At 68.0% G+C, this 56,025-nt stretch carries 50 protein-coding genes and 3 pseudogenes (1 of these 53 only partly in view); 30 read left to right on the forward strand and 23 right to left on the reverse strand.

The genetic code is table 11. The features are described from left to right. Positions 1-44: 44 nt before the first annotated feature. Entirely contained in the window at positions 45-1,619 is a 1,575-nt protein-coding gene (locus ACK59X_RS20655; protein WP_409960357.1) for a GMC family oxidoreductase, read from the reverse strand. A 128-nt stretch (positions 1,620-1,747) separates the two neighbouring features. Between ACK59X_RS20655 and ACK59X_RS20660 the strand changes: the two genes are divergently transcribed. The 8 genes and pseudogenes from ACK59X_RS20660 (at position 1,748) to ACK59X_RS20695 (ending at position 7,712) form a co-directional block, all read left to right on the forward strand. Then, positions 1,748-2,596: a 3-hydroxybutyryl-CoA dehydrogenase gene (locus ACK59X_RS20660; RefSeq protein WP_409960265.1), complete on the forward strand. Its 849-nt coding sequence runs from the start codon at positions 1,748-1,750 to the stop codon at positions 2,594-2,596. 82 nt (positions 2,597-2,678) lie between these two features. Then, entirely contained in the window at positions 2,679-3,500 is an 822-nt protein-coding gene (locus ACK59X_RS20665) for a crotonase/enoyl-CoA hydratase family protein (protein ID WP_409960266.1), read from the forward strand. Positions 3,501-3,686: 186 nt separating this feature from the next. Continuing rightward, a complete protein-coding gene (locus tag ACK59X_RS20670; protein WP_409960267.1) occupies positions 3,687-4,154 on the forward strand; it encodes a MarR family winged helix-turn-helix transcriptional regulator in 468 nt (155 codons plus the stop codon). Between the two features lie 70 nt (positions 4,155-4,224). Then, positions 4,225-4,641: an organic hydroperoxide resistance protein gene (locus ACK59X_RS20675; RefSeq protein ID WP_007861058.1), complete on the forward strand. Its 417-nt coding sequence runs from the start codon at positions 4,225-4,227 to the stop codon at positions 4,639-4,641. Between the two features lie 3 nt (positions 4,642-4,644). After that, positions 4,645-5,025: a DUF1304 domain-containing protein gene (locus tag ACK59X_RS20680; protein WP_409960268.1), complete on the forward strand. Its 381-nt coding sequence runs from the start codon at positions 4,645-4,647 to the stop codon at positions 5,023-5,025. Between the two features lie 276 nt (positions 5,026-5,301). Continuing rightward, a pseudogene (locus ACK59X_RS20685) lies at positions 5,302-6,230 on the forward strand (DUF2855 family protein). Between the two features lie 25 nt (positions 6,231-6,255). Beyond that, entirely contained in the window at positions 6,256-7,281 is a 1,026-nt protein-coding gene (locus ACK59X_RS20690; protein ID WP_409960269.1) for a serine/threonine protein kinase, read from the forward strand. Between the two features lie 125 nt (positions 7,282-7,406). Next, positions 7,407-7,712 (forward strand): hypothetical protein, encoded by a 306-nt coding sequence (locus tag ACK59X_RS20695; protein WP_409960270.1) that lies wholly within the window; start codon positions 7,407-7,409, stop codon positions 7,710-7,712. A gap of 75 nt (positions 7,713-7,787) precedes the next feature. On the opposite strand, the gene htpG is transcribed toward ACK59X_RS20695, so the two are convergent. Further along, positions 7,788-9,764, reverse strand: coding sequence for a molecular chaperone HtpG (gene htpG, locus ACK59X_RS20700; protein ID WP_409960271.1), 1,977 nt, complete (start codon positions 9,762-9,764; stop codon positions 7,788-7,790). 273 nt (positions 9,765-10,037) lie between these two features. On the opposite strand from htpG, the pseudogene ACK59X_RS20705 reads away from it, so the two are divergent. Continuing rightward, positions 10,038-10,380 (forward strand): annotated as a pseudogene (locus ACK59X_RS20705) (aquaporin); the annotation flags it as partial. A gap of 8 nt (positions 10,381-10,388) precedes the next feature. Here the strand turns inward: ACK59X_RS20705 and ACK59X_RS20710 are convergent. The 6 genes from ACK59X_RS20710 to ACK59X_RS20735 all read right to left on the reverse strand — a co-directional run bounded on the left by ACK59X_RS20710 (position 10,389) and on the right by ACK59X_RS20735 (position 17,916). Next, a complete protein-coding gene (locus ACK59X_RS20710; RefSeq protein ID WP_409960272.1) occupies positions 10,389-11,327 on the reverse strand; it encodes an exopolyphosphatase in 939 nt (312 codons plus the stop codon). A gap of 104 nt (positions 11,328-11,431) precedes the next feature. Next, a complete protein-coding gene (locus tag ACK59X_RS20715) occupies positions 11,432-12,673 on the reverse strand; it encodes a lipase family alpha/beta hydrolase (RefSeq protein ID WP_409960273.1) in 1,242 nt (413 codons plus the stop codon). 205 nt (positions 12,674-12,878) lie between these two features. Continuing rightward, on the reverse strand, positions 12,879-13,607 hold the full coding sequence (locus ACK59X_RS20720; protein WP_409960358.1) for a pseudouridine synthase: 729 nt from the start codon (positions 13,605-13,607) through the stop codon (positions 12,879-12,881). 426 nt (positions 13,608-14,033) lie between these two features. Next, on the reverse strand, positions 14,034-16,385 hold the full coding sequence (locus tag ACK59X_RS20725; protein ID WP_409960274.1) for a putative bifunctional diguanylate cyclase/phosphodiesterase: 2,352 nt from the start codon (positions 16,383-16,385) through the stop codon (positions 14,034-14,036). Then, the gene (locus tag ACK59X_RS20730) at positions 16,382-17,020 is read right to left on the reverse strand and encodes a methylamine utilization protein (RefSeq protein ID WP_409960275.1); all 639 of its coding nucleotides are present in this window, start codon (positions 17,018-17,020) and stop codon (positions 16,382-16,384) included. Before ACK59X_RS20730 ends, ACK59X_RS20725 begins: the two co-directional genes overlap by 4 nt. Beyond that, positions 17,017-17,916 carry a DUF4394 domain-containing protein gene (locus ACK59X_RS20735; protein ID WP_409960276.1) on the reverse strand — a complete coding sequence of 300 codons (900 nt, stop codon included), beginning with the start codon at positions 17,914-17,916 and terminating at the stop codon, positions 17,017-17,019. The genes ACK59X_RS20730 and ACK59X_RS20735 overlap by 4 nt, the downstream gene beginning before the upstream one ends. A 393-nt stretch (positions 17,917-18,309) precedes the next feature. On the opposite strand from ACK59X_RS20735, the gene ACK59X_RS20740 reads away from it, so the two are divergent. Continuing rightward, a complete protein-coding gene (locus ACK59X_RS20740) occupies positions 18,310-20,001 on the forward strand; it encodes a methyl-accepting chemotaxis protein (RefSeq protein ID WP_409960277.1) in 1,692 nt (563 codons plus the stop codon). 9 nt (positions 20,002-20,010) lie between these two features. Here ACK59X_RS20740 and ACK59X_RS20745 read toward each other — a convergent pair whose 3' ends face one another. Continuing rightward, entirely contained in the window at positions 20,011-20,760 is a 750-nt protein-coding gene (locus ACK59X_RS20745; RefSeq protein ID WP_409960278.1) for a Crp/Fnr family transcriptional regulator, read from the reverse strand. A gap of 140 nt (positions 20,761-20,900) precedes the next feature. On the opposite strand from ACK59X_RS20745, the gene ACK59X_RS20750 reads away from it, so the two are divergent. Beyond that, positions 20,901-22,070, forward strand: a complete 1,170-nt coding sequence (locus ACK59X_RS20750; RefSeq protein ID WP_409960279.1) for an ABC transporter substrate-binding protein — start codon at positions 20,901-20,903, stop codon at positions 22,068-22,070. Between the two features lie 12 nt (positions 22,071-22,082). Here the strand turns inward: ACK59X_RS20750 and ACK59X_RS20755 are convergent, their stop codons facing one another. Beyond that, positions 22,083-22,868, reverse strand: a complete 786-nt coding sequence (locus tag ACK59X_RS20755; protein ID WP_409960280.1) for a general secretion pathway protein GspB — start codon at positions 22,866-22,868, stop codon at positions 22,083-22,085. Between the two features lie 5 nt (positions 22,869-22,873). Further along, positions 22,874-24,631 carry an ExeA family protein gene (locus tag ACK59X_RS20760; RefSeq protein WP_409960281.1) on the reverse strand — a complete coding sequence of 586 codons (1,758 nt, stop codon included), beginning with the start codon at positions 24,629-24,631 and terminating at the stop codon, positions 22,874-22,876. Positions 24,632-24,861: 230 nt separating this feature from the next. On the opposite strand from ACK59X_RS20760, the gene ACK59X_RS20765 reads away from it, so the two are divergent. The 9 genes from ACK59X_RS20765 (at position 24,862) to ACK59X_RS20805 (ending at position 36,047) form a co-directional block, all read left to right on the forward strand. Then, a complete protein-coding gene (locus ACK59X_RS20765; RefSeq protein ID WP_409960282.1) occupies positions 24,862-26,808 on the forward strand; it encodes an AMP-dependent synthetase/ligase in 1,947 nt (648 codons plus the stop codon). A gap of 41 nt (positions 26,809-26,849) precedes the next feature. Continuing rightward, entirely contained in the window at positions 26,850-27,635 is a 786-nt protein-coding gene (locus ACK59X_RS20770; RefSeq protein ID WP_409960359.1) for an ABC transporter ATP-binding protein, read from the forward strand. A gap of 21 nt (positions 27,636-27,656) precedes the next feature. Continuing rightward, entirely contained in the window at positions 27,657-28,586 is a 930-nt protein-coding gene (locus tag ACK59X_RS20775) for a branched-chain amino acid ABC transporter permease (protein WP_409960283.1), read from the forward strand. Between the two features lie 34 nt (positions 28,587-28,620). Further along, positions 28,621-29,697: a branched-chain amino acid ABC transporter permease gene (locus tag ACK59X_RS20780; protein ID WP_409960284.1), complete on the forward strand. Its 1,077-nt coding sequence runs from the start codon at positions 28,621-28,623 to the stop codon at positions 29,695-29,697. A 126-nt stretch (positions 29,698-29,823) separates the two neighbouring features. Further along, positions 29,824-31,152: an ABC transporter substrate-binding protein gene (locus tag ACK59X_RS20785; protein WP_409960285.1), complete on the forward strand. Its 1,329-nt coding sequence runs from the start codon at positions 29,824-29,826 to the stop codon at positions 31,150-31,152. Positions 31,153-31,284: 132 nt separating this feature from the next. Continuing rightward, entirely contained in the window at positions 31,285-32,100 is an 816-nt protein-coding gene (locus ACK59X_RS20790; protein ID WP_409960286.1) for an ABC transporter ATP-binding protein, read from the forward strand. Positions 32,101-32,136: 36 nt separating this feature from the next. Beyond that, the gene (locus ACK59X_RS20795; protein ID WP_409960287.1) at positions 32,137-33,387 is read left to right on the forward strand and encodes a phenylacetate--CoA ligase family protein; all 1,251 of its coding nucleotides are present in this window, start codon (positions 32,137-32,139) and stop codon (positions 33,385-33,387) included. A 344-nt stretch (positions 33,388-33,731) separates the two neighbouring features. Next, a complete protein-coding gene (locus tag ACK59X_RS20800; protein ID WP_409960288.1) occupies positions 33,732-34,718 on the forward strand; it encodes a tripartite tricarboxylate transporter substrate-binding protein in 987 nt (328 codons plus the stop codon). 297 nt (positions 34,719-35,015) lie between these two features. Continuing rightward, the gene (locus ACK59X_RS20805; protein WP_409960360.1) at positions 35,016-36,047 is read left to right on the forward strand and encodes a Bug family tripartite tricarboxylate transporter substrate binding protein; all 1,032 of its coding nucleotides are present in this window, start codon (positions 35,016-35,018) and stop codon (positions 36,045-36,047) included. A 22-nt stretch (positions 36,048-36,069) separates the two neighbouring features. Here ACK59X_RS20805 and ACK59X_RS20810 read toward each other — a convergent pair whose 3' ends face one another. Both ACK59X_RS20810 and ACK59X_RS20815 read right to left on the reverse strand, forming a co-directional pair. Continuing rightward, positions 36,070-36,657: a hypothetical protein gene (locus tag ACK59X_RS20810; protein ID WP_409960289.1), complete on the reverse strand. Its 588-nt coding sequence runs from the start codon at positions 36,655-36,657 to the stop codon at positions 36,070-36,072. Between the two features lie 74 nt (positions 36,658-36,731). Next, a complete protein-coding gene (locus ACK59X_RS20815) occupies positions 36,732-37,058 on the reverse strand; it encodes a DUF1840 domain-containing protein (protein WP_409960290.1) in 327 nt (108 codons plus the stop codon). A gap of 270 nt (positions 37,059-37,328) precedes the next feature. On the opposite strand from ACK59X_RS20815, the gene ACK59X_RS20820 reads away from it, so the two are divergent. From ACK59X_RS20820 to ACK59X_RS20845, 6 genes are read left to right on the forward strand one after another with little or no spacing between them, the layout of a single operon-like run. Beyond that, the gene (locus tag ACK59X_RS20820; protein WP_409960291.1) at positions 37,329-39,680 is read left to right on the forward strand and encodes a bifunctional salicylyl-CoA 5-hydroxylase/oxidoreductase; all 2,352 of its coding nucleotides are present in this window, start codon (positions 37,329-37,331) and stop codon (positions 39,678-39,680) included. 4 nt (positions 39,681-39,684) lie between these two features. Continuing rightward, positions 39,685-40,176, forward strand: a complete 492-nt coding sequence (locus tag ACK59X_RS20825) for a MarR family winged helix-turn-helix transcriptional regulator (protein ID WP_409960292.1) — start codon at positions 39,685-39,687, stop codon at positions 40,174-40,176. Continuing rightward, positions 40,173-41,027: an enoyl-CoA hydratase family protein gene (locus ACK59X_RS20830; protein WP_409960293.1), complete on the forward strand. Its 855-nt coding sequence runs from the start codon at positions 40,173-40,175 to the stop codon at positions 41,025-41,027. The genes ACK59X_RS20825 and ACK59X_RS20830 overlap by 4 nt, the downstream gene beginning before the upstream one ends. 4 nt (positions 41,028-41,031) lie before the next feature. After that, on the forward strand, positions 41,032-42,231 hold the full coding sequence (locus ACK59X_RS20835) for an acyl-CoA dehydrogenase family protein (protein WP_409960294.1): 1,200 nt from the start codon (positions 41,032-41,034) through the stop codon (positions 42,229-42,231). A 24-nt stretch (positions 42,232-42,255) separates the two neighbouring features. After that, positions 42,256-43,917 (forward strand): AMP-binding protein, encoded by a 1,662-nt coding sequence (locus ACK59X_RS20840; protein ID WP_409960295.1) that lies wholly within the window; start codon positions 42,256-42,258, stop codon positions 43,915-43,917. Then, entirely contained in the window at positions 43,914-44,312 is a 399-nt protein-coding gene (locus ACK59X_RS20845) for a RidA family protein (protein ID WP_409960296.1), read from the forward strand. Before ACK59X_RS20840 ends, ACK59X_RS20845 begins: the two co-directional genes overlap by 4 nt. On the opposite strand, the gene ACK59X_RS20850 is transcribed toward ACK59X_RS20845, so the two are convergent. Beyond that, a complete protein-coding gene (locus tag ACK59X_RS20850; protein ID WP_409960297.1) occupies positions 44,296-45,276 on the reverse strand; it encodes an EamA family transporter in 981 nt (326 codons plus the stop codon). The genes ACK59X_RS20845 and ACK59X_RS20850 overlap by 17 nt on opposite strands. 70 nt (positions 45,277-45,346) lie before the next feature. On the opposite strand from ACK59X_RS20850, the gene ACK59X_RS20855 reads away from it, so the two are divergent. After that, positions 45,347-45,832: an Lrp/AsnC family transcriptional regulator gene (locus ACK59X_RS20855; RefSeq protein WP_409960298.1), complete on the forward strand. Its 486-nt coding sequence runs from the start codon at positions 45,347-45,349 to the stop codon at positions 45,830-45,832. A 21-nt stretch (positions 45,833-45,853) separates the two neighbouring features. On the opposite strand, the gene ACK59X_RS20860 is transcribed toward ACK59X_RS20855, so the two are convergent. The 7 genes and pseudogenes from ACK59X_RS20860 to ACK59X_RS20890 all read right to left on the reverse strand — a co-directional run bounded on the left by ACK59X_RS20860 (position 45,854) and on the right by ACK59X_RS20890 (position 52,359). Further along, positions 45,854-46,681 (reverse strand): aspartate dehydrogenase, encoded by an 828-nt coding sequence (locus ACK59X_RS20860; RefSeq protein ID WP_409960299.1) that lies wholly within the window; start codon positions 46,679-46,681, stop codon positions 45,854-45,856. Beyond that, the gene (locus ACK59X_RS20865; RefSeq protein WP_409960300.1) at positions 46,678-47,280 is read right to left on the reverse strand and encodes a 3-hydroxyanthranilate 3,4-dioxygenase; all 603 of its coding nucleotides are present in this window, start codon (positions 47,278-47,280) and stop codon (positions 46,678-46,680) included. Before ACK59X_RS20865 ends, ACK59X_RS20860 begins: the two co-directional genes overlap by 4 nt. A gap of 8 nt (positions 47,281-47,288) precedes the next feature. Continuing rightward, positions 47,289-47,924: a CoxG family protein gene (locus ACK59X_RS20870; protein ID WP_409960361.1), complete on the reverse strand. Its 636-nt coding sequence runs from the start codon at positions 47,922-47,924 to the stop codon at positions 47,289-47,291. Next, positions 47,898-48,710, reverse strand: a pseudogene (locus tag ACK59X_RS20875) (FAD binding domain-containing protein); the annotation flags it as partial. The gene ACK59X_RS20870 and the pseudogene ACK59X_RS20875, both read right to left, overlap by 27 nt. Beyond that, positions 48,707-49,210, reverse strand: coding sequence for a (2Fe-2S)-binding protein (locus tag ACK59X_RS20880; RefSeq protein ID WP_409960301.1), 504 nt, complete (start codon positions 49,208-49,210; stop codon positions 48,707-48,709). The pseudogene ACK59X_RS20875 and the gene ACK59X_RS20880, both read right to left, overlap by 4 nt. A gap of 13 nt (positions 49,211-49,223) precedes the next feature. Next, positions 49,224-50,204 carry a dihydrodipicolinate synthase family protein gene (locus ACK59X_RS20885; protein ID WP_409960302.1) on the reverse strand — a complete coding sequence of 327 codons (981 nt, stop codon included), beginning with the start codon at positions 50,202-50,204 and terminating at the stop codon, positions 49,224-49,226. Positions 50,205-50,232: 28 nt separating this feature from the next. After that, on the reverse strand, positions 50,233-52,359 hold the full coding sequence (locus tag ACK59X_RS20890) for a xanthine dehydrogenase family protein molybdopterin-binding subunit (protein ID WP_409960303.1): 2,127 nt from the start codon (positions 52,357-52,359) through the stop codon (positions 50,233-50,235). 82 nt (positions 52,360-52,441) lie between these two features. Between ACK59X_RS20890 and ACK59X_RS20895 the strand changes: the two genes are divergently transcribed. The 3 genes from ACK59X_RS20895 to ACK59X_RS20905 all read left to right on the forward strand — a co-directional run bounded on the left by ACK59X_RS20895 (position 52,442) and on the right by ACK59X_RS20905 (position 55,413). Continuing rightward, a complete protein-coding gene (locus ACK59X_RS20895) occupies positions 52,442-53,362 on the forward strand; it encodes a LysR family transcriptional regulator (protein ID WP_409960304.1) in 921 nt (306 codons plus the stop codon). A gap of 111 nt (positions 53,363-53,473) precedes the next feature. Then, the gene (locus ACK59X_RS20900; protein ID WP_409960305.1) at positions 53,474-54,502 is read left to right on the forward strand and encodes a Bug family tripartite tricarboxylate transporter substrate binding protein; all 1,029 of its coding nucleotides are present in this window, start codon (positions 53,474-53,476) and stop codon (positions 54,500-54,502) included. A gap of 44 nt (positions 54,503-54,546) precedes the next feature. Further along, positions 54,547-55,413, forward strand: a complete 867-nt coding sequence (locus ACK59X_RS20905) for a VOC family protein (RefSeq protein WP_409960306.1) — start codon at positions 54,547-54,549, stop codon at positions 55,411-55,413. Here the strand turns inward: ACK59X_RS20905 and ACK59X_RS20910 are convergent, their stop codons facing one another. Both ACK59X_RS20910 and phnE read right to left on the reverse strand, forming a co-directional pair. Then, positions 55,414-55,971 carry a phosphonate degradation HD-domain oxygenase gene (locus tag ACK59X_RS20910; RefSeq protein ID WP_409960307.1) on the reverse strand — a complete coding sequence of 186 codons (558 nt, stop codon included), beginning with the start codon at positions 55,969-55,971 and terminating at the stop codon, positions 55,414-55,416. Positions 55,972-55,986: 15 nt separating this feature from the next. Beyond that, positions 55,987-56,025: the end of a phosphonate ABC transporter, permease protein PhnE gene (phnE, locus tag ACK59X_RS20915; protein ID WP_409960308.1), read on the reverse strand. 768 nt of this gene lie beyond the right edge of the window; only the last 39 of its 807 coding nucleotides appear in the window; its start codon lies beyond the right edge, outside the window; the stop codon is at positions 55,987-55,989.

Raw genomic sequence — 56,025 nt, forward strand, 5'->3', positions numbered from 1 at the left:
CCCGGCCGCAGGCCGCGGCGTGACATTCCTCCCGCTGCGTCGCGCTACATGGCCACGGCCTTCTCGGCGATCCTCACCGTGGGCGCGTTGGTTTTGCCGCTCACGAGGCGCGGCTTGATGGACGCGTCCACCCCGCGCAGGCCCTCAAGTCCGTGCACGCGCAATTGCGCATCCACCACGTCGAGCGGGCCCGGGCCCATGCGGCAGGTGCCCACCGGGTGGTAGATGGTGTCCGCGTGCTGGCGGATGAACTGCTCGATCTGCGCCGGGGTCTGCGCGCCGGCCGACGCCGGCAGCTCGCGCGCACCGAAGCGCGCGAGCGCGGGCTGGGACAGGATCTCGCGCAGGCGCTGGAAGCCGCGCACCATGCGCTGCATGTCGTCGGCATCGGCGAGGAAGCGCGGGTCCACCAGCGGCAGGGCCATGGGGTCCCTGGTGGCCAGCGACACCGAGCCCCGGCTGCGCGGCTGCAGCAGGCACACGTGGGCTGAGTAGCCATGGCCCAGCACGGTCTTGCGGCCGTGGTCCACGAGCTTGCCGATCACAAAGTGCAGCTGCAGGTCGGGTGCGGCCTCGGCCGGGTCGCTCTTGATGAAGCCCCCGGCCTCGGCGAAATTGGTGGTCAGCATGCCGGTGCGGCTGCGGCGCCACTCCAGCACGCCGCGCAACTGGGCCAGCATTCCAGAAGGCGAGATGCCGAACAGGTCCTTGAGCGCCGGGGCGTTGAGCACCTGCACCACATCAGGATGGTCGTGCAGGTGCTGGCCCACGCCCGGCAGTTCGTGCAGCACCGCAATGCCATGGCGTTGCAGGTGCTCGCCCGGGCCCACGCCCGACAGCATGAGCAGTTGCGGCGAGAGCAAGGCACCCGCGCTGAGCAGCACCTCGCGGCTGGCGCGCACCTCGTGCAGCGCGCCGCCCTGGCGGTACTCCACGCCCACGGCGCGCTTGCCCTCGAACAGGATGCGTGTCGCGTGTGCGCCGGTGACCACCTGCAGGTTGCTGCGCGACAGGTGCGGCGTGAGGTAGCCCTTGGCCGCGCTGTGGCGCTCGCCATTCCTGTGGGTCACCTGGTACATGCCCACGCCTTCTTGCGTGGCGCCATTGAAGTCGCTGTTGTGCGGGTGGCCGGCCTGCACGCCGGCCTCGGTGAAGAACTGGCTGAAGCGGTTGGGCGAGCGCAGGTCGGCCACGTTCAGGGGACCGCCCTGGCCATGCCAGGCATCAGCACCGCGCTCGTTGTTTTCCGCCTTGAGGAAGTAGGGCTTGACGTCCGCCCAGCCCCAGCCGGGGTTCCCCTGCGCGGCCCAATGGTCGTAGTCGGCATGCTGACCACGGATATAGACCATGGCATTGATCGAGCTCGAACCGCCCAGCACCTTGCCGCGCGGCTGGTAGCCCTGGCGGCCGTTGAGCGCCGTCTGCGGCACGGTGTTCTGGCCCCAGCCATTGAGCTCGAACTTGGCCATCACGGCCAGGCCTGCCGGGCAGTGGATCAGAACGCTCTTGTCGGCAGGGCCTGCTTCGAGCAGGCACACGCGCACGGCGGGGTCTTCGGTGAGCCGGCCGGCCAGGACGGAACCGGCCGAACCGCCCCCGATCACGATGTAGTCGAACAACATGGTTTCTTGTCTCCAGGCCCGCGCGGATGCTTGGCGGCGCGGGCTGCAACGGACCATAACCGAACGGGCGTGCGATTCGGCTTACCATGGCGACCATCCGTTTCACTTTGAAGAGAGCTCTCTATATGACGATTCAAACCGTTGGCATCATCGGCGCAGGCACCATGGGCAACGGCATTGCGCAGGCCTGCGCGGTGTCGGGCATCGACGTGGTGATGGTGGACATCTCCGATGCGGCAGTGCAAAAAGGCCTGGCCACCGTGGCCGGCAGCCTGGACCGGTTGATCAAGAAGGACAAGATCACGGCGGCCGACAAGGATGCGGCCCTGGCGCGCATCAAAGCCTCCACCAGCTACGACGACCTCAAGGCGGCCCAACTGGTGATCGAGGCCGCCACCGAGAACTACGAGCTCAAGCTCAAGATCCTCAAGCAGGTGGATGCGCTGGTGGCGCCCGAGGTGCTGATCGCCTCCAACACCTCGTCGATTTCCATCACCAAGCTGGCCGCTGCCACTTCGCGCGCGGACCGCTTCATCGGCATGCACTTCTTCAACCCCGTGCCCATGATGGCGCTGGTGGAGATCATCCGCGGCCTGCAGACCAGCGATGCCACGCACGACGCCGTGAAGGCCCTGGCCGAGGCCCTGGGCAAGAGCCCCATCACCGTGAAGAACGCGCCCGGCTTCGTGGTCAACCGCATCCTGGTGCCCATGATCAATGAGGCCTTCTTCGTGCTGGCCGAAGGCCTGGCCACGCCCGAGGACATTGACGCGGGCATGAAGCTCGGGTGCAACCAGCCCATCGGCCCGCTGGCCCTGGCAGACATGATCGGACTGGACGTGTGCCTGGCCGTGATGGACGTGTACCTCACCGAGTTCGGCGACAGCAAGTACCGCCCCTGCCCGCTGCTCAAGGAAATGGTGGCCGCCGGCCGCCTGGGCCGCAAGACCGGCCAGGGCGTTTACACCTACTGACCAGCCCCGTGTGCTGTCCCTCTCGGGACGGCGCATGGATTCCATTGGGTTTTCAATCGTGGGCAAGGAGACCTCAGCGCCCATGACCAACGACATCACCCCCACCACGCCCCCGGCCGAAGGCTGCATCGACACCCAGGTGCTCGGCCAGGTGCTGCTGATCGGCATCAACCGTCCGGCCAAGCGCAATGGCTGGACGCCGCCCATGTTCCGCCAGCTCGCCGAGGCCTACACCCGCCTCGACGATGACCCGGACCTGCGCGTTGGCGTGCTGCACGCCTTTGGCGACCACTTCACCGCCGGGCTGGACCTGCCGGCCGTCAGCGCCTACATGCAGCGCGGCGAGAAGGCCATTCCCGAGGGCCTGGTGGAGCCCCACGACTATGGCCTGCCCGGCTACCGGCGCCGCACCAAGCCCATGGTGGTGGCGGTCAAGGGCATCTGCTTCACGGTGGGCATCGAGTTGATGCTGGGCGCCGACATCGTGGTCGCGGCCGACGACTGCCGCTTCTCGCAGATGGAGGTGCAGCGCGGCATCATGGCCACGGGCGGTGCCACGCTGCGAATGGCCGAGCGCGCCGGCACCGGCAACGCCTTGCTGCACCTGCTCACGGCCGACGAGTTCGGCAGCGCCGAGGCGCTGCGCCTGAACTTCGTGCAGAAGGTGGTGCCCGCTGCCCAGGTGCTCGGCGAGGCCCTGGCCATCGCCCAGCGCATCGAGGCCCAGGCCCCGCTGGCGGTGGTCGCTACCCGGCTCAACGTGCTCAAGGCCATCGAGCAGGGCCAGGCCGCCGCCGTGGCCGAATTCATTCCGGTGCAGAAACAACTGGCCAACAGCGAGGACGCAGCTGAGGGCGTGCGCGCCTTTGTCGAGAAGCGCCCTGCCCGCTTCACGGGCCGCTGACAGTCCCCGCCCAGCCGCCGCCACGCCACGCCCTGTTGCCAAAGGGCACTTGCACACGCACGCGCGCCGTGCGTGAATAGCATTTTCGATCCGGGCCGTCAGCGCCCCTCCACAGAACCCATAGCCGCAACAAAAGATTACACAATTCAATTGCGCACAATTTAAATACGCCGCACAATTCACCCCATGGCACGCAGCAACCCCACCACCCACACCCCCAGCCCAGCCCTGCTGCGCCTGGACAACCAGGTGTGCTTCGCGCTGTACTCCGCCTCGCTGGCGATGACCAAGCTGTACAAACCGCTGCTGGAGACCGTGGGCCTGACCTACCCCCAGTATCTGGTGATGCTGGTGCTGTGGGAGCAGGACGGCGTGACGGTGTCCGAACTCGGCGAGCGCCTGTTCCTTGACTCCGGCACCCTGACACCGTTGCTCAAGCGCCTGGAAACCTCGGGCCTGATCGCCCGCATCCGCGATGCGCAGGACGAGCGCCGCGTGCGCATCAGCCTCACGGCCCCGGGCCGGGCGTTGCGCGACAAGGCCGAGGCCATTCCGCCCTGCGTGCTCGAAGCCAGCCAGTGCACCGTGCCCGAACTGACTGCTCTGACCGGGCAGCTCAGAACCTTTCGCGACCGGATCCAGCCGCCGCGCTGAATCCATTTCTTTTCGTTCCCACCCCGTCCGCATTCAGGACATTCATTCACCCACTGCAAAGGAAGACACCATGACGCAACTCGAAAAAGTCCTCTACACCGCCAAGGCCCACGTCACCGGTGGCCGCGATGGCGCCGCCAAGACCGACGACGGCCGGCTGGATGTCAAGCTGTCCTCGCCCGGCACGTCCGGCACCGGCACCAACCCCGAGCAGTTGTTCGCCTCGGGCTACGCTGCCTGCTTCATCGGCGCCATGAAGGCCGTCGGCGGCAAGATCGGCATCCCAGTGCCACAGGACGTGTCCATCGACGCAGAAGTCGACCTGGGCCCCATCCCGAACGCCTACGGCATCGCCGCCCGCCTGAAGATCAGCCTGCCCGGCCTGGACACCGCCACGGCCCAGAAGCTGGTGGACGCAGCCCACCAGGTCTGCCCCTACTCCAACGCCACGCGCGGCAACATCGACGTGACCATCACGCTGGCGTAAGCAATGGGCCGGCTGCTGCTACCCCACATCGCAGTGGCCTTGGTGGCCATCGAGCACGCCTACATCCTGGTGCTGGAGATGTTCTTCTGGAACAAGCCCCTGGGCCTGAAGACCTTCAACCTGACCCAGGAGTTCGCCGATGCCACCGTGACGCTGGCCGCCAACCAGGGCCTGTACAACGGCTTCCTGTCGGCTGGGCTGTTCTTTGGCCTCATCACCAGCAACCGGCTGTTCAAGATCTTCTTTCTGGCCTGCGTGATCGTGGCCGGTGTGTACGGCGGCGCCACGGCGGTGCCCAAGATCTTCTACACCCAGGCCCTGCCTGCCATCATTGCGCTGGCCCTGGTGCTGGCACTGGACAAGCCTGCGGCCCGCAACGCCTGATCTGCCCATTGCCATTCAAAAAGCCCACTGGCGCACGCTGGTGGGCTTTTTGCTGGGCAGGTGTCGCGCAGGTGCTCCAGCGTGCTTGAGTGCCGCTGCGGATTCGTTTAGCGTGCGGCCATGAGCACAACCACCCTCCTCGTGCGCCAGGACGCCCTGGCCCATACCGCCCTGCGCACCACGCAGGATGTTCCGCTGGCCGATGGCCAGGTGCGCGTGCGCGTGGAGCGCTTTGCGCTCACGGCCAACAACATCACCTATGCGGCCATGGGCGGCATGCTGGAGTACTGGCAGTTCTTCCCGTCGGACGAGACGGGCTGGGGCATCGTGCCCGTGTGGGTTTTGGCACGGTGGTGCAGTCCCTGCACCCCGGCGTGGCCGTGGGCGAGCGGCTCTATGGCTACTGGCCCATGTCCACCCACGCCGTGCTCACCCCCGCGCGGCTGACCGAAGCCGGTTTCTACGACGGCGCGGACCACCGCGCGAAGCTGCATGCCGTGTACAACCAGTACGTGCGCACCAACACCGACCCGTTCTACACGCCGGACACCGAAGACGTGCAGGCCCTGCTGCGCCCGCTGTTCGTCACCTCGTGGCTGATCGACGATTTCGTGGCCGACCAGCAGTTTTTCGGCGCCCGGCGCCTGCTGCTGTCCAGCGCATCGAGCAAGACGGCCTACGGCACGGCCTTCCAGCTCGCGCAGCGCGACGGCCTGGAGGTGATCGGGCTGACCTCGCCCGGCAACGTGGCTTTCTGCGAAAGCCTGGGCTGCTACGACCGCGTGGTGGCCTATGACCAGCTGGAGACCATCGACGCGGCCACGCCCTGCGTCTACATCGATTTTGCGGGCAGCGTGGCAGTGCGCGAAGCCGTCCACCAGCGCTTTTCCGCCCTGGCCTATAGCTGCGCCGTGGGTGCCAGCCATGTCAACGACCTGGGTGGTGCCGGCCAGTTGCCCGGCCCGCGACCGACCATGTTCTTCGCCCCCGCGCAAATCAAGAAGCGCCGCGACGACTGGGGCGCCCAGGTGCTCAACGAGCGGTTGGTGGCTGCCTGGCAGGCCTTTGCCATAGCGGTGCAGGCGCCGCCCACGCCCTGGCTGCAGGTGCAACAGCACCAGGGACCGGATGCCGTGCAGGCGCTGTTTGCCGCCGTGCTGGCGGGCGGTGGCGATCCGCGCCAAGGCCACATGGCCGGCCTCTGATCGCTGTACAGGGGACAATCGGGGCATGAACCGACTGCCCCCGAACGACACGCCTGCCGACGCCCCCGACCAGCACCCCTATGCGCGCCTCACCCCCGACCAGGTGCTGGACGCACTGGCCAGCGTGGGTCTGTACGGCGACGGCCGGCTCATGGCCCTGTCGTCCTATGAGAACCGGGTCTACCAGGTCTCGCTGGAAGACGGCCAGCGCGTGGTGGCCAAGTTCTACCGCCCCCGCCGCTGGACCGATGCGCAGATACTTGAGGAGCATGCCTTTGCCGCCGAGTTGATGGGGGCCGAGGTGCCCGCCGTGGGACCAATGGTGCTCCATGGCGGCACCCTGCACGCGCACGAAGGCTTTGCCTTTTCCGTGAGTCCCTGGCGCGGCGGGCGCGGGCCCGAGCTCGACGACTTCGATGTGCTCGAATGGATTGGCCGCTTTCTCGCGCGCATCCACACCGTGGGCGCAGCCCGCCCCTTTGCGCACCGGCCGGCGCTGGACCTGCAGGGCTTTGGCACGGCATCGCGCGACTGGCTGCTGGGCCACGACATGATCCCACTCGACATGCAATCGGCCTGGCAGGAGCAGTGCGACAAGGCGCTCGCCCTGGTTGCCGCCAGCGGACTGGCAGATGCCCGCCCCATCCGACTGCATGGTGACTGCCACCCCGGCAACATCCTCTGGACCCCCACCGACCTGCCCGGGGGGGGCCCGCACTTCGTGGACCTGGACGACGCGCGCATGGGCCCGGCGGTGCAGGATCTGTGGATGCTGCTGTCGGGCGATCGCAGCCAGCGCACCCTGCAACTGAGCACCCTGCTGGACGGCTACGAGCAGTTCCGCAGCTTCGACCGGCGCGAGCTGGCACTGATCGAGCCGCTGCGCACGCTGCGCCTCATCCACTACAGCGCCTGGCTGGCGCGCCGCTGGGAAGATCCGATCTTTCCGGTGAATTTCCCCTGGTTCGGCAGCAGCGACTACTGGCGTGGCCAGGTGGACATGCTGATCGAGCAGTGCGAGGCCATGCAAGAGGAACCGCTCTATGCCTGACCCGGGCAGGGACGCGGCCCAGGAGACAAGGCGCGGTCCCGCTTTGTAACCATCGGGCGCTTGGGATGGGGATTTGACTCGTATATGCTTGTCGGCATATCCGCTACCGCACCCCGGCTCTCACCATGAAAGACGTTTTCAGGAACCTGCTCAACATCCGCCAGCAGCGCCGCCCTGCGCCCGTGGGCAGCGTTCCCGCCGTGGGCACGGCCATCATCCGCGGCGACATCAAGATGAATGTCACCGACCCCATCTCGCGTGACCTGTGGAACTGGATGGTGCTCTCGGGCTGGCGCAATGTGCCGGTCAAGAACGACCGGCGCCAGTACACGGAACTGCCGGACGGCCTGCTCAAGCTGCTGATCGAGGCGGAGCCGACACAACGCGATGCGGTTCACGCGCGCATCATGGCCAAGGCAAAAGACGAGTGATTGCCTGCGCGCGGTGCGCGCCGGGAAAGAACACCTGAACGCCCTGGCCGGAGGCCAGCCAGGGCGGGCTCGCTATCAGGCCAGCAGAGCGTTCACGCGCTTGACGTAGGCCGCCGGGTCGGCCGGCAGGCCCCCTTCGGCGAGCAGTGCCTGGTCGAACAGGATGTGCGCCAGGTCATGGAAGTGCACACTGCCTTCGAGCTTCTTGACCAGGGCATGCTCGGCATTCACCTCCAGCACGGGCTTGGACTCGGGCGCCGGCTGGCCGGCCTGCTTGAGCATGCGGGCCAGTTGGGTGCTCATGCCATCGTCCTGAACCACCAGGCAGGCCGGTGAATCGACCAGGCGCGTGGTCACGCGCACATCCTCGGCCTTGTCCTTGAGGGCTTCCTTGAGCTTGGCCAGCAGGGGCTTGAAGGCCTCTGCGGCCTCTTCGGCGGCCTTCTTCTCGGCCTCGTCCTGCAGCTTGCCCAGGTCCACGGCGCCCTTGGCAACGCTTTGCAGCGGCGTGCCGTCGAAGTCGTGCAGGTAGTTCAGCGCCCACTCGTCCACGCGGTCGGTCATGAGCAGCACCTCGATGCCCTTTTTCTTGAAGACTTCGAGCTGCGGGCTGTTCTTGGCGGCGGCCAGGGTATCGGCGGTGATGTAGTAGATGGCCTCCTGGCCTTCCTTCATGCGCGCCTTGTAGTCGGCAAAGCTGACCGTGGCCGTGTCGCTGGTGGTGCTGGCAAAGCGCAGCAGCTTGGCCAGGCGCTCGCGGTTGCCGAAGTCCTCGCCCAGGCCTTCCTTGAGCACCGAGCCGAACTCGGCATAGAACGCGGTGTACTTGCCTTCCTTGGCCTTGTCGTCGGCATCGACCACATCGGTCACGCCATCGTCGCCAGCGGCGGCTGCGTGCGTGTCGTGCTTGGCCAGGTCTTCGAGCATGGACAGCACGCGCTTGGTCGAGCCTTCACGGATGGAGCGCACGTCGCGGCTTTCCTGCAGCAGCTCGCGGCTCACGTTGAGCGGCAGGTCGGCCGAGTCGATCACGCCCTTGACGAAGCGCAGGTAGGTGGGCATCAGCGCCTCGGCGTCGTCCATGATGAACACGCGCTTGACGTAGAGCTTCACGCCGGCCTTCTTGTCGCGGTTCCACAGGTCGAACGGCGCCTTGGCAGGGATGTACAGCAGCTGCGTGTACTCGGTGTTGCCTTCGACGCGGTTGTGCGCCCAGGTCAGCGGGGCCTCGTGGTCGTGGCTGATGGCCTTGTAGAACTCCTGGTACTGCTCTTCGCTGATGTCCTTCTTGGGACGCGTCCACAGGGCGCTGGCCTTGTTGATGGTCTCCCACTCGCCGGTCTTGGCCATGCCACCGGGCTGGCGGCCGCCGTTTTCGTCCGACGGGTTGATCAGTTCTCCGTCTTTCCACTCTTCCTTTTCCATCAGGATGGGCAGACTGATATGGTCCGAGTACTTGGCAATGACGGACTTGAGCTTCCAGGCGTTGAGGTACTCCTCGGCCTCTTCGCGCAGGTGCAGGATGATGCTGGTGCCGCGCGCTGCGCGGGTGATGGCCTCGACCTCGAAGTCGCCCGTGCCGCCGCTGGTCCAGCGCACGCCTTCTTCGGCCGGCACACCGGCACGGCGCGACTCCACGGTGATCCTGTCGGCCACGATGAAGCCGGAGTAGAAGCCCACACCGAACTGGCCGATGAGCTGGGCATCGGCCTTCTGGTCGCCCGAGAGCTTGCCCATGAAGTCCTTGGTGCCGCTCTTGGCGATGGTGCCCAGGTGGTCGATGGCTTCCTGCGCCGTCATGCCGATGCCGTTGTCCGTGATGGTCAGCGTCTTGGCGGCCTGGTCGAAGGACACACGCACTTCGAGGTTGGGGGCGTCTTCGTACAGGGCATTGTTGTTCAGCGCCTCGAAGCGCAGCTTGTCACAGGCGTCCGAGGCATTGGAGATCAGCTCGCGCAGGAAGATTTCCTGGTTGGAGTACAGCGAATGGGTCACCAGGTGCAGAAGCTGGGCCACTTCGGCCTGGAAGGACAGGGTTTGTTTGTTGCTCATGGTCTCTGGATTGGGCTTTCGTACAGTCTGGGGAACGTTTAAAGCACGTTCGCGCGTGCTCAATTCGGGTCATGTCTTCCGATTTCAAGGGGCCCACGGCAAGTGCGTTGCTGCGGCATGCTTCGCGGCGCCCTCGGCACCGCGTGCAGCTTGCCGAGCATTATTGACAATTGGCGCGACTTTGGCGCTGGTTCGCGCCATTTTGCCGCCATAAGATCCGGCCAGGGCTGCGGCGGGGCTCACCTTCGGCGGCTGCGGCAGTGCCGTGCTGGCGGCGGCTTTGCCACCAATGGCTATGGCGAACATTCCCCCGATGGCTACGGCCTGCTGACCGAGGTGGTGCTCACCGCGGTTTTCCTCATCGTGATCCTGGGCGCTACCTCGCGCCGGGCGGCCGAAGGCGCGGGCGGGCTGGCCATCGGCCTGTGCCTCACGCTGATCCACTTGGTTTCGATCCCTGTGACCAATACCTCGGTCAATCCAGCGCGCAGCACCGGCCCGGCCCTGTTGAGGCCGGAGTACGCACTCACCGAGCTGTGGGCCTTCTGGGCCGCCCCCCCTGGCCGGCGCGCTGCTCGGCGGCGCTTTGTACCGGGTGCTGTTCGGCGAAGACTGAGCAGGAACTCAGCGGTCCAGCGTGATGCGCTGGATCAGCGCCTGCAGGATGGTGTCGGCCTTGTCGTTGGCCACCTGGCAAGTGCCTGCGGCGGCATGGCCGCCACCGCCGAACTCCAGCATCAGGTTGCCCACGTGGGTCTGGCTGCTGCGGTCCAGGATGGACTTGCCGGTGGCCAGCACCGTGTTCTGCTTTTGCAACCCCCACATCATGTGGATGGAGATGTTGGCCGTGGGGAACAGTGCATAGATCATGAAGCGGTTGGTCGCCCAGATGGTCTCCTCGTCGCGCAGGTCCAGCACCACCAGGTTGCCGATCTTGATGGCGCAGCGCAGCAGCTGCTCCTTGGCCTTGGGGGCGTGCTCGCGGTAGAGCGCCACGCGCTCCTGCACATCGGGCAGCGCCAGGATCTCTTCGATGCTGTGGTCGCGGCAGTACTTGATGAGGTCCATCATCAGCGCATAGTTGCTGATGCGGAACTCTCGGAAACGGCCCAGGCCGGTGCGCGAGTCCATGAGGTAGTTGAGCAGCACCCAGCCCTCGGGGTTGAGGATGTCCTCGCGCGAGTACTGGGCCGAGTCGGCCTGGTCCACCGCCGCCATCATCTCGTCGGTGATGCGCGGGAAGGCCGCCTTGCCGCCGTAGTGGTTGTAGACCACGCGCGCCGCCGAGGGTGCATGCGCCTCGATGATGTGGTTGCTGTCGCGCCGCCCCGAGTTGCGGATGGTTTCGGACTCGTGGTGGTCGAACACCAGGTGGGCACCGGGCACGTAGGGCAGGTTGGTGGTGATGTCCCGTTCGGTGATGGGTACCTTGCCGTCCTGCATGTCCTTGGGGTGCACGAAAGTGATCTCGTCGATCAGGTCCAGCTCGTTGAGCAGCACGGCGCATACCAGGCCGTCAAAGTCGCTGCGGGTCACGAGGCGGTATTTCTTTTTGTCACTCACTGTGTTTCTCCTTGTTACATGCGGCGCCAATGGCACGATGGTAGCAATGCCCGCGCCCCGGTTGGCGTAGCGGCGCAAATAAAGGCGACAGCCGGCACCCCGGCTCAGCCTGCCGGCTCCAGCCAGCGCACCAATTGTCGGGCCACACGCGCATCGGCCAGCAGTTGCAAATGCCCGGCCCGGTGCACGACACACTGTTGGGCTCGTGCGAATTCCAGCCGCCTCGCAGGGTCATCATGCCAGCCCAGGGCACTGTGCAGCGGCACCAGGCCATCGCCGACCAGCCGTTCGGCCACCGGGCTGCGCTGCGCGGCCAGCGTTGCTGCCACGGTACAGCACAACACCCCTTGCGGCAATGGCACGTGGGTGCGCGTGTCCGGGCTCTTGCGGAAGCGGTCGCGGCCCTGCCAGTCGGCATCCAGCACATGGCCATGGCGCAGGTCGGTGATGCCGGCGCTGCGCAGCCGCGTCAGCCGGACAAAGGGGCGCGAGTACGGAGTGCTGCCCAGCAGCCGGTCGACCCAGTGGCCGGCACGCTCCAGCGGCGCGCCATGGTGCGGCGTGCCCAGGCACACCAGGTGCCGCAGCAGGCCGCGCCAGGGCAAGCCCGCCTGCTCGGCCTGCTGGCAGGCACTGCGCGCAACCAGCCCGCCCATGCTGTGGCCCACGATGCTCAGCTGCGTGACCGGCACCGGCCAGGCCGCCACCAGTGCCTGCAGTTGCCGCGCCAGCTCGGCACCGTTGGTGGATGTGTGCCGCCCGGTGTTGTAGCGCAGGTACACAGGCGTGCAGCCCAGCGCCTGCGCCAGATGGGCGCCATGGTCATGGCCCTCGTGCGCCCATTGCAGGTCGTTCATGCACAGGCCATGCACCAGCACCAGCAGGTGGCCCGAAGCCCTTCCCACCACACCCAGGGCCGCTGGGTCCAGCGGGCGGCCCTGCTGGTAAAAGCCCATGGCGGTGGACAGCGGGTTGCCGTCCTCGGCCAGGCGGTCGCCCATCACGCCATTGAGTGCCGCCAGCACGGCCAGGCGCTCGCGCGGTACTTCCTGTGCCGCCTCCGGCGAGGCAAGGAAGGGCTCGAGCCGCAACAAGGCGGCCTGCAGGCCCGCATCGACCAGGCGCGTGATGCCCCGCACACTCCCATAGACCATGCCGGTCAGGCCGCGCGTGCGGCCCGGCGTGGCGCCGCCCGGCAGGCCCATGGTGCCCAGCACGGATTGGTGCACCCCTTCGGCCACGCGGCTGATGCTGGCCGTGGCCTGGGCGGCCAGGCGGGCCGCGCCGCGCAGGTCGGAGGGGCGCAGCTGGCGCAGGGCATGCACGGGAGACGGTTTGGATGGCATGGCGGGCTCCGGTCGGTGGAAAATGGCGGGAGCCGTGCAGGACTCAGAGGCTGGGAATTTTTTGGCCGTGGCCGTGGGGCGCGTCAAAACGCCTCGGATCCAGGCGCAAAGCGCAGCCATGGCTCGGGCTATGGCGAGCATTTGCAACGACGAGCCGGGGTGTTTTGGCGTGCAAGGCGGGCATGGGCGAAAGGTTCTCAGCCTCTCAGAACTGTTCGTGCGGCAAAAGGTAGCGCCACTGGCCCACCGGCAGGTTGCCCAGCGTCACCCGGCCGATGCGGATGCGCTTGAGCCCCACCACCTTGAGGCCCACCAGCTCGCACATGCGGCGGATCTGGCGCTTCTTGCCCTCGGTGAGCACGAAGCGCAGCTGTTCAGGGTTCTGCCACTCCACCTTGGCGCGTTTGAGCGGCTGGCCGTCGAGCTCCAGGCCATGGCACAGGCGCGCCAGCTGCGCGGCCGGGAACGCGGCCTGTACGTCGGTGGCGATCTCGCCGTACTGCACGCGCACCAGGTACTCCTTGTCCACCGTGGAGTCCTCGCCGATCAACTGGCGCGCCACGCGCCCGTCCTGGGTGAGGACCAGCAGGCCCACCGAGTCGATATCCAGCCGGCCGGCCGGTGCCAGGCCGCGCAGTTGCGGCGGCGAAAAGCGCATGCGGCCCGGGTCGTCGCGCCAGTGGGTGCGCGGATTGATCAGCGCCACAGCCGGCGTGTGGCCGTCCTCGGCCTGCCCGCTCACGTAGCCCACGGGCGTGTGCAGCAGGATGGTGACCTGCTGCTCCTGCTGACCCTGGGCGCGCTTGTCCACCTCGATGCGGTCGGTAGGCAGCACCTGCAGGCCCATGGGCGCCACCTCCCCATTGACCTTGACCCAGCCGTGGGCGATCCAGTCGTCGGCCTCGCGGCGCGAACACAGGCCGAGCTCGGCCATGCGCTTGTTCAGGCGCGCGCTGCCATCGGCCGCCGGGCGCTTGACCGGCACCGGCGCGCGCGCAGGTGCAGCACCCGGGCCCGGTGGCCGGCCGCCTGCACCCTGCGCGGCGCTACGGGGAGCGGCCGGCGGCGCGGCATCCGCACGCCAGACGTTGCCGCGCGCTGGCGGCTTGGCGGGCCGTGCCGCGGGGCGGAGAGGCGGTTCGGCCTTGCCCTGCAGGGCGGCCAGGGCGCGTTGCGTGGCGGTGGAGGGGGGGGCTGGCGCCGCAGGCGCGGCCGGGCGGCGCAGCACGGCGCGCCGGGGCGGGCCCTCGGGCTCGGCGGGCGGGGCGGCAGGGGTACGGGAAGAAGGCATTGCCCGTATTTTCACCCCTGCGCAGCCACTTTGGGGGCGCAACCGCTCAACAACGGCGCGCCAGGACCCTCATGGGGCGGCTGCCGCGAGCTGGCGCGCCTGCCACGCCAGGAAATCCTCGGCACCCAGCGGCCGGCTGATGTGGTAGCCCTGCGCCTCGTCGCAGGACAGGGCCCGCAGCCGGTCCAGGATGGCCAGGGTCTCCACCCCTTCGGCCACCACCGTGAGGCCCAGGTTGTGGGCCAGGTCGATGGTGGAGCGCACGATCATCGCATCGTCCTCGCCGGACTCCATGCCCATCACGAAGGACTTGTCGATCTTGAGTTCGTCCACCGGCAGGCGCTTGAGGTAGGCCAGCGACGAGTACCCGGTGCCGAAGTCGTCGATGGACAGCTTGAAGCCCTGTTCGGACAGCCGGTTGAGCATGGCCTCGGCACGCTGGGGGTCGTCCATGATGGCGCTTTCGGTGATCTCCAGGCAGAAGGCGCTGGCCTGCACTCCATGGCGGGCCAGGATGGTGCCCAGGCGCGTGCTGAGCTCGGGGTCCAGCAGGTCGCGCGTGGACAGGTTCACCGAAATGCGCAGAGGCATGTCTGCCGTGCGCGGATCGGCCAGCAGGCACGCCACCTCCTCGAACATCCACAGCGTGAGCTGGCGCACAAAGCCCGTCTGTTCGGCAAACGGGATGAAGTCCATGGGCGGCACCAGGCCGCGCTGGGGGTGCTGCCAACGCACCAGGGCCTCGGCAGCCAGGCCGCCCTGCCCGTGCAGCGGCACCTTGGGCTGCAGGTAAAGGCGCAACTCGTTGTGCTCCACGGCGTGGCGCAGCTCGGTCAGCAGCGACAGGGTTTGGGTGCTGGCCGAATCGAACGACGCATCGTAGCGCAGCGCGCCGCTGAGCTTGCGCTTGGCAGCGTACATGGCGATCTCGGAATGGCTGAGCAGCGTGTCGGCATCTTCTGCATCGGCGGGCCAGCAGGCGAATCCCATGCCGGCGCTCAGATCCACGGTCTGGTCCTCGAAGGCCAGCGGCTCCTCGAAGGACTGCGCGATGCGCTGGGCCATGGCCTGGGCCCCCTTGGCGTCGGTGCGCAGCAGCAGCATGGCGAACTCATTGCCCCCGAGCCGGGCCACCATGTCGCTATCACCCGTCACCTGCTCCTTGAGGCGTTCGGCCACGGCCTGCAGCAGGCGGTCGCCGAAGGCATAGCCGAGCACGTCGTTCACGTGCTTGAAGCGGTCCAGGTCGAGCGTGAGCACTGTCAGGGGACGCAGGGCGTCCCCCACCTGGGCGTCGATGGCATGCACCACGGCTTCGCGAAAGCGCTCCCGGTTGGGCAGGCCGGTGAGCCGGTCCCAGTAGGCCAGGCGGCGGATCTCGGCCTGCTGGCTACCGATGTCCAGGCGCATGCGGTCGAAGGAGCGGGCCAGGTTGCCGATCTCGTCCTTGCGGTCCGTGTGGCCCAGGGGAACCCCATACTCGCCGCGCGACAGGCGCTGCGTGGCCGCCAGCAGAGAGCGCAGCGGCGTGGTCAGGCGCTGGGCCACCAGACCGGTGCCGGCCGCGAACAGCAGCACGCCCGCGATGGGGATGATGGCCAGCAGCACCTGCAATCGCTGGTATGGCGCCACGACCTCGTCCACCGAGCGCAGCAGCAGCGTCTTCACCCCGATGCCGGCGTTGCCCAAGGGGACCTCGCGCACCAGCAGAGTCCCTTCGTCGGTCCTGAGTTCCGCCAGCGGCAGGCCCTGGTGGTGCAGGCGGACCAGCGCCGGTGCCGACAGCGTGGCCACGGGCACCGATACGCTGCCATCGGCCGCCAGGACCACCACGGCCACCTGCACCGACAGCAGCCGCCGCATTTCCTCGGCCAGCGGCTGGTCGATGGGAAAGCCCATCAGCACCCAGCCGATGACCAGCGGCGCGCGCATGGGCACCATCACGAACTGGTAGGGCACGCCGGCCATCACCGCAACCTGGCTGCCCTGAGGCTGGGCCGCCAGCGGCGGCACCACCTGGCGCAGCGTGGCGGGAAACTCCACCATGTCGTCCGACAGGCTGGCGGCGCGCAACTGCAGATCGGTGCCCAGCAGCGCCGTCACCGCAGCGCCGATGCGGCTGCCATGGTTCTCCAGCACTGACTGGATAGTCTCCGCGTCGTCGGAATTGATGGCTGAACGAAAGCCGTAGTCGGCCGCCAGCAGGGCAGAGCCCTGGCGCAGCTTGTCCGCGTTCTGGTCCAGCAGGCGCAGCCAGACGTTCTCGTCGGTATCGAGGGCCCGGGCGATCTGGCTGCGCGCGTTGCGCTCGATGGTGGCGCGCACCACCGCAAAGCCGGCGGCCTGCACGATGAGCAGCAGCAGCAGCGAGATGCCCACCAGCCTCAGGATCAGGCTGCGCCGCAGCAGGGACAGGTTCAAGGCTGCAGCCCCGCCATGCGCACCGAGGTACTGGCAGTGCCCGTGGCCGGCACGGTCAGGGCCTGCTCCAGGGCCGGGGCGCCCACCGGCAGCCGGTTGTGCCAGGCCCGGAGCTTGTAGGTACCCGCCGGCACATTGTCGATCTGCGCCTTGCCGGTCGCGGGCGAACTGGCGTAGTAGGGCGTTTCCACCACCAGGATCCAGCCGGCCATCTGGTCATGGATGTTGCAGCCCAGCACTACCACGCCGGCCTGGTCGAAAAGCACCGGCTTGCTGGGTGTCCCGGTATAGAGCTTGAGCTCGAACTTCTTGGCGGGAGAGAAGGAATAGACATGGTGGCGCACCGTGTCGCGGTTGGGGAACAGCACCTCCGTTCCCACCGGGATCACCATGGCCCCCGGCACGAACTGGCGCTTTTCCTGCGCCATCTCCACGCCCGCCTGGGGCTTGACCAGGCGCCTGGCCTCGGCCGACTCGAGAAACACCACGGCATCGGCCAGGGGCTTGCCCGCCGCGTCGGTCAGGTCCACCTGCACGGAGGCGGCCTGCGCCAAGCCCGCCATGGCTGCCATCCCGCCCGCCAGCACCAGTGCGTGCCGCAGCAGCCGTTGTGCCAGGACGGGCTGCGCGCTCATGGTTCTATGGCCATGCCCGCCAATGCCGCACCATTACCGACCACGCCAAGCAGGACGGCGCGGCCGGAGGCGAGGTCCACCTTGTACAGGCGGGAGCGCGGATCGGCGGAGGTGCGCGCGGTCAGCAAGGCCACGTTGCCCACGTCGGAGATATCGAAGGAAGCGTCTGACAGCGGCCCCAGGCCGAGGGACCCCACGGTGCGCAGTTGGCCGGTGTTGGGCGAAACCACGGGCGTGGCGCCTTCCTGCGAGCCCTGCATCACCAGCACGCCCTGGGCGCGGTCGATGGCGTAGTTGGTGGTGATCTTGCTGTCCTGCGGGTTGTAGGTGTAGCCGGCAGCCACCACGTCGGGAGCGCGGCCGGCATTCACGTCGCCCGCCACGTAGTGCAGCGCCGGATCGGGCTGCACGCCCGGCTGCGCGGCGTCGCCATCGACCAGGGCGCCCGTATCGGGATGCAGCCGCAGGTTGAGCCCGGAGGACGACACCACGCGGATACGGTCTGCCGCCGGGTTGAAGTCGAAGCCGAAGGCGGCCCCCGTGAGCGATACCGCGGCCGGCGCGGTGCCCACCGCCGTCAGGGCCCCGCTGGACATATCCAGCGTGTACAGGCGCCCCGCCTGAGACAGGGCGTACAGCACGCCCTTGGCCACGCGGAAATCCAGACCGATCAGGCGCTCGCCAGCGGCCAGGCCCGTCACGCGCCGGCGCTCCAGGATGGTGTCGGCCCGGCGTGCGTCGAACACGATGAGCTCATGGTCTGCCGTCACGGCCACAAGGCGCTCGCGGTGCTCCGAGGCATCGGGCGTCGGGCCGCTGGCGCAAGCGGCCAGGCCCAGCAACACCAGCGTGCCCAGAATGCCGCGCAGGCGGCGGGAAGTGTTGAATCGGCTCATGGAAGACCTTTGCTGAAACTGTAACGGGTTTATACCCGATCAGGCTTTGGCATGCTGCATTAGAGTGACCATACCTTGATGCCAATTACATCAAAAACGATAGCATCATCCCCATGCGATATATGTAACAGGAGGGGTTTCACGGCATGCCGAGGGGCATGCACCCCACGCTCCCGAGGCGTTTGTCCACCGGACCGGGGCGCGCGCCCAATTTGTAACAAAGGCATGTCTGCTGCGCATAGGGCCATCCGCAAGCCTCATAACACTTTGTGACATTTGTCCCTACACTGTGTGCGCCCACACGCGCCACGAGCGTTGCCAGGCTTATAGCCGGTCTGGGCACCGTTATTGCTTCGTGCCATTCCATCGAATTCACAACAGCCAAGGACCTCCATGCCGGCCGCCTCGTCCCTCAAATCTCTGTCGATCTCCAGCCGCCTGGGCCTGGGCTTCGGCTGCCTGCTGGTACTGCTGATGGCGGTGGCTGCGGTGGGCCAGCTCTCCGTAGGCAAGCTGCATGAACACCTGCTGCAGGTCACCGGCACCGGGACCACCAAGACCCGGCTGGTCAATGAAATGCTGGACAGCGTGAGCGCCATCGGCATCCAGAGCCGCTCGGCCGCCATGCTCAACGAGATCGATCCCAAGCAGGCGCGCGACCAGATCAAGAACGCCGAAAAATCCATGCAGGGCTATGCGCGCCAGGAGGCCAGCCTGTCAGACCTGCTCAAGGCCGACGGCACTACGGACGCCGAGCGCAAGTTGCTGGCCGAGGTACAGGACCTGGGCCGCAAGACCCGTCCCGAGCTGGATGCTGCCATGAAGGCCGCCGACGATGGCGATACCGTCAGCGCCACGCTGAACCTCATGACCAAGGTCGCGCCGCTGGAAGCTGCCTGGCGCGGCAAGCTGGCCGAGTTGATCGAATTGCAGAACACCTTGAACAGCCAGGCCACCGCCTCGGCAGAGGTGACCCAGAGCCGCGCCCGGTGGACCGGCGGCATCCTGGTGCTGCTGGCCATCGGCCTGGGGGCGCTCATCGCCTGGCGCATCACCAACAGCATCACGGCCCCCATCGGCCGCGCGGTGGTGGTGGCCGAGCGCATTGCGCGCGGCGATCTCACGTCGCAGGTGGAAGTGCGCATCCACGACGAGACCGGCCGCCTGCTCGAAGCCATTGCCGCCATGCAGGACCGCCTGCGCAGCCTGGTGGGGGACATCGGCGGCACGGCGGAATCCATCCTCGTGGCCAGCTCCGAAGTGGCCTCGGGCAACCTCGACCTGAGCCAGCGCACCGAGCAGACCTCGCACAACCTGCAAGGCGCCGCCAATGCCCTGGCCGACCTGACGGGCACCGTGTCGCAAAGCGCCGACGCCGCGCGCCAGGCCAACCAGCTGGCCTCCTCGGCATCGGATGCGGCTACGCGCGGCGGCGAAGTGGTCTCGCAGGTGGTGCGCACCATGGACACCATCAGCGGCAGCTCGCGCAAGATCGCCGACATCACCCGCGTGATCGACGGCATCGCCTTCCAGACCAACATCCTGGCCCTCAATGCGGCGGTCGAGGCCGCCCGTGCGGGCGAGCAGGGCCGCGGCTTTGCCGTGGTGGCCAGCGAGGTGCGTGGCCTGGCCGGCCGCGCCGCCCAGGCCGCGCGCGAGATCAAGACCCTGATCAGCGCCAGCGTCGAGCATGTGCAGGAGGGAAGCACCCTCGTGAACCATGCGGGCAAGACCATCGAGGAACTGGTGACCTCCGTGCGCCGCGTCTCGGACATCATGGGCGAGATCACTGCCGCCACGCAGGAGCAGAGCCAGCGCATCGGTGAGGTCAGCCAGTCCGTGGGTGCGCTCGAAGAGATGACGCAGCAGAACGCCGCCCTGGTGGAGGAAGGCGCCGCCGCCGCCGACAGCCTCAAGGAACAGGCCGGCCGCCTCACCCAGATGGTGCACACCTTCCGCCTGCGCCGCGACCGTACCGACGACCGCGAATGGCAGGGCTCGCCCGAAGCCGTGGCGGCAGTCCCCACACCCGCCCCCATGGTGGGCCAGCGCAAGGCAGGCGTTCCCGCCCTGCCGCGCGGCTGACAGCCGCAGCTACGCAGTGTCGGCAGCGGCGGCGCGCGGCTCCGCCAGCCGCTGGAAGATGCTGGACTGCAACGCCGCAAGGTCCAGCACGCGCAGGCCGCCGTATTCCACGCGGATGGCGCCCTGCCCTTCCAGCGCCGCCAACGCCTCGTTCACGCGCTGGCGCGACAGTCCCACCAGGTAGGCCAGTTCCTGCTGCGTGATGCGCAGCACCTCGCCCACACCGGGGTAGAGCACGGGGTTGAACAGCGAGGCCAGGCTGCGCGCCACGCGCACGTCAGGGTTGTTCAGCCGGTCGATCTCGCGCGCCGCGATGAACTGGCCCAGGCGCTCGTTGAGCTGGTTCATCACGAAGCGGTTGAAGCCGATGGAATGGTCCAGCAGCCAGTGGAAGGTGTCGATCGGCAGGCCCGCAACGATGCTCTTGCGCAGCGCCTGGATGTTGTAGCGGTAGGGCTCGCGCTTCATGGCCGTGCCTTCACCGAACCAGCCGCCGGGCGGCACGCCGGTGTAGGTCATGGTCTGGCCCTGCGCGTTGTCGCTGCTCATCTTGAGCAGGCCCTCCACCACGCCGAACCAGTAGGTCACGGGCCGGCCCACGCGGCACACGTAGTCGCCAGACGCCGCATCGCCCACCAGCAGCGCTGCCTCGGCACGCTCGCGTTCGGCCGGCTGCAATTGCGTCAGCCAGGGAATATTGGCCAGCTCGGCCTGCGTGGGCAGGCGCCGGCGCTGGTGCAGTGAGAGATCCTGGTTCATGGAACTCGACGGCGGAATGCGTGAGGGAATACCACGATCCGAATTGTCGCCGCAACGATAGATTTTCACCAATCGGCTGCCGATGATGGCCTTCCGAGGGGACCCGGGCCCCCATTCCAAGAGTACGGAGACATCACGACATGACGACAGGCGGTACCCACCCTTCCAAGCCGGCACTGCGCCGGCGCACCCTGCTGGCTGGCGCCATCGCCTTGCCCCTGGTACATGCAGGCAGCAGCCGTGCCCTGGCCCAGGACGCGCCGATCCGCATCGGCCAGTCCACGGCCCTCACCGGCCCCCTGGGTGACCTGGGTTCCGCCATGCACCAGGGCGCCAAGGCGGCCTTCGCAGGCATCAATGCCAAGGGCGGCATCCATGGCCGCAACATCGAGCTGACCACACTGGACGATGCCTACGAGGTGCCCAAGGCCCTGGCCAATGTGGACCGCTTCCTGGCCGACCCTGGCAACTTCGCCCTTTTCAACTGCATGGGCACGCCCATGATCGAGGCCATGCTGCCCAAGGTGGTGGACAGTGGCGTGCCGTTCTTCGCACCGTTCACCGGCGCCCTGCTGAGCCGCACGAAGAACGCACACAGCGTGTTCAACATCCGCGCCAGCTACGCCGACGAGGCCGAAAAGCTGGTGCAGCACCTGTCCACCATCGGCATCCAGCGCATCGGCATCGTCTACCAGAACAACGCCTTCGGCAAAGAGGTGTTCAGCGCCGCCCAGCAGTCCATGGGCAAGCTCAAGCTGCCTGCCGCCGTCAACGTGACGGTGGAGAGCAATGCCTCGGACGCAGGCGCCGCGGCCGCCAGGCTGGCTGGCACCGACCTGGAGGCCATCGTCATCGGCCTGGCGGGCAAGCCCACGCTGGAGTTCGTGAAGGCGTTCCGCGCCCTCAAGCGCGGCGTGACGCTGTACGCGCTGTCGGTCATGGGCACGCCTGCCACGGTGAAGGCGCTCGGCGCCGACGCCACGGGCATGGCCATCTCGCAGGTGGTGCCCCTGCCATCCAACGTGGTGATGCCGGTGGTGCGCGACTTCCAGACCGCCTGGAAGGCCTCGGGCGCCACGGCCGAGGCCTCGCACCTGGCGCTGGAGGGCTACCTGAACGCCCGGGTGTTTGCCGAGGCGCTGCAGCGCGCCGGCCGCAACCCCACGCGCGCGGCCTTCATCGACGCCACCTGGAATCTCAAGAAGTGGGACCTGGGCGGCTTCGAGATCAACGCCAGCACGCCGGACCGCAATGCCTCGCGTTTTGTCGAACTCACGCTGATCGGGCGTGACGGGCGCTTCCTGCGCTGAACCAAAAGCCGGCTACTGCGGCGCCACGGCGTAGCGGTAGCCGCGGAACGACCAGACCGTGCGGCCCTGCTCGATGCGTTCGAGCTTGAGCCCGGGTGCAGCCTGGTCGCCCTCCTGCAGCACCTGCCCATTGACGATGGCCATGCGGTGCGCGGGGTTGCTGGAGTAGGTGGCACCCGTGACCTGCAACACCGGCAATTGCTCGCGCACGGAAGGCGGCAGGTCGTTCTGGGCGAACACCGGGCCATTGGGCGGCGCTGCGGGAGCGGCTGCCGCTGCGGAATTGGCAGCAGCAGCGGGCGCGGCATCACGCCGCACGGGCTCCGCTTCGCGGACAGGCTTTTCGCGCGCGGGCTCGGCCACGCGCTTGGGCGCCACAGGCCGCTGCTCAACGGCTGACGGGACCAGAGGCTGGCTTGGCGCCGGAGCAGGGGCTGGCACAGGCGTTGGAGCCGCTTTGACCGCAGGCGCGGGGGACGGCGCCACCACGACCGGAGGCGCCACGGGGGCCTGTGCGGGGAGCGGCGCAGGGACCTGCGCGGGGGAAAGGGGCGGCGCAACGGCAACGGTCGCGTTACCGGCAGGGGCGCCCGCCGGCCGTTGCATGGCCCACCAGGTGCCGCCTGCCGCCAGTGCGGCAACCGCCACCACCGCCGTGCCGATCAGCAGGAGATTGGCCGAGCCGGTTCGCTCTGCAGGTACCCCGGCAGCCGGCATGGCCTGGGTGTGGATGCCCGGCACGGCGCCCCGGCCCCGCTCGGCTTCAGCGCGCCGCAGCGCATCAAGGATGTAGGACATGGGAATCAGGCTCCGGTGCGCAGGCGCGGTTCTTTCACGCCGGCGGCGCGGTTGAGCAGCATGAGGGTCAGGGGGCCGGCTCGGCCATCGGGCGTCACGCCCTGGGCCAGCTGGAAGCGGTGGATGCGCGACTGCCGCAGCGCTGGCGTCATGGGCCGGCTGCTCGGTCCCAGGCCGCCAGCGGCCTTGGAGGCCAGGCGCGCATCGAGCCACGCCGCGCCCGCCGGGTTCTCGGTGATCTCGCCCTTGTCGGGCATGCCGGGCGGCGCGCGCCACAGCGTGGCCATGTCGCCGCGCCATACCTGGGCCAGGTCGGTCACCGGCACGTGCAGGGTGCGCCCCCCGCTCTCCAGGACGGCGACCTCCTCGTCCAGGCTGCGCAGCAGGGCAAAGACGGCGTTGTCACCCTCTTCTGAGGGGAACAGCGTGAGCAGCACCGGCCGGTCGATCTGGCGGATCAGGTTCAAGCCCGCGCGGCGGTTGCGGTAGCAGCGCAGCCCATCGCGCGGCAGCGTGGTGCAGGCATCGGCGCCTTCCGGCAAGGTGGCGCCCCAGGCCGACGCCAGCGCCTGCCAGCCCGAGGCATCGCTGGGCGCCTGTGCCAGCAGGAACTGCTGCAGGCCGGACACCGGGGCCGGTGCGGCAAGCGCCGGCGAGGAGGCTGCCGAAGACGCGGCGGATGCAGCCACGGCCGGTGCAGAGGCGACAACCGCTGGCGGCCTGGCAGCGGGCGCCGACGCAGCGCGCTGTGGGGCGGCCTTGGCAGGGCTGCCCGCAGCACTGCTCGCCTGCACGGCGCCCGCCTGCGGTTGCGACGGGCGCAGGCCCAGGGCCCACCCGGCCGCAGCCACCAGGGCCGCGCCCGCCAAGACCCCGGCTCCGGCCAGCGCCCAGCGGGGCAGCCCCACCAGGCCGGACTTTGCCCCGGCGCCCGCAGGCACCGGGGCGCCGAATACCTCACGCGCTGCGCGCTCGACAATGGCCGTGCTCACCTCGCGCACACCAGCCGCATAGGCGCCGAGCAGTGCCCGGTCGCACAGCAGGTTGATGCGCCGCGGTATGCCGCGCGACAGCGCATGCACGCGCCTCTGGGCCCGGCGGCTGAAAGGCACGGGACCGTGCAGGCCGGCCACGGCCATGCGGTGCGCAATGTACTGCTGCGTCTCCTGCGCGCTCAGCGCATCGAGGTGAAAGCGCGCGATCACGCGCTGCGCAAGCTGCTCCAGCGAGGGCCGCGCCACCATGCTGCGCAGCTCGGGCTGGCCGATCAGGATGATCTGCAGCAGCTTGCGCTCGGCCGTCTCCAGGTTGGTCAGCAGGCGCAGTTGCTCGAGCACGTCGGCTTCGAGGTTCTGCGCTTCGTCGATGATGAGCACGTTGTTGCGGCCGCTCGCATGCGCTGCCAGCAGCGAGGCATTGAGCGGGTCGATGCAGTCCTTGACCGTCTCCAGCCCGGGTACGGCAGGCTTGTGCGGCACGCCGAACTCGTCGCAGATCGAGCGCAGCAGCTCGCCCACGGTGAGCTTGGGGTTGAAGATGTAGGCGACGTTGCAGTTCTCGGGGATCTGCTCCAGGAAGCAGCGGCACACCGTGGTCTTGCCGGCCCCCACCTCACCCGTGAGCAGCACGAAACCACCGCCCGCATCCAGCCCATAGAGCAGATGGGCCAGCGCCTCCCGGTGCCGCTCGCTCATGAACAGGTAGCGAGGGTCAGGGGCGATGGAAAACGGCGGGTGCTGGAGACCGAAGAACGGGGCGTACATCCCGTGAGGATACCGCCCCACCGTGAAGCGTTCCGCAAACCCGGCGCGCGCCACCCCACGCAACCGTTTCAGGGCGGTTCAGGGTTTCACCCAAGGAGTAGTTTCCCGTAGATTGTCGTCGGCAAGACAAGACGACGTCAAAGTCAGTCCTAGCATTCATCCCGTACGCAGCCACAAGGCCGCGCTCCCGGCTGTCACCGGGCGGACACCTTTTACCTTTAGGAACCGGAATGAAGACCACCTTCCCGCAACTGCTGCTCAAGCATGCCGCCGAGCGCCCCACGGCCGCGGCCCTGCGCGAAAAGGAATATGGCATCTGGCAAGCCCACAGCTGGGCCGACCTGGCACAGTTGGTGGAGCATGTGGCGGCCGGCCTGCACCAGGCGGGTCTTACGCGCGGCGAGCACATGGTGGTGATCGGTGCCAACCGCCCTCGCCTTTACGCCACCATGCTGGCCGCGCAGTCGCTGGGCGCCATTCCGGTGCCGCTGTACCAGGACGCCGTGGGTGCCGAATGCATCTTCCCGCTCAACAACGCCGAAGTGCGCTTTTGCCTGGTGGAAGACCAGGAACAGGTGGACAAGCTGCTCGAGATCCGCGCGCAATGCCCGCTGATCGCCCGCATCTTCTTCGACGACCCGCGCGGCCTGCGCAACTACCAGGAAGAGGGCCTGTCGTCGCTGGATGCGCTGATCGAATCCGGCAAGGCCTTCGCCGCCCAGCATCCAGAGTGGTTCCGCAACGAGGTCGCCAAGGCGCAGCCCACGGACGTGGCCGCCATGTTCTTCACCTCGGGCACCACCGGCAACCCCAAGGGCGTGGTGCACACGCACAGCACCCTGCTCGACCGCGCATCGGCCGGTGCCGAGTTCGACAAGCTCACCGGCAACGAAGAAGTGCTGGCCTACCTGCCCCCGGCCTGGATCGGCCAGAACATCTTCAGCTACTCGCAATGGCTGGCCTGCGGCTACGTGGTGAACTGCCCGGAGTCGGCCAGCACCGTGACCATCGACTTGAAGGAAGTGGGCCCGACCTACTACTTCGCGCCACCGCGCATCTTCGAAGGCCTGCTCACCAGCGTGATGATCCGCATGGAAGACGCCGGCACCTTGAAGCGCAAGATGTTCCAGGCCTGCATGGCCGTGGCCCAGCGCGTGGGCCCGGCGCTCATGGACGGCCAGCCCGTGGGCGCACTCGACCGCATCAAGTACGCCCTCGGCAACCTGCTGGTCTACGGCCCGCTGCGCAACAACCTCGGGTTCTCGCGCGTGCGGGTGGCTTACACGGCCGGCGAGGCCATCGGCCCGGATCTGTTCACCTTCTACCGCTCCATCGGCATCAATCTGAAGCAGCTCTACGGCTCCACCGAGACCGCCGTGTTCGTCTGCCTGCAGCCCGACAACCAGGCGCGCGCCGACACCGTGGGCGTGCCCATCCGCGGCGTGGAGATCAAGGTCGCCGACAACGGCGAGATCCTCGTCAAATCCGCCGGCCTGCTCAAGGAGTACTACAAGAACCCCACGGCCACGGCCGAGGTGCTCACGGCCGATGGCTGGTACCACACCAGCGACGCCGGCTTTCTCGACGCGCATGGCCACCTGAAGATTATCGACCGCGTGAAGGACGTGGGCCGCATCAAGGGGGGTGCCAACGATGGCGCCATGTTCGCACCCAAGTACGTGGAGAACAAGCTCAAGTTCTTCCCGCACATCAAGGAGGTGGTCGCCCTGGGCGATGGCCGCGAGAAGGTCTGCGTGATGGTCAACATCGACTTCGACGCCGTGGGCAACTGGGCCGAGCGCCGCAACCTGCCCTATGCCGGCTACACCGATCTGGCGCAAAAGCCCGAAGTGTACGAACTGATTCGCGAGTGCGTGGAGAAGGTCAATGCCGACCTGGCCAATGACGCCCTGCTCGCAGGCAGCCAGGTCAGCCGCTTTCTCGTACTGCACAAGGAACTCGATGCCGACGACGGCGAGCTCACGCGCACCAACAAGGTCCGCCGCGGCTTCATCGCCGAGAAGTACGGCGTGCTGGTGGAGGCGCTGTATGCCGGCCGCACCGAGCAGTTCATCGAAACCCAGGTCAAGTTCGAGGACGGCCGCCCCGGCAGCGAGATCGCCACGCTCAAGCGGTCGGACACAACGCCCTTCACCCCTGTCCAGGCCGCCGCATGAAGCCCACGCTCTACCCGCCCGACAAGCAACAGCAGCCCACCATGAACCCAAAGAAGATCGGCAACGTCATCCTGGACGTCCAGAACATCAGCCTGCGGTTCGGCGGCGTGAAGGCGCTCACCGACATCTCGTTCAACGTCAAGGAGCACGAAATCCGCGCCATCATCGGACCCAACGGCGCCGGCAAGAGCTCCATGCTCAACTGCATCAACGGCGTGTACACGCCGTCCGAGGGCTCGATCACCTTCCGCGGCAAGACCTTCTCGCACATGAACTCGCGCCAGGTGGCCGAGATGGGCGTGGCACGCACCTTCCAGAACCTGGCGCTGTTCAAGGGCATGAGCGTGATCGACAACATCATGACCGGCCGCAACCTCAAGATCAAAAGCAACCTGCTGCTGCAGGCCCTGCGCATCGGCCCGGCCGAGCGCGAGGAGATCCGCCACCGCGAGTTCGTCGAGCACATCATCGACTTCCTGGAAATCCAGGCCTACCGCAAGACCCCCGTGGGCCAGTTGCCCTACGGCCTGCAAAAGCGCGTGGACCTGGGCCGCGCCCTGGCCATGGAGCCGCAGGTGCTGCTGCTCGACGAGCCCATGGCCGGCATGAACGTCGAGGAAAAGCAGGACATGTGCCGCTTCGTGCTGGACGTGAACGACGAATTCGGCACCACCATCGTGCTCATCGAGCACGACATGGGCGTGGTGATGGACATCTCCGACCGCGTGGTGGTGCTCGACTACGGCAAGAAGATCGGCGACGGCACGCCCGACGAGGTGCGCAGCAACCCCGACGTGATCAGTGCCTACCTGGGCACCTCGCACTGATCGACCAGGAGAACAACAACCATGGCATTCTTTCTCGAAACACTGATCGGCGGCCTCATGGCCGGCATGCTGTACTCGCTGGTGGCACTGGGCTTCGTGCTGATCTACAAGGCCTCGGGCGTCTTCAACTTCGCTCAGGGTGCGATGGTGCTGTTCGCAGCCCTGGCCATGGCGCGCTTTGCCGAATGGATCCCCAAGTGGACCGGCATCGCGAGCCCCGTGGTGGCCACGGTGGCGGCCTTCATCATCGCTGGCACCATCATGTTCGTGGTCGCCTGGCTGATCGAGAAGATGGTGCTGCGCCACCTCGTGAACCAGGAAGGCGCCACGCTGCTCATGGCGACGCTCGGAATCACCTATTTCCTCGAAGGCCTGGGCCAGACGATCTTCGGCAGCGACATCTACAAAATCGACGTGGGCATGCCCAAGGACCCCGTGTTCCTGCTCGAATCCATGTTCCAGGGCGGCATCCTGGTCAACAAGGAGGACGTGATCGCCGCCGGCATCGCCGCCGCGCTGGTGGTGCTGCTCAGCGTGTTCTTCCAGAAGACCTCCACCGGCCGCGCCCTGCGCGCCGTGGCCGACGACCACCAGGCCGCCCAGTCCATCGGCATCCCGCTCAACCGCATCTGGGTGATCGTCTGGTGCGTGGCCGGCGTGGTCGCCCTGGTGGCCGGAATGATCTGGGGCTCCAAGCTCGGCGTGCAGTTCTCGCTGACCACCGTGGCGCTGCGTGCCCTGCCGGTGGTCATCCTGGGTGGCCTGACCTCGGTGCCCGGCGCCATCATCGGCGGGCTGATCATCGGCGTGGGCGAGAAGCTCTCCGAGGTCTACCTTGGGCCCTATGTGGGCGGCGGCATCGAGATCTGGTTTGCATACGTGCTGGCGCTGGTGTTTCTTCTGTTCAGACCGCAAGGTTTGTTCGGAGAGAAGATCATTGATCGCGTTTGACCGGCCATAACAACAACCAGCACAGGAGACCTTCATGCTCTACCGCGAAAACGGCCAGTTCAAGACCAGCTACCGCGCCGACCAGCAGATCTTCCCGATCGCGCAGGACCGCATCGCCATCCTTCTCATCCTGGCCGTGGCCTTCGTCGCCGTGCCGGCGCTGGCCAGCGACTACGCCTTCCGCGCCATCCTGATCCCCTTCGTCATCATGGCGCTGGCGGCCCTGGGGGTGAACATCCTGGTCGGCTACTGCGGGCAGATCTCGCTGGGCTCGGGCGCTTTCATGGCCGTGGGGGCTTACGGGGCCTACAACTTCTTCGTGCGCATCCCCGGCATGCCGCTGGTCCCGGCCCTGATCCTGGGCGGCCTGTGTGCCACCTTCTTCGGCATCCTGTTCGGCCTGCCCAGCCTGCGCGTGAAGGGCCTGTACCTCGCGGTGGCCACGCTGGCCGCGCAGTTCTTCAGCGACTGGATGTTCCTGCGCATCAAGTGGTTCACCAACAACTCCGACTCGGGCTCGGTCTCGGTGAACAACCTGCAGGTCTTCGGCCTGCCCATCGACAGCGCGACCTCCAAGTACCTGTTCTGCCTGGCGGTGCTGGTGGTGGTGGCCCTGCTGGCCAAGAACCTGGTGCGCGGCGCCATTGGCCGCGAGTGGATGGCCATCCGCGACATGGACGTGGCGGCCGCGGTGATCGGCATCCGCCCCATGTACGCCAAGCTCAGCGCCTTCGCCGTGAGCTCCTTCATCATCGGCGTGGCCGGTGCGCTCTGGGCCTTCGTACACCTGGGTGCCTGGGAACCGGCGGCCTTCTCGGTGGAAGTGTCCTTCCGCCTGCTGTTCATGGTCATCATCGGCGGCCTGGGCTCCATCATGGGCGCCTTCTTCGGCGCCGCCTTCATCGTGGTGCTGCCCATCTTCCTGAACCAGTTCCTGCCGGCCTTTCTGGGCATCTTCGGTATCTCCATCTCCACGGCGGGCGTTTCGCACGCCGAGCTGATGATCTTCGGTGCACTCATCGTGTGGTTCCTGATCGTGGAGCCCCACGGCCTGGCCAAGCTGTGGTCGACGGGCAAGCAGAAGCTGCGCCTGTGGCCCTTCCCGCACTGAAGAGCGAGCGCGCTGCGCCAGCCCTCCCAGGAAACCCCTTACACGCAAGTCCTCATACCGCCTTCCCGCGTTGCCGTTAACTTGGTTTTTCCCGTGCTTCAACACATTCATCCAAAGGAGACATCCATGAAGCTTTCGAAACTCGTGATCGCCGCCGCGGTGCTTGCCGCTGGCGCCTCGTCCGTGGCGACGAGCGCCTTCGCGCAGGCCAAGGAGCAGTTCTTCCCGCTGCTGTCCTACCGCACCGGCCCCTATGCACCCAACGGCGTGCCATGGGCCAACGGCAAGCAGGACTACATCAAGATGATCAACGCGCGCGACGGCGGGATCAACGGCGTCAAGCTCACCTTCGAAGAATGCGAAACCGGCTATGCCACCGACCGCGGCGTGGAATGCTATGAGCGCCTGAAGGGCAGGCCCGGCGTGTCGCTGTTCGACCCGCAGGCCACCGGCATCACCTTTGCGCTGACCGAGAAGGCCCCTGTGGACAAGATCCCGCTGATGACACTGGGCTACGGCCTGTCGGTGGCGCAGGACGGCCAGGCCTTCAAGTGGAACTTCCCGTTCATGGGCAGCTACTGGACCGGTGCCGACATCCTGATCCAGCACATCGGCAAAGGCGCCGGCGGCATGGACAAGCTCAAGGGCAAAAAGATCGCCCTGGTCTACCACGACAGCCCGTTCGGCAAGGAACCGATCCCGCTGCTGCTGGAGCGCGCCAAGATGCATGGCTTCGAGCTGCAGATGCTGCCCGTGACCGCGCCCGGAGTGGAGCAGAAGGCCACCTGGCTGCAGGTGCGCCAGAGCCGCCCCGACTTCGTGCTGCTGTGGGGCTGGGGCGTGATGAACTCCACCGCCCTCAAGGAAGCCCAGGCCACGGGCTACCCGCGCGACAAGATGTACGGCGTGTGGTGGGCCGGCGCCGAGCCGGACGTGCGCGACGTGGGCGAGGGTGCCAAGGGCTACAACGCGCTGGCGCTGAATACCTCGGGCACACAGCCCAAGGTGATCCAGGACATCCTCAAGCACGTGCATGAAAAAGGCCAGGGCACGGGTCCCAAGGACGAAGTGGGCTCGGTGCTGTACACGCGCGGCGTGATCATCCAGATGCTGGCCGTGGAGTCGGTGCGCCGCGCGCAGGAGCGCTTCGGCAAGGGCAAGGTCATGACCGGCGAGCAGGTGCGCTGGGGCATGGAAAACCTGGCCCTGGACCAGAAGAAGCTCGACGCCATGGGCTTTGGCGGCGTGATGCGCCCCCTGTCCACGAGCTGCGCCGACCACATGGGCTCGACCTGGGCCCGCGTGCATACCTGGGACGGCGGCAAGTGGAACTTCTCGTCCGACTGGTACCAGGCCGACGAGCAGATACTCAAGCCCATGATCAAGGCCGGCGCGGACAAGTACCTGGCCGACAAGAAGATGAGCCGGCGCGACGCCGCTGACTGCCAGTCGTGATGCGAATGGCAAGCAGGGTGTGACGCCCTGCGCCCACGGTGCGGCTCCGCATGGAGCCGCCAGCCGACAGGCCTGCAGCGGACGCGATGCGTGCGCCACCAGGCCTGCCGATTGGTCAACCGGTAACGACTCATGGAACAGCAAGCACACAACATCGTTCTCAACGTCAACGGCATCGAGGTCATTTACAACCACGTGATCCTGGTGCTCAAGGGGGTCTCGCTGCAGGTGCGCGAAGGCAGCATCGTGGCCATCCTCGGCGGCAACGGGGCGGGCAAGACGACCACGCTGCGGGCGGTATCCAACCTGCTGCAGGGTGAGCGCGGCGCGGTCACCAAAGGGAGCATCGAGCTGCGCGGCGAGCGCATCGAGAACCTTTCGCCGGCCGACCTGGTCAAGCGCGGCGTGGTGCAGGTGATGGAGGGGCGCCATTGCTTTGCCCACCTGACCATCGAGGAAAACCTGATGACGGGCTCCTACACCCGCACCAGCAAGGCTGAGGTGGCCGCCAACCTGGAGAAGGTCTACAACTACTTTCCGCGCCTGAAGACCCGGCGCACCTCCCAGGCGGCCTACACCTCGGGCGGCGAGCAGCAGATGTGCGCCATCGGCCGTGCGCTGATGGCCAACCCCAGCATGGTGTTGCTCGACGAGCCCTCCATGGGCCTGGCGCCGCAGATCGTGGAGGAGGTGTTCAACATCGTCAAGGACCTGAACACCAAGGAGAAGGTCACCTTTCTGCTGGCCGAGCAGAACACCAACATGGCGCTCAAGTACGCCGACTACGGCTACATCATGGAAAGCGGCCGCGTGGTGATGGACGGTGCAGCCAGCGACCTGGCCAGCAACGAGGACGTCAAGGAGTTCTACCTGGGCGTGGGTGGTGGCGAGCGCAAAAGCTTCAAGGATGTGAAGAGCTACAAGCGCCGCAAGCGGTGGCTGGCCTGAACACGCACTTGCATCGACCGCACCCGAAAGCATTCCATGACCGCAGCCCACTACGACGATCTTGAAACCCGCGCGCCCGATGCGCGCGAAGCCGCCCTGCTCGCAGCACTGCCCGGCCAGGTGGCCCATGCGCAGAAGGCGTCTCCCGCCTTCGCCGACATCCTCGCGGGGATCGACGCCTCCGCCATCACCAGCCGCGCCGCGCTGGCGCAGTTGCCGGTGACGCGCAAGCACGAGCTGCTCGAACGCCAGCAGGCCAGCCGCGCCACCAACGTCTTTGGCGGCTTCAGCGCGCTGGCCTTCGGAGCGGCCATGCCGCGTGTGTTTGCCAGCCCCGGCACCATCTACGAGCCCGAGGGCACGCGGCGTGACTACTGGCGCATGGCGCGCGCCATGTACGCGGCGGGTTTCCGCCCGGGCGAGCTGATCCACAACAGCTTCAGCTACCACTTCGTCCCCGCCGGCTCCATGATGGAAACGGGTGCCCATGCCCTGGGCTGCACCGTGTTTGCCGGTGGCACCGGCCAGACCGAGCAGCAGGTGCAGGCCATGGCCGAGCTCCGGCCTGCGGGCTACATCGGCACGCCGAGTTTTCTCAAGCTCATCGTCGAGCGGGCTGCCGAGATGGGCGTGGCCCTGCCCAGCGTGGCCAAGGCGCTGGTCTCGGGCGAGGCCTTTCCACCGTCTCTGCGCGACTGGTTCACCGAACGCGGCATTGCCGGCTACCAGTGCTATGCCACGGCCGACCTGGGCCTGATCGCCTACGAGACCTCGGCGCGCGAGGGCCTGGTGCTCGACGAGGGCGTGATCGTGGAGATCGTGCGCCCCGGCACCGGCGACCCCGTGCCCGAGGGCGAGGTGGGTGAACTGGTGGTGACCACGCTCAACCCCGACTACCCGCTGGTGCGCTTTGGCACGGGCGACCTCTCGGCCGTGCTGCCCGGCACCTGCCCCACGGGCCGCAGCAACCAGCGCATCAAGGGCTGGATGGGCCGCGCCGACCAGACCACCAAGGTGCGCGGCATGTTCGTGCACCCCGGCCAGGTGGCCACCATCGCGCGGCGCTTCCCCCAGGTGCTGCGCGCGCGCCTGGTGGTCAGCGGCGAGATGGCCAACGACCAGATGCTGCTGCAGGTGGAAACCACCGAGACCGCCGAAGGCCTGGCCCGGCAACTGGGCGACGCCATCCGCGAGGTGACCAAGCTGCGCGGCGAGGTGCAGATGCTGCCCCCCGGCAGCCTGCCCAACGATGGGCGCGTGATCGAGGACGCGCGCAGCTACCGCTGACGTGCGTGCTTGTAGTCCATTGGACCCATGGGGGATTAATCGAGCGCGCCCATATTCTCTATATATAGGCATATTCTGGAGATATGGGTGCGGTGTGAAACCGCATTTTCGGCAACCCCTCCAGAACCTCTGACAAAGGTCAATCCAAGGGAAAACGCTGCCCCCTTTCAGCGCCAGTGTTTACCCTTAATAAGCTCCTTTTTCAATAGCATTGAGCGACGGCATACATTGCTTTTGAGGCGAATTTCGCTTAAAGCCACTACCCCCTGCATGGTACGTAATTCCCGCAATACTGGCGAAAGGGTCGCTGGATATCATGGCCCGTCTTTTACAGAGGAGCACTCATGAAAAAACTGATCCAACTCGCCCTTGTGGCCGCAGCGGCTGCAGCCGCCTTCGGCGCCGCCGCGCAGGAATATCCATCCAAGGACAAGACGGTCACCATCGTGGTGCCTTTCGCTGCTGGCGGCCCGACCGACCGCGTGGCCCGTGACCTGGCCGAAGCCCTGCGCAAGCCCCTGGGCGCCAACGTGGTGGTGGACAACACCGCCGGTGCCGGCAGCTCCATCGGCGCCGCCCGCGTCGCCCGCGCCGCACCGGACGGCTACACCCTGCTGCTCAACCACATCGGCATGTCCACCATGCCCGCGCTGTACCGCAAGCTGGCCTTCAGCGTGCCCAACGACTTCGAGTACCTGGGCATGGTCAACGACGTGCCCATGACGCTGATCGCGCGCCCCACCATGGCCGCGAACAACTACAAGGAACTGTCGGCCTGGCTGACCCAGAACAAGGGCAAGATCAACATCGGCAACGCCGGCCTGGGTTCCGCCTCGCACCTGTGCGGCCTGATGTTCCAGAGCGCGCTGCAGATCGACATGACCCCCGTTCCCTACAAGGGCACGGCACCTGCCATCACCGACCTGATCGGCGGCCAGATCGACCTGCTGTGCGACCAGACCACCAACACCTCGGGCCAGATCGAAGCCAAGAAGGTCAAGGCCTATGCCGTGACGACCCAGAAGCGCCTGACCACGCCCCTGCTCAAGGACCTGCCCACGCTGGCCGAGTCCGGCGTGAAGAACTTCGAAGTGACCATCTGGCACGGCCTGTACGGTCCCAAGGGCACGCCACCCGATATCGCCAAGAAGATCAACGACGCCCTCAAGGTGGCCCTGAAGGACCCCGACTTCATCAAGAAGCAGGAAGGCCTGGGCGCCGTGGTCGTGACCGACAAGCGCGTCGAGCCCGCTGAACACAAGAAGTTCGTGGTGTCCGAGATCGACAAGTGGACCGCCGTGATCAAGGCCGCAGGCACCTACGCCGACTGATCGCCGCCACACCCGTGCGCGCGCACCGCTGCGCGCTGCGCCAGCCACCACGCTCCCGGGCCTGGTGGCTTTTTTGTACCTGGACCGCCCAGACACCGGGTTGATGGCATCAGCCCTGGTCGCATTCCAGACCCGGTCTTCGGGTAATCCATCTGCACGGAGCGCGCCCACCCGCGTAGAAATGCAGGCAACCACCCGGCTCTTCAAGAAAGCATTTCCATGGCACAGCACGCCCACAGCACCCACCCCGCCATCGCCGCGAAAACCCGCGCCCGCAGCCGCCGCAAGGTCATCGCCATGGCCCTCACCCTGAGCGCGCTGGGCGCCCTGGCCGTGGCCACGGCCAGCGCCCTGCTGCTGCCCCGGTCGGCCCATGCACAGCAGCCGGCAGCGGCCCCTGCGGCAGGCGCATGGCCCAACAAGCCAGTGCGCATCGTCGTGCCGTTTGCGCCGGGCGGCACCACCGACATCCTGGCCCGCGCGCTCACGCCCGATCTGTCGCGCGTCTTCGGCCAGCAGTTCGTGGTGGACAACCGCGCGGGCGCCGGCGGCAACGTGGGCGCCGAGATCGTGGCCAAGGCCTCGGCCGACGGCTACACCCTGCTCATGGGCACGGTGGGCACGCACGGCATCAACCGCGCGCTGTACGCCAAGCTGCCCTACGACCCGATCAAGGACTTCGTGCCCATCACCCTGGTGGCCGCCGTGCCCAACGTGATGGTGATGAACGTGGACAAGGCCAAGTCCCTGGGCATCACCAATGTGCAGGACTTCATCCGCGCCGCCAAGGCCAGCCCGGGCAAGTTCAACATGGCATCGAGCGGCAACGGCACCTCCATCCACCTCGCAGGCGAGTTGTTCAAGAGCATGACCGGCACCTTCATGCTGCACCTGCCCTACCGCGGCTCCGGCCCGGCCCTGCTGGACCTGGTGGGCGGCAATGCGGACGTGATGTTCGACAACCTGCCCTCGTCCATGGCCCAGATCAAGGCCGGCAAGCTCACCGCCCTGGCCGTGACCAGCAGCCAGCGCTCCGGCGCCTTGCCCGATGTGCCCACCGTGGAGCAGGCTGGCGGCCCAACGCTCAAGGGCTACGAGGCCAGTTCCTGGTTCGGCCTGCTGGCCCCTGCCGGCACCCCGCCCGAAATCGTCAACCGCATCCAGCAGGAGGTCGCCAAGTCCCTGGCCTCGCCTGCGATGAAGGAGCGCCTGATGGCCCAGGGCGCCATCCCCGGCGGCAACACGCCGGCCGAGTTCGCCAGGCACATCGACGCCGAGCACAAGAAGTGGGCCCAGGTGGTGAAGGCGTCGGGGGCGAAGGTCGACTGACGCCCGGCGCGCGGCCGGCTGGCTAGCGCGCAAACAGCCGGGGCACCTGCTTGCTGAAGCTCGCCTGGGGTGCCAGCAGGGCGGCCATCACCTTGCGCGGTTCGGCGGGCAGCGGGATCTCGTAGCACAGCGCGTCCGCATGGAAGCGGAACGATTGGCGGCTGGCGGCCAGCACCTGCCGGTAGCCCTTGAGATTGCTTTCCGGGTGCCTCAGGCTGCCCGCGATCACCGCATGGCCCCCACCCTGCAACGCGTAGAGAAAGCCGATGCCATCCACGGCGCGTATGTCGGCATCCCGCCCGGTGTGAAAGCCGGCTTCGAACGAGAAGGGCATGTAGGCCGGCACCTTCTGGTCCTTGGGGAGCAAGGCCATGTCGACATGGAGCACCATGCGCATCGCCTCCTGGCTAGGCGAGCGCTCCAGGCTGAAAAGCGGTTTCCCGTTCTCGTGGTCGCCGTAGGTCAGCTGCGCCACATCACTGCCCAGCGCCCATTTCCAGGTGCCGGCAGCGCCGGGTTGCTGGCAGGGCTGCGCCTGCACCGTACCGGCGGTCAGGGTGACAAGAACGGCGATGGCGCGGGAAAGGCGTCGGAGCGGGAGAGCGTGCACGTCAGGATGCCCGGCAAGGGGCGGATTGGGGAGGGACCGCAGTATGCCTGCGCCGCCCCGCCGCCAACCCGGGCTCACACGCCCCAGACCACGTCCGCGTCTTCCGCCGCGCTCTTGCGCAGCATCTCGATGAACGGCGCCGCGCGCTGGCGCAGCTTCACCGTGTCGGCGCGGCCACCTTGCTCATCCTCGTCGTCTGCCTCCTTGCCTTCGGGCGCCGGAGGCTGCGCCTCGCTGGCCTTCACCGCGGCTTCCAGCGCCGAGATGGCACCCGGGATCTGCGCTGCAGTCACGATGCCGCTGCTGCCCGGGGTCTTGCCGATGATCTCCAGAATCTGGCGGCCCTGGGGCTCGAGCATGATGAGGTCGGCGGCGGCCTTGGATTTGAACTTGTAGAGCATGGTGCGCGGAGCTCCCTCAGGTGTTGGTTATGGATGGATGCGGTCGTGCGTGAAAGCACAGGCCGATGGTGCGGATTGTGCGCCGGCCAGCAACAGCCGGTTTGCGCACACCTTACTCTCTTTGCCCGACAACCCGCTGTACGCCAAGCGCCTTGCGAGTGGCAGGCTGCCGCGCCGCCGGCCTGTCGGACCGCGCCCATGGCGCCATGGTCGATCCGTCTGGGGATGGCCCCATTGACAGTAATTTGTTTAGGTCTAAACTATTTTCCCATGAACATACTTTGCATTGGCGGCGGCCCCGCAGGTCTGTATTTCGCCCTGCTCATGAAGCAGCAGAGCCCGGCGCACCATGTGACGGTGCTGGAGCGCAACCGGCCGTTCGACACCTTTGGCTGGGGCGTGGTGCTGTCGGACCAGACGCTGGCCAACCTGCAGGCGGCCGATGCCGCCACTGCCGGGCTGATCGGGGACGCCTTCAACCACTGGGACGACATCGAAGTGTTCTTCAAGGGGAAGAGCGTGCGCTCGGGCGGGCACGGCTTCTGCGGCATCGGCCGCAAGCGCCTGCTCAACATCCTGCAGGACCGCTGCCTGCAGGTGGGCGTAGAACTGGTGTTCGAGGCCGACGTGCAGGACGACCAGGAAGCCGCAGCGAAGTACGGCGCCGACCTGGTGGTCGCCAGCGATGGACTGAACAGCCGCATCCGCACGCGCTACGCCGCCACCTACCAGCCCGACATCGATCTGCGCCAGTGCCGTTTCGTCTGGCTGGGCACACACAAGAAGTTCGACGCTTTTACCTTTGCCTTCGAACAGACGGAGCACGGATGGTTCCAGGCCCATGCTTACCAGTTCGACGCCGACACCTCCACCTTCATCGTGGAAACACCCGAGGCGGTGTGGAAGGCCCATGGCCTGGACCAGATGGAGCAGCCCGAGGCGATTGCCTTCTGCGAGCGCCTGTTCGGCAAGTACCTTGATGGCAATGCCCTGATCAGCAACGCCACGCACCTGCGCGGTTCGGCCAACTGGATCCGCTTTCCGCGCGTGATCTGCAACACCTGGGTGCACCGCGAGAGCATCGCCGGCAAGCAGGTGCCCATCGTGCTCATGGGCGATGCGGCGCACACCGCGCACTTTTCCATCGGCAGCGGCACCAAGCTCGCGCTGGAGGACGCCATCGACCTGGCCAACGAGTTCGCCACCGGCCTGCCCATTGGCGAAGTGCTCACGCACTACGAGGCGCGCCGCAGTGTGGAGGTGCTCAAGATCCAAAACGCGGCGCGCAACTCCACCGAGTGGTTCGAGAACGTGACGCGCTACACGGGCATGCAGATCGAGCAGTTCGCGTACTCGCTGCTCACGCGCAGCCAGCGCATCAGCCACGAGAACCTGCGCCTGCGCGATGCGCAGTGGCTGGAGGGTTATGAAAGCTGGCTGGCTGGCGGCAAGGCCGCCGTGCCGCCCATGCTCACGCCCTTCACGCTGCGCGGCCTCACGCTCAAGAACCGCATCGTCGTCTCGCCCATGGCCACCTACAGCGCGGTCGACGGCGTGCCGCAGGACTTTTTGCTGGTGCACCTGGGCGCGCGTGCCTTGGGTGGCGCGGCCATGGTGATGGTGGAGATGACCAGCCCCACGCCCGAAGGCCGCATCACCCCCGGCTGCACGGGGCTGTGGAACGACGACCAGCAAGCTGCCTTCACGCGCATCGTGCAGTTCGTGCATGGCAGCAGCAGCGCGAAGATCGGCATGCAGCTGGGCCACAGCGGGCCCAAGGGCTCGACCCGCGTGGGCTGGGAAGGCACGGACGAGCCGCTGGAAGCGGGCAATTGGCCCCTGCTGGCCGCCAGCCCCCTGGCCTACGGCAAGCAGAACCAGACGCCATCGGCCCTCAGCCGCGCCGAGATGGATGCCATGACCGCCGCCTTCGCCGACAGCGCGCGCCGTGCCGCCGCCTGCGGCTTCGACTGGCTGGAGCTGCACTGCGCGCACGGCTACCTGCTGGCCAGCTTCATCAGCCCCATCACCAACCAGCGCAGCGACGACTACGGCGGCAGCCTGGCCAACCGCTGCCGCTACCCGCTGGAGGTGTTCGCCGCGCTGCGCGCCGTATGGCCGGCAGACAGGCCCATGAGTGTGCGCATCTCTGCACACGACTGGGCCCCCGGCGGCACCACGCCCGATGATGCCATCGAGATCGCGCGCCTGTTCAAGGCCGCAGGCTGCGACCTGATCGACGTCTCGTCCGGCCAGACCACGCGCGCCGCCAAGCCCGTCTACGGCCGCATGTACCAGACACCGTTTTCCGACCGCATCCGCAACGAGGTGGGCATCGCCACCATGGCCGTGGGCGCGATCAGCGAGGCCGACCACGCCAACAGCATCATCGCCGCGGGCCGCGCCGACCTGTGCGCGATTGCCCGACCGCATCTGGCCGACCCGGCCTGGACACTGCACGCCGCGGCCCAGCTGAGCCCTGTGGCCGCCGCCCACACCGACTGGCCCGTGCAGTACTGGAGCGGCCGCGACCAGATGCTGCGCGAAATCGGCAAGCAAAAGCAGATGCAGGCCGCGCTGGAGGCCACGCGCAAGGCCACTGCGGGCGAAGAGGAAGGCTGATCCCATGGATCTCGAAGCCCGACTGCACGGCGCCGCGCCGAGCGAGCACCCCGAGGCCCTGCGCCTGTGGCTGCGCATGCTGACCTGCACGCAACTGATCGAAAAGCAGGTGCGCGCCGGCCTGCGCGAGCGCTTCGACACCACGCTGCCGCGCTTCGACCTGATGGCGCAGCTCGAACGCTCGCCCGAGGGCCTGAAGATGAAGGACCTCTCGCGCCGCATGATGGTCACCAGCGGCAACGTCACCGGCATCACCGACCAGCTCGTGGCCGAAGGCCTGGTGGAGCGCGTGGAGGTCGAGGGCGACCGCCGCGCCTACTGCGTGCGCCTGACGCCCCAGGGCCGCGCCCAGTTCAACGAGATGGCCCGCCAGCACGAGCAGTGGATCGTCGAGGCCTTTGCAGCTTTGGGCGAGCGCGACATCGCCACCCTGCACCGTCTGCTGGGCAAGGTCAAGGAACACACCCAAAAACACACCCTGGAGATCGAGGAATGAAGCACAACATTGGCGCAGGCAATCCGATGCGCGCGCAGTTCGAGGCCAAGGCCCCCTATACGGCCCAGCACTTCGACTGGAGCTACGCCGACGGCGTGGGCACCGTCACGCTGAACCGGCCCGAGCGCAAGAACCCGCTCACCTTCCAGAGCTATGCCGAGCTGCGCGACTTCTTCTATGCGCTGCGCTTTGCCACCGACGTGAAATGCGTGGTGGTCACCGGTGCGGGCGGCAATTTCTGCTCGGGCGGGGATGTGCACGAGATCATCGGCCCGCTGACCGGCATGAGCATGCCCGAGCTGCTGGAGTTCACGCGCATGACGGGCGACCTGGTCAAGGCCATGCGCGCCTGCCCCCAGCCCATCCTGGGTGCCATCGACGGAATCTGCGCGGGCGCGGGTGCCATGATGGCGCTGGCCTGCGACATGCGCTATGGCACGGCAGCGGCCAAGACGGCTTTCCTTTTCACCCGCGTGGGCCTGGCCGGCGCCGACATGGGCGCCTGCGCCCTGCTGCCGCGCCTCATCGGCCAGGGACGCGCCTCGGAGCTGCTGTTCACCGGCCGGTCCATGACGGCGCAGGAAGGCCTGGCCTGGGGCTTCTTCAACGACCTGTACGAACCGGCCGACCTGCTGGCCCAGGTGCAGGAAACCGCGCGCGCGCTGGCCAGCGGCCCCACCTTCGCCCACGGCATGACCAAGACCATGCTGGGCCAGGAATGGGCCATGACCATCGACCAGGCCATCGAGGCCGAAGCCCAGGCCCAGGCCATCTGCATGCAGACGCAGGACTTCCGCCGCGCCTACGAGGCCTTCGCGGCCAAGCAGAAACCCGTGTTCCAGGGGGACTGAGGCCATGCACATTGCCCCCCCACCCGCGCCCTTCCCGCCCACCACGGCCCATCTGGACCTGCCCTTCTTCGACGAGGCGCACCGCGAGCTGGCGCGCGGCCTGGTGCCCTGGGCCGCCGCCCAGGACGTGGACGAAACCGACGACCGCGCCGCCTGCCGCGAATGGGTGCGGCGCCTGGGCGCGGGCGGCTGGCTGCGCTACTGCGTGCCCGCCGCACATGGCGGCGCCCTGCCCGCGCTCGATTCGCGTGCGCTGGTGCTGCTGCGCGAGACCCTGGCCTACCACTCGCCGCTGGCGGACTTCGCCTTTGCCATGCAGGGCCTGGGCAGCGGCGCCATCACCCTGGCCGGCAGCGCCGCGCAGCAGGCACATTACCTGCAGGGCGTGGCCAGCGGCCAGCTGATCGCGGCCTTTGCGCTGAGCGAACCCGAGGCCGGCTCGGACGTGGGCGCCATGCGCACCACGGCGCTGCCGGCCGCAGGCGGCGCCTACACGCTCGACGGCAGCAAGACCTGGATCAGCAACGGCGGCATCGCCGACTTCTACTGCGTGTTCGCCAAGACCGAGCCGGACGGCGGCACGCGCGGCATCAGCGCCTTCATCGTGGATGCGACCACGAAGGGCCTGGACACATCGCAGCACATCCACGTGATGGCCCCGCACCCGCTGGCCACGCTGGCCTTCACGGGCTGCGAGGTGCCGGGCTCGAATTTGCTGGGCGAATTGAACGGCGGCTTCAAGCTGGCCATGCGCACGCTGGACATCTTCCGCGCCTCGGTGGCCGCCGCCGCCCTGGGCATGGCCCGCCGGGCACTGGCCGAGGCCGTGCACCATGCGCGCCAGCGCCGCATGTTCGGCCAGACGCTGGCCGACTTCCAGCTCACGCAGGCGCGCATCGGCGAGATGGCGGCGCTGGTGGACAGCGCGGCGCTGCTCACCTACCGCGCCGCCTGGCTGCGCGACGAGGGCGAAAAGCGCGGCGGCACCCGCGTCACGGCCGAGGCCGCCATGGCGAAGATGACCGCCACCGAGAACGCCCAGCGCGTGATCGACATGGCGCTGCAGCTGCACGGCGGGCGCGGCGTCGAAGTGGGCAGCAAGGTGGAGAGCCTGTACCGCGACATCCGCTCGCTGCGCATCTACGAAGGCGCGACCGAAGTGCAGCAGCTCATCATCGGCAAGGCTGCCCTGCAGGCGTCCTGACCCTCCAGACCAAGGAGCATTCCCATGGCCCACCCCAGCGCCCAGCCCGACCATTTCGTGCACGACCGCCTGCCCGCCCGCGAAGCCCTGCCCACGCTGCACTACGGCGCCCCGGAATTGCAGATCCCCGACCAGGCCAACCTGGTGCAGGCCCTGTTCGACCAGGCCGAGCGTGCCGGCCATGGCGACCGGCCCCTGCTGCGCGGCCCCACGCGCGCCTACAGCTACCGCGAGGCGCGCACCGAGGCCGCGCGCATCGCCGAGTTGCTGACGAAGGAGCATGGCCTGGTCCCCGGCAACCGCGTGCTGCTGCGCGGCGGCAACACGGTGGAGATGGCCCTGGCCTGGCTGGGCGTGGTGCACGCCGGCCTGATCGCCGTGGCCACCATGCCGCTGCTGCGTGCGGTGGAGCTGGGCAGCATCATCGAACGCGCCCAGCCCGCGCTGGCGCTGTGCGACGGCCGCCTGCTGGCCGAGCTGCAGGCTGCGCAGGCAGACCACCCGGTGCTGGCGGCCATCGTCCCCTTCCACACTGCCCCTGACGCAGGCGACCTGCTGACGCGCGCACAGGCCATGCCGGGCACCCAGCCAGCCTGCCCGACCTCGGCTGACGACGTGGCACTGATGGCCTTCACCTCGGGCACCACGGGCGCACCCAAGGCCGCCGTGCACACGCACCGCGACGTGCTGGCCGCCTGCGAGGCCTGGCCGCGCCATGTGCTGCGCGCCCGGCCCGAGGACATCGTGGCGGGCTCACCGCCGCTGGCCTTCACCTTCGGCCTGGGCGGGCTGCTGGTGTTCCCCATGTGGGCCGGGGCCAGCGTCTACTTCCCCGACCAGCCCTACACGCCCGAGACCATGGTGCGCCTGATGCGCGAGGCCGGGGTGACCATCTGCTACACCGCGCCCACTTTCTACCGCCAGATGGCACCGTTCGCGCGGCAGTTGGGCCTGCCCACGCTGCGCACCAGCGTGAGCGCGGGCGAGGCCCTGCCCGATGCCACGCGCCAGCTGTGGAAGGAGGCCACCGGCATCGACATGACCGACGGCATCGGCGCGACGGAGATGTTCCACATCTTCATCTCGGCCGCGGGCGGCGAGAGCCGTGCCGGCGCCATCGGCAAGGTGGTGCCCGGCTACGAGGCCAAGGTGGTCGATGGTGCGGGCAAGGAGCTGCCGCGCGGCACGGTGGGCAAGCTCGCCGTGGTCGGCCCCACAGGCTGCCGCTACCTCGACGACCCGCGCCAGGCCAAGTACGTGAAGGACGGCTGGAACTACCCCGGCGATGCTTTCGTGCAGGACGCCGACGGCTACTTCTTCTACCAGGCGCGCGACGACGACATGATCATCACCGCCGGCTACAACGTGGGCGGCCCCGAGGTCGAGGACGCCCTGCTGCGCCACCCGGCCGTGGCCGAGTGCGCCGTGATCGGCGTGCCCGACGAGGAGCGCGGCATGGTGGTCAAGGCCTTCTGCGTGCTCAAACCCGGCCACGCGGGCGATGCCGCCATGGCCAAGGCCCTGCAGGACCATGTGAAGGCGACCATCGCCCCTTTCAAATACCCTCGCCTGGTGGAGTTCCCCACCTCGCTGCCGCGCACCGAGACGGGCAAACTCCAGCGCTTTCGGCTGCGCCAGCGCGAAGCCGCGGCAGCGGCCACCCCACCCACGACGAAAACACCATGAATACCACCTTGCAACCCGACGGATGGGCCACCCCCAAAGGCTATGCCAACGGCGTGGCCGCCCGCGGCACCATGATCTTCACCGGCGGCCAGATCGGCTGGAATGCGGCACAGCAGTTCGAGAGCGATGACTTCATCGCCCAGACGCGCCAGACCTTGCTCAATGTGCGCTCCGTGCTTGAAGCCGGCGGCGCCGGCCCCGAACACCTGGTGCGCCTGACCTGGTACGTGGTGGACCGCAACGAATACAACGCCCGACTGAAGGAATTGGGCGTGGTCTACCGCGAAGTGCTGGGCAAGCACTTCCCCGCCATGGCCTGCGTGCAGGTGGCCGGCCTGATGGAAGAGCGCGCCAAGATCGAGATCGAGGCCACGGCCGTCATCCCGGACGCGTAAGCCGGCAATCAGCCCGCTTGCCCCGCCCCGCTGGCGGTGCCATCTCGCCACGGCGCGACCAGCGCGCCTGCAGGGCCTTGCCGTAGAGGATGAACACCAGTGCCAGGCCGATCAGCGGTAGCGCGGCATAGACCCAGCCCGTGAGCAGCTCGCCGCCCAGCGCCACGCCGACCAGCAGGGCCACGGCAGGGTTCACGAACGAATAGCTGCCGGCCAGCGCGGCCGAGGTGTTCTGCAGCAGCCAGAGGTAGGCGTTGAGCGCCACCAGCGTGCCGAAGAACAGCAGGTACACCCAGGCCGCCCAGGACTTGGCGCTGACCTGGCCCAGGGCACTGACCGGCTCGAAGCACAGCGCCACCACCAGGCCCATGGCCCCGCCCGTGAACCACTGCGCCGCCGAGGCCATGGCCGGTGCGGGCAGGGACAGGCGGCGTGACGCGTAGGAGCCGATGCTCCAGCACAGCGGCGCACCAAAGGCCAGCAGCGCCCCCAGCCAGGTGGCCGAAAAATCCCCTTCCAGCGCCAGCAGCAGCGCGCCCACCACGCCCAGGGCCAGGCCGATCCAGCTGGTCACGGGCACGCGCTCCCCGCCCCAGCGCGACCACAGGGCCAGCCACATCGGCATGGTGGTGACCACCGTGGCCATCAGGCCCGAGCCGATGCCCATCTTCTGCGCAAAGCCCATGAGGTTCATGGCCAGGAACACCATGCACCCGCCGACCACGGCCGAGTTGCGCCACTGCACCGCCGTGGGCAACGCATGGCCCTGCCACAGCGCCACCGCCAGCATGATGGCCCCGGCGCAGAGGAAGCGGATGGCGTTCATCAGCAGTGGCGGCATGGTCTGAACCGCGATGCCGATGGCGAAATAGGTGGTGCCCCAAACGATGTAGACCAGCAGCAGGGCGATGGCGATAGCCCACACACGGCGGTTGCCTGCTTGCGCATTGAAAAATGTCGGCATATTCTTCACCTGACCGGAAAATTTATGGAAATCACAGGGATTTCGGAATTTTTACCAAATTCATGCGCTTATGCAAGCAAATATTCAGACAGATGAGATAGATGCCAGAATTATTTCTGCCTTGGGCACCGATGGCCGACGTTCATACGCCGACGTCGGGGCCGAAGTGGGCTTGTCGACGGCTGCGGTGCATGAGCGGGTGAAGAAGATGCTGGACAAGGGCGTGATCCGCCGCTTTTCGATCAGCGTGGACCACGAGCGCGTGGGGCTGAACTTCACGGCCTTCGTCGCCATCCGCAACGATGGCGGCATCCACTGCCGCGACGTGGCGCCGCGCCTGCGCGCCATGCCCCAGGTGGAAGAGCTGCACAGCGTGGCCGGCGAGTACGACTTCCTGGCCAAGATCCGCACCACGCATGCGCGTGCGCTGGAAGACGTGATCTACGAGATCAAGGCGATTGCGGGCGTGGCCCGCACCACCAGCACCGTGGTGCTGAACACCGAGTTCGAGGACCGCCCGCTGGACCTGAATTGGCTGAGTGACAAGGCAGGATAAGCCTCGGCCCGCTGCCGCGGCTCAAAGAGCCAGGCCTGGCAGTGTATTGCGCACCGCGCGCACCAGGCTGTAGACCGTAAGCGCCGAGGTCTTGGGATTGGCCGCCAGCGGCAGGTTCTCCATCTGCAACTCGAGCCGACCGAAGGCGCCCCGCGCAATGACGGCGTGCACGTTGCGGGTGACTCCCGGGTCGGCCACCAGCTCCACCTGGGTGCGATCCAGCCCCAGGCCCGCCAACGACACCGTGGCCGCCACGTTTGCATTCTTAGGGAACTGCCGGGCCGCTTCGCGCGCACTGCCGCGAAAGATGACCTGCGGTGCCATCAGGCGGGCCAGGTCGAAAACCTGCTCGGCCGGCGTGCCCGCCCAGCTCAGCGGCGGCTTGCGCCCCACATAGACCACCTCGTCGAGCCCGCCCAAGCGCGCCGCTGCCAATGCGTCGATGGCGCCGATGGCGCCGGACACCAGTTGCAGCCGGGTGCCGCCCTCCTGCGCGGCAGCCTCCAGCCGCGCCAGCAGGTCCGCGTCATGCAGCGCGCCTACCGAGGCCATGGCGCAGGGAATACCGGCCTGCAGCGCGGGCACCACATGGGCCAGCACCGCCGCATGGCCCGCGCATTCGACGACGAGATCGGGTCGCTGCCCCGGCCCGAGATCCAGCGTGCTGGCCACCCGCACCTGCGGCGCCAGCGCCGCGCAGGCCGCCTGGGCGGCTGCGAGGGACGCCGGGGACACGATGAGCTGTGCCAGGCGCACACGGTCATCGCCCGCCAGTTCCCGCGCCAGGGCCTGGCCGATGGCCCCAAAGCCGACCACGGCCAGCCGCAGCGGTGAACGGTGCCCTGTCATGCGGCCGTACCGGGGAAATGCTCCACGCAGCGCGCATGCCAGCTGCGCCAGTCGCGGCCCGGGTGCACTTCGCCGCAGTGCGCGCAGGTGCGCTCGGCCGGCACCGAGTCGTAGAACGCGGTGTAGGTGCGCGGCAGGTCTTCGACGATGCTCGTGAGCTGCAGCTCGCTGCGCACCACCAGGCCACCGCAGGCAGCGCAGTACCACTCGAAGGCGTCGATGGAGCCCACGGGCCGGTTGCGCTCCACCACCGTGCACAGGCTACCTGGCTCCGGGCGTTGCGGCGAGTGGCGCACGTGGGCAGGCAAGAGGAAGATGTCGCCCTCGCGCAGGTGCACGCGCTCGAATTGGCCGCGGTCGGCGATCAGCAGCGAGGCATTGCCCTTGAACTGGTGGAAGTACTCCTCGTAGGGGTCATCATGGAAGTCGGTGCGCTCGTTGGGGCCGCCCACCACGGTGCAGACCAGGTCGGCGTTCTTCCAGATCTGCTGGTTGCCCACGGGCGGCCGCAGGCGCGCGCTGTGGGCATCGAGCCACTGCTCGAAATTCAGAGGCTTGCTGTAGTGGTCGTAGGCCAGATCGGCCGGTTGGTAGGGCATGGAGACACTCACTTTCGAAACAGGGAAAGCCACCGTGCCAGCAGGCGCTGCAGCCTGTGCCACGGAGAAGGTGGAGGCGGCGGGTCACCAGGCACGCCCAGCACCCGGGCGAAGCGCTCGAAGAACTCCTCGCTGAGCTTGCGCGAGCTGGCTTCCACCAGCCGGTTGCCGAACTGCGCCAGACGCCCGCTGAGCTGCACCTGCACCCACCAGTGCAGCACCGTGCCGCCGTCGCCGGTGGGCTCGAAGCGCACACGCGCCGTGCCCTGGCCGCTGCCCAGGGCGCCCGCCTGGCCGACGAAGACCATGGTCAGCGACCGGGGCGGCTGCAGGTCGTGCAGTGTGACCTCGCTCTTGAAACGCACCGACAGCGGGCCCAGGCCGACCTTAACCGTGGCCTCGTAGTCGGTGGCGCTGCGCTGCACCAGCGCTTCGCAGCCGGGGATGCTGGCCTGCAGGTTCTGTGCATCGAGGATGGCCTGCCAGACTTGGGCCGGCGGCGCCGCCAACGCCTGGCGGCCGCCGAAGCCGTCCTTGGGCACGGCTTCGGTGCCAGGCGTGGCAGGCGTCTGCCGGACCGCCAGCGGCGCATGGCGCGGCAGTGCCTCGCCCGTGAGGGCGGCCACGCAGCGCCGGGCCAGCACCCCGGCCAGATGGCATCGATAGCAGGCCGAGGCATGCAGGTCGCCCAGCGCCGTGAGGTCATCGAAGGGGACGGCAGACAAGGCCGCCAGGCCGAACCGGCCGCCAAGCGCCTGTTCGGCCCCAGGCCAGCGCGCGATGCCCATGCCCAGCCCGGTCACGGCCACGCGCACCCGGCCCGGCCCAGTATGCGCCACGGCCACGCCCACCAGCGCAAAGCGCGAGGCAGGCTGCTCGAACTTGAGGTAATGCAGGCCCTGCAGCCGGGGGAAGCGCACGCCGACGATCAGCTCGCCCGGTTCCAGCGCCGTGCTGTACAGGCCCTGGAAGTAGTCGTCTGCCGCAATCTCGCGCCGCACGGTGACGATGGTGGCACCCGCCGCCATCACCCCGGTGGGCCAGCAGGCCGCAGGGTCGTTGTGCGCCAGTGAGCCGCCAATGGTGCCCATGGCGCGCACCTGCACGTCGGCGATGCCGCCGGCCAGGGCCGCCAGGCCGGGCGCGAAGCCCCGCACGGTGGCACTGGCCGCCACGCTGGCATGCGTGGCCATGGCGCCGATCCAGAGCGTGTCCGCGCCATCCGGTCCGTTGTTCTCCACGCGGATATCGCGCAGGCCCGGCACGTCCTGCAGGTCGACAAGCACCGAGGGCGTGGCCATGCCCAGCTTCATCGCGGCCAGCAGCGACTGGCCGCCGGCCAGCCAGGCCTGGCCGCCATCCGCAGACGCAGGCATCAGCGCAAGCGCCTCGGCCAGCGAAGCGGGTCGATGGAAATCCAATGCGTTCATGCCGGCTCCGTTCCGCGCATGGCGAGCAGTCCCTCGCAGACCGCCTTCACGATGCCCTCGTAGCCCGTGCAGCGGCACAGGTTGCCGCCCAGGGCATGGCGCACCCAGTGCGGGTCGATGGACTCCCCGGCGGCCTCGGGCTCATCGGCCAGGGCCACCGCGCGCATCAGGAAGCCCGGCGTGCAGAAGCCGCACTGCAGCGCATGGTGCCGGCTGAAGGCCTGCTGCATGGGGTGCAGCCGATCGGGTGCCGGGGCCAGCCCTTCGACCGTGCGCACGGCCCTGCCCTGCACCTGCAGGGCCAGCACATTGCACGACTTCACGGCCCGGCCGTCCACCTGCACCGTGCAGGCCCCGCACTGCGCCGTGTCACAGCCCTGGTGGGTCCCGAGCAGGCCCAACGGGCCGCGCAGGCAGTCCACCAGCAGCGTGTTGGCTTCCACCTGCACACTGCAGACGCTGCCATTGACCTGCAACTGGATCGGCATCCGCTGGCTCATGCGGGTGCGCGCCTCAGGCCAGGCGCAGGCCGCAGCCTGCAAAGGCTTCGCGCGTGGCAGCCAGCTCGGCCTCGGTCATGTTGAGCAGCGGGCGGCGCACCGGGCCGCCATGCTGCCCCAGCAGTTCCTGCCAGGCCTTGCCGTGCGCCTGCGGCTTGCCGGCGGGCTTGCTGGCGCGGAAGGCGGCGCGCACGGGCTCCAGGCTGTCGCGCACCTTGCGCGCTTCGGCATGCTGGCCGGCAAAGGCCAGGCGGGTGTACTCGTTCATGCGCTGGTCCACCTTGGTCTGCAGCAGGAAGGGCGGCGTGGAGCACAGGTAGAGCTTCCAGTTGAGCTCGATGATGTTTTCCAGCCAGTCTTCCTCGGAGGGGTTGCTCACCTGGATCTTGTGGCCGGCCAGCTCAGTCAGGCGCTTGTAGCGGGCGCGGTCGGCGCTGTACTTGATGGCCACGATGTTGGGCAGGTCGGCGATGCGGTTGCACAGCTCCGGGCTCATGGTATAGCCGCAGTCGGGGTGGTTCCACATGGCGATGCCGATGTCGAGCTGCTCCGACAGGTAGCGGTAGTACTCGTAGATGGTCTCTTCGGTGTCGGCGCCGAAGTGCAGCACCGGGCTGTGCACGATCACGTAGTCGGCACCGGCGTTCGCCGAATGGCGCGCCAGGTCCAGCACCACGTCGAGGTTGGTGTCCGAGCACGAGGTGATGATGCCGCAGCGGCCGATGCCGCCACGGTTGCCCGCGGCCTGCGCGGCCTCGACCGACAGGGAGATCAGGCGCTTGCGCTCCTCGATCGACATGGCAAAGAACTCGGCCTGCTTGCCGGCGATGAACAGGCCACCCAGCTTCAGGTCGCGGATCCAGTGGTCCATGTTCTGGCGCAGCGCCTTTTCGTCGATGCGCAGGGCCCCGTCGAAGGGGGTGAGGTTGGCAGCCCAGACGCCGGTGAAGTGCTCGCGGGCGTATTCCTTGGCTTCAGACTTTTTGTAATCCATGGTGTTTTCCTTTCAAGACATGGGTGGTTCAGAGGCTCCGGCCGCTCATCGCGCGCCAGAACTGTTCGGAGGTGAGGGGAAACTGCAGCGGGCATTCGCCCACGGGCGAGAGCGCATCGCGCGCCGCGTTCATCAGCGCAGCCGGCACGCCGATGCAGCCGGCCTCGCCCACGCCCTTGGCGCCCAGCAGGTTGAGCGGACTGGGCGTGGCAAAGCTGTGGATGTCGATGGCGGCTGGCATGTCGTCGGCGCGCGGCGCGGCATAGTCCATGAGCGATCCGGTCACGAGCTGGCCCGCGCCGTCGTAGACCAGGCGCTCCAGCAGGGCCTGCCCCAGGCCCTGCGCCAGGCCGCCGATCAACTGGCCCTTGGCCAGCTCGGGGTGGACGATGCGGCCCGCGTCATCGGCCCAGGTGATCTGCTCGACGCTCGGCCGGCCGGTATCGCGGTCCACGGCCATGCGTGCGATCACACAGCCATAGCTCCAGGCTTCGCCGCCCGTGAAGCGCGCGCTGGCGGAGAGCGGCAGGGCCTCGCCTGCCGCACGCCGTGCCTGCAGTTCCCGGCAGGCCTGCACGATGGCGCTGCCCGCCAGGGCCGTGCTGCGGCTGGCCAGCGCCCCCACGCCGGGCGGGCACAGCGAGGTGTCGCCGTACAAGACATCGATCAACCCGGCATCCATGCCCAGCGCTTCTCCGGCAATGCGGGCGTAGGTCGTCGCATGGCCCTGGCCCTGCGCGGGCGATCCGGTGGCCACGGTCACGCGGCCGTCGGTGTGCCAGTCCACCCGCGCCGATTCCCACCCCACGCCGCAGGGCTCGACATACAGCGCCATGCCGATCCCCACCACCTCGCCCTCGGCGCGGCGCTGCGCCTGCAGCACGCGCTGCTCCGCATAGCCGAAGCGCTCGCAGGCCAGCTCCAGCGCACGCCGGTAGTCGCCACTGTCGAAGACCTCGCCGGTGGGCGTGGTGTACGGCATGTCGGCGGCCTGTACCAGGTTGCGCCGGCGCAGCTCCACCGGGTCGATGCCTGCGGCCCGCGCAGCCTGCTCGACCAGGGTTTCCATCAGCAGTGCCGCTTCGGGCCGGCCGGCGCCGCGGTAGATGGTGACCGGTGCCGTGTGGGCCAGACCGGCGCGGCCCCGCACATCGAGCCGTGCCACGCGGTACGGCCCGGGCAGGATGCGCGCCGTGTTGCGCAAAGGCACCACGGCCGAGAACGGCAGCCAGGCGCCCAGGGTGAACTGCAGCTCGGCCTGCAGCGCCGCAAAGCGCCCCTCGGCCGTGAGGGACAGGCGGCCTGCCAGCCGCGCACCGCGGCCGGGCATGCCCGAGGTGAACACGTCCGAGCGCGAGGAAATCCAGCGCACCGTGGCCTGCATGCGGCGCGCGGCCAGCGCGATGGCCAGGTCCTCGGGGCACAGCGAGGACTTGGCGCCGAAGGCACCACCCACGTTGCCGGTGACCACGCGGACGCGCGCATCGCTCCAGCCCAGCGCGGTAGCGATATCGGCCTGCGCGCGGGACGGCGACTGCGTGCCCAGGTGCACGGTCAGGCGGGGCTCGCCAGCGTCGCCATGCCACTGCGCGAGCATGCCGCGCGGCTCCATCGACAGCGCCAGCACACGCGGCAACTCCAGCGTGGCGCTGGCCTCGCAGGCCGCCGCCGGGGCCGCATCGGGCCCAGCATGGTGCGCCACTTCCGAGACCGGCAGGGTGCCGTCGAAGTCCAGCACGGCATCGAGCGGCTCGATATCGAGCTGGACCCGCAGGGCCGCCTGCTGCGCCGCACCCAGAGTGTGTGCCAGCACCAGGGCCACGGGTTGTCCCACATAGACCACTTCGCCCCGTGCCAGCGGTTCGATGGCGAGCACTGGGGCCACGGGCAGCAGCGGGTTGGGCGGGGGCATGTGCACGGCACGGCCTTCTTCTGCGTCTGGCAGCAGGGTCTCGGCGGTCAGCACCGCGGCCACACCTTCGGCGCTTTCGGCCGCCTGCAGATCGATGGAGCGCAGCCGGCCATGCGGAATCGGCGAACGCACGAACACCGCATGCAGCGCACCCTCGGCCGGCTCATCGCCCGTGTTCTGGCAGCGCCCCCTGAGCAGGGCGGGGTCTTCGGGGCGAAGGGGGGTGAAGGCCGTGTTCAACATGGGTCGGATTAGACCGGCGCCCCCTGCCGCGGGCAATCGCATAATTTTGAAAGACTTTGAAGTTTGCCGACACAATCGCGCCATGGACCTGCTGGACAACCCCTCCAACCTCAGCCTGCGGCAGCTGCGCGCCTTCTGGCTCGTCGCGCACGAAGGCACCATGACGCGGGCCGCCGCGCGCATGCACCTCACCATCTCGGCACTATCGATGCTCGTGCGCACCCTGGAAGAAGAACTGGGTGTGCGCCTGTTCGAGCGCACCACGCGCCGCATCGAGCTGACCGATGCCGGCCGGCAATTCCTGCCCACGGTGCGCGACGTGTTCTTCGCCCTCGACTCGGGCCTGCAGACGCTGCAGGAGAGCAAGCGCCGCAAGAGCGAGCGCCTATCGGTCGTGACCTCACCGCTGCTGGCGGCCAGCCTGGTGCCCGAGGTCATTGCGCGCTTTCGCGAGCAGTTCCCCAACGTGACCGTGACCCTGGTGGATGCACCCGTGGACCAGGTCGTGGCGCATGTGCGCGAGGGCAAGTCGGACTTCGGCATCTACACGGCCGATCTGGCCTCGACCGACCTGGTCTCGCAGGTGCTCTACAAGGACACCCTGGTGCTGGCCTGCAGCCCCGACCACCCGCTGGCCGAACGGCGCGAGGCCAGCTGGGGCGACCTCACGGACCAGAGCCTGATCCTGCTGACCTCCAACACCGGCCTGCGCCGGCTGGCTGACCAGGCCCTCGGCCAGCTCACGCTGCGGCTCAAACCGGCCTTCGAGGTAGCCAACATCCAGACCGCCGTCGGCCTGGTCGCCGCAGGCCTCGGGGTCTCGGTGCTGCCGGCCTACAGCCTGTCGCGCGTGGACGGCCAGCGCGTGGTCTCGGTCCCCTTGACCGACCCCGTGGTGACGCGTGAAATCGTCGCGCTGTGCACGCGCGCAAGGCCATTTTCAATGGCCGCTGAAGCATTCTTGAAGCTGTTCACAAAATACGCGGACCAGAGCGCGATTTAAGCGGCTTTTCGATCGGTTTTGCTGGTGTTGCCTCTGTTCAGCGTGGCAGCGCGCCAGTACAAAAGTAAGGCGCCCTCACACGTCCTGGCGCACACACAAGGAAACCGATCCATGAAACCCGTTTGCGGCGCCAGCCCACTTCAGGCCCCTTCCTCCCCCCTGTCCCGCCGCCGGCTGCTGGCGCTGGGCCTCGGCAGCACCGCTGCCTGGCTGCACGCCACGCCGTCGCTGGCCAACACCTGGCCCTCCAAGCCCGTCAAGATCACCACCGCGGCCTCCACCGGCAGCGGGCCCGATGTGTCGCTGCGCCTGGTGACCGAGCAGCTGGCGCGCCGCTGGGGCCAGCCGGTCATCGTGGACAACAAGCCCGGCGGCAACGGCGTCGTGGCCTTCAACGCCACGCGCAGCGCCGCATCGGATGGCCACGAACTGATCCACCTGGACAGCACCATGCTGACCTCCAACGTGCACCTGTACAGCCGCCTGCCCTACGACCCGCAGCGCGACTTCACCCCGATCCGCCCCACCCTGCAGACCGACTTCTTCGTGGCCGTGGCCAAGGACAGCCCGTTCAAATCGGTCGACGACATCGTGCAGGCCGCCCTGGCCGCGCCGGACCGCATCACCTATGGTTCCTGGGGCCTGGGCAGCCCGGGCCATCTGGGGGCGCTGCGCCTGCTGGCCGCCACCCACACGCGCATGACGCATGTGCCCTACAAGGAGATCCCGCAGCTGTTTGCCGCAGTGGCCACCGGCGAGGTGCAGTGGGCGCTGGGCAGCATCGCCAGCGCCGGGCCCATGGAGAAGTCGGGCCGCATCCGCTTCGTGGGCGTGGCTGCACCGCAGCCCTCCCCGTTTGCGCCCGGCGTGCCCGGCATGGCGGGCTCGGCCCAGGCCAAGGCCTTTGTGGCCAATGCCTGGTTCGGCCTGTTCGCCCCCCGCAACACGCCCAAGCCGCTGCGCGAGAAGATCGCGGCGGACATCACCGAGATCCTGGCCACGCCGGACATCGCCGACCGCTACCGCAACCTGGGCTACAACCGCTTCGACCAGAAGCCCGACGAGTTCGGCGAGTACATTGGCCGCGAGACCCAGCTGTGGGGCCGCGTGATCGCCGATGCCAAGCTCAAGCTCGACTAGGAGGCGCAGCCGGTCGGACCAAGAACAACGGAGACGGAACGAAGATGATTGCACTCAAGGACATCTGCTACGTGCGCCTGGGCACGCGCGACCTCGATGGCGCCTGCCGCTACGCCAACGACATCCTGGGCCTGCGCGAAGGCCAGCGCTACGGGCCGCCGCGGCACGGCAAGGCGGTGGGCTTTCGCAGCGACGCGCGCGAACAGACGCTGGTGTACTTCGACGGCGACCCGGCGGACCACACCACCGGCTTTGAGCTGGCCTCCATGGCCGAGCTGCAGTCCGCCGCCGCCGAACTGGAACGCCTGGGTCACGCGGTGCGCGAGGGCCGGCCCGACGAATGCGAGCAGCGCCGCGTGCAGGCCTTCATCGGTTTCAACGACCCGAGCGGCAATGCCATCGAACTCGCCGTGGCGCCCTTCCACAGCGGCGTGCGCTTTTTCCCGACGCGCGACACGGGCAACACCGGCTTCTCGCACGTGGGGCTGCGCAGCACCGACCCGGCGCGCGATGAGCGCTTCTGGACCACGGTGCTCAGTGCCAAGGTCAGCGACCGCATCGGCGCCGCACCGCTGTTGCGCATCGACGAGGTGCACCACAAGATCGCGCTGTTCCCTTCGGGCTACGCAGGCGTGCAGCACATCAACCACCAGGTGGCTTCCATCGACGACCTGATGCGCGCCTGGTACCTGCTGCAGTCGCGCGGCATCCGCGTGGTGTTCGGACCGGGCAAGCACCCGACCTCGGGCGCCATGTTCCTCTACTTCGAGGGGCCCGACGGCATGGTCTACGAGTTCTCGAGCGGCGTGCGCTTGGTCACCGATCCGGACGCGCCGCCGCGCCAGTTCCCGTTCCACCCCACCTCGTTCTGCATGTGGGGATCGGTTCCGGATATTCCGGAATTCCGCTGATCAAGACCGGCCCGAGACCTGCTCCATCAGCGCCAGGTAGTGCGGCAGCGGCGGCGTGGCCCGCCCCGGCACCTTGGCCAGATCGTCGTAGCGGCGCAGGCGGATGGCCTCGAAGGCGAAGGGCTGTTCGGCAAAGCGGGCCGCTTCTGCCTGGCCGTAAGGGCCGCCCTGCAGCTCCAGACTGTGCTGCGACGCAGGCGAAAGGGTCGCCCAGTAGGCCGTGTCCACCGCACACAGATAGCGCTTGGCATCCACATGCATGCGGATGGGTTCGAGCACCGCATCGGGCAGCACGCCGCGCAGGAACGGCAGGGCCACGTACTGGTGCAGGTCGTCATGGCGCGGCGCGCGGGCCTCGTGTTCGGCCGCAGCGGGCGCCAGCAGGTGGCCCAGGTCGTGCAGCAGCGCTGCGACCACGGAGGCCGTGGTTTCACCGGCCTCCTCGGCCAGGAGCGCACACTGCAGCGCATGGTCGAGCTGGCTCACGGCCTCGCGGCCGTACTGCTTTTTCCCGCGCTCGGTGAGCAGCAGGGCGATGTCGTCCCGGGTCAATGCCATGGCGTCTCCCTGTCCCTAGACCATGGTCTTGCGAATGCGCGCGGAGACCAGGTC

Source organism: Acidovorax sp., from assembly GCF_046339755.1.
Lineage (GTDB): Bacteria > Pseudomonadota > Gammaproteobacteria > Burkholderiales > Burkholderiaceae_C > Acidovorax.

What these genes read in the sequence shown, in the direction of transcription:
- ACK59X_RS20900 (WP_409960305.1), top strand. Translation starts at nt 53,474, where the DNA reads ATGAAACCCGTTTGCGGCGCCAGCCCACTTCAGGCCCCTTCCTCCCCC.
- ACK59X_RS20785 (WP_409960285.1), top strand. Translation starts at nt 29,824, where the DNA reads ATGAAGCTTTCGAAACTCGTGATCGCCGCCGCGGTGCTTGCCGCTGGC.
- ACK59X_RS20770 (WP_409960359.1), top strand. Translation starts at nt 26,850, where the DNA reads ATGAACCCAAAGAAGATCGGCAACGTCATCCTGGACGTCCAGAACATC.
- ACK59X_RS20755 (WP_409960280.1), bottom strand. Translation starts at nt 22,868, where the DNA reads ATGTCCTACATCCTTGATGCGCTGCGGCGCGCTGAAGCCGAGCGGGGC.
- ACK59X_RS20860 (WP_409960299.1), bottom strand. Translation starts at nt 46,681, where the DNA reads ATGACAGGGCACCGTTCACCGCTGCGGCTGGCCGTGGTCGGCTTTGGG.
- ACK59X_RS20730 (WP_409960275.1), bottom strand. Translation starts at nt 17,020, where the DNA reads ATGAGCGCGCAGCCCGTCCTGGCACAACGGCTGCTGCGGCACGCACTG.
- ACK59X_RS20895 (WP_409960304.1), top strand. Translation starts at nt 52,442, where the DNA reads ATGGACCTGCTGGACAACCCCTCCAACCTCAGCCTGCGGCAGCTGCGC.
- ACK59X_RS20885 (WP_409960302.1), bottom strand. Translation starts at nt 50,204, where the DNA reads ATGGATTACAAAAAGTCTGAAGCCAAGGAATACGCCCGCGAGCACTTC.
- ACK59X_RS20790 (WP_409960286.1), top strand. Translation starts at nt 31,285, where the DNA reads ATGGAACAGCAAGCACACAACATCGTTCTCAACGTCAACGGCATCGAG.
- ACK59X_RS20800 (WP_409960288.1), top strand. Translation starts at nt 33,732, where the DNA reads ATGAAAAAACTGATCCAACTCGCCCTTGTGGCCGCAGCGGCTGCAGCC.
- ACK59X_RS20855 (WP_409960298.1), top strand. Translation starts at nt 45,347, where the DNA reads ATGCAAGCAAATATTCAGACAGATGAGATAGATGCCAGAATTATTTCT.
- ACK59X_RS20680 (WP_409960268.1), top strand. Translation starts at nt 4,645, where the DNA reads ATGGGCCGGCTGCTGCTACCCCACATCGCAGTGGCCTTGGTGGCCATC.
- ACK59X_RS20805 (WP_409960360.1), top strand. Translation starts at nt 35,016, where the DNA reads ATGGCCCTCACCCTGAGCGCGCTGGGCGCCCTGGCCGTGGCCACGGCC.
- ACK59X_RS20735 (WP_409960276.1), bottom strand. Translation starts at nt 17,916, where the DNA reads ATGAGCCGATTCAACACTTCCCGCCGCCTGCGCGGCATTCTGGGCACG.
- ACK59X_RS20670 (WP_409960267.1), top strand. Translation starts at nt 3,687, where the DNA reads ATGGCACGCAGCAACCCCACCACCCACACCCCCAGCCCAGCCCTGCTG.
- ACK59X_RS20695 (WP_409960270.1), top strand. Translation starts at nt 7,407, where the DNA reads ATGAAAGACGTTTTCAGGAACCTGCTCAACATCCGCCAGCAGCGCCGC.
- ACK59X_RS20880 (WP_409960301.1), bottom strand. Translation starts at nt 49,210, where the DNA reads ATGAGCCAGCGGATGCCGATCCAGTTGCAGGTCAATGGCAGCGTCTGC.
- ACK59X_RS20750 (WP_409960279.1), top strand. Translation starts at nt 20,901, where the DNA reads ATGACGACAGGCGGTACCCACCCTTCCAAGCCGGCACTGCGCCGGCGC.
- ACK59X_RS20865 (WP_409960300.1), bottom strand. Translation starts at nt 47,280, where the DNA reads ATGCCCTACCAACCGGCCGATCTGGCCTACGACCACTACAGCAAGCCT.
- ACK59X_RS20665 (WP_409960266.1), top strand. Translation starts at nt 2,679, where the DNA reads ATGACCAACGACATCACCCCCACCACGCCCCCGGCCGAAGGCTGCATC.
- ACK59X_RS20820 (WP_409960291.1), top strand. Translation starts at nt 37,329, where the DNA reads ATGAACATACTTTGCATTGGCGGCGGCCCCGCAGGTCTGTATTTCGCC.
- ACK59X_RS20760 (WP_409960281.1), bottom strand. Translation starts at nt 24,631, where the DNA reads ATGTACGCCCCGTTCTTCGGTCTCCAGCACCCGCCGTTTTCCATCGCC.
- ACK59X_RS20850 (WP_409960297.1), bottom strand. Translation starts at nt 45,276, where the DNA reads ATGCCGACATTTTTCAATGCGCAAGCAGGCAACCGCCGTGTGTGGGCT.
- ACK59X_RS20835 (WP_409960294.1), top strand. Translation starts at nt 41,032, where the DNA reads ATGCACATTGCCCCCCCACCCGCGCCCTTCCCGCCCACCACGGCCCAT.
- ACK59X_RS20845 (WP_409960296.1), top strand. Translation starts at nt 43,914, where the DNA reads ATGAATACCACCTTGCAACCCGACGGATGGGCCACCCCCAAAGGCTAT.
- ACK59X_RS20890 (WP_409960303.1), bottom strand. Translation starts at nt 52,359, where the DNA reads ATGTTGAACACGGCCTTCACCCCCCTTCGCCCCGAAGACCCCGCCCTG.
- ACK59X_RS20720 (WP_409960358.1), bottom strand. Translation starts at nt 13,607, where the DNA reads ATGGCCGAGCTCGGCCTGTGTTCGCGCCGCGAGGCCGACGACTGGATC.
- ACK59X_RS20690 (WP_409960269.1), top strand. Translation starts at nt 6,256, where the DNA reads ATGAACCGACTGCCCCCGAACGACACGCCTGCCGACGCCCCCGACCAG.
- ACK59X_RS20780 (WP_409960284.1), top strand. Translation starts at nt 28,621, where the DNA reads ATGCTCTACCGCGAAAACGGCCAGTTCAAGACCAGCTACCGCGCCGAC.
- ACK59X_RS20795 (WP_409960287.1), top strand. Translation starts at nt 32,137, where the DNA reads ATGACCGCAGCCCACTACGACGATCTTGAAACCCGCGCGCCCGATGCG.
- ACK59X_RS20765 (WP_409960282.1), top strand. Translation starts at nt 24,862, where the DNA reads ATGAAGACCACCTTCCCGCAACTGCTGCTCAAGCATGCCGCCGAGCGC.
- ACK59X_RS20910 (WP_409960307.1), bottom strand. Translation starts at nt 55,971, where the DNA reads ATGGCATTGACCCGGGACGACATCGCCCTGCTGCTCACCGAGCGCGGG.
- ACK59X_RS20825 (WP_409960292.1), top strand. Translation starts at nt 39,685, where the DNA reads ATGGATCTCGAAGCCCGACTGCACGGCGCCGCGCCGAGCGAGCACCCC.
- htpG (WP_409960271.1), bottom strand. Translation starts at nt 9,764, where the DNA reads ATGAGCAACAAACAAACCCTGTCCTTCCAGGCCGAAGTGGCCCAGCTT.
- ACK59X_RS20675 (WP_007861058.1), top strand. Translation starts at nt 4,225, where the DNA reads ATGACGCAACTCGAAAAAGTCCTCTACACCGCCAAGGCCCACGTCACC.
- ACK59X_RS20775 (WP_409960283.1), top strand. Translation starts at nt 27,657, where the DNA reads ATGGCATTCTTTCTCGAAACACTGATCGGCGGCCTCATGGCCGGCATG.
- ACK59X_RS20815 (WP_409960290.1), bottom strand. Translation starts at nt 37,058, where the DNA reads ATGCTCTACAAGTTCAAATCCAAGGCCGCCGCCGACCTCATCATGCTC.
- ACK59X_RS20660 (WP_409960265.1), top strand. Translation starts at nt 1,748, where the DNA reads ATGACGATTCAAACCGTTGGCATCATCGGCGCAGGCACCATGGGCAAC.
- ACK59X_RS20905 (WP_409960306.1), top strand. Translation starts at nt 54,547, where the DNA reads ATGATTGCACTCAAGGACATCTGCTACGTGCGCCTGGGCACGCGCGAC.
- ACK59X_RS20740 (WP_409960277.1), top strand. Translation starts at nt 18,310, where the DNA reads ATGCCGGCCGCCTCGTCCCTCAAATCTCTGTCGATCTCCAGCCGCCTG.
- ACK59X_RS20715 (WP_409960273.1), bottom strand. Translation starts at nt 12,673, where the DNA reads ATGCCATCCAAACCGTCTCCCGTGCATGCCCTGCGCCAGCTGCGCCCC.
- ACK59X_RS20745 (WP_409960278.1), bottom strand. Translation starts at nt 20,760, where the DNA reads ATGAACCAGGATCTCTCACTGCACCAGCGCCGGCGCCTGCCCACGCAG.
- ACK59X_RS20830 (WP_409960293.1), top strand. Translation starts at nt 40,173, where the DNA reads ATGAAGCACAACATTGGCGCAGGCAATCCGATGCGCGCGCAGTTCGAG.
- ACK59X_RS20840 (WP_409960295.1), top strand. Translation starts at nt 42,256, where the DNA reads ATGGCCCACCCCAGCGCCCAGCCCGACCATTTCGTGCACGACCGCCTG.